Annotated in this window: 57 protein-coding genes (1 of these 57 cut by a window edge); 35 read left to right on the top strand and 22 right to left on the bottom strand. The window is 72.7% G+C overall.

Annotated features, from left to right (window positions below):
- The 16 genes from FXF51_RS45645 to FXF51_RS45570 all read left to right on the top strand — a co-directional run.
- Positions 1 to 890 carry the 3' portion of a hypothetical protein gene (locus FXF51_RS45645; RefSeq protein WP_148441059.1) on the top strand. 1 nt of this gene lie to the left of the window's left edge, so 890 of the gene's 891 nt are visible here — the last part of the coding sequence; the start codon is cut by the window's left edge — 2 of its three bases fall inside, at positions 1 to 2; its stop codon occupies positions 888 to 890.
- Positions 887 to 2,038 carry a DUF3500 domain-containing protein gene (locus tag FXF51_RS45640; protein ID WP_148441058.1) on the top strand — a complete coding sequence of 384 codons (1,152 nt, stop codon included), beginning with the start codon at positions 887 to 889 and terminating at the stop codon, positions 2,036 to 2,038. The genes FXF51_RS45645 and FXF51_RS45640 overlap by 4 nt, the downstream gene beginning before the upstream one ends.
- On the top strand, positions 2,035 to 2,916 hold the full coding sequence (locus tag FXF51_RS45635) for a hypothetical protein (RefSeq protein WP_148441057.1): 882 nt from the start codon (positions 2,035 to 2,037) through the stop codon (positions 2,914 to 2,916). The genes FXF51_RS45640 and FXF51_RS45635 overlap by 4 nt, the downstream gene beginning before the upstream one ends.
- Before the next feature lie 69 nt (positions 2,917 to 2,985).
- Positions 2,986 to 3,966: an ABC transporter substrate-binding protein gene (locus FXF51_RS45630; protein ID WP_148441056.1), complete on the top strand. Its 981-nt coding sequence runs from the start codon at positions 2,986 to 2,988 to the stop codon at positions 3,964 to 3,966.
- A gap of 29 nt (positions 3,967 to 3,995) precedes the next feature.
- Positions 3,996 to 4,853 (top strand): amidohydrolase family protein, encoded by an 858-nt coding sequence (locus FXF51_RS45625; protein WP_148441055.1) that lies wholly within the window; start codon positions 3,996 to 3,998, stop codon positions 4,851 to 4,853.
- A 17-nt stretch (positions 4,854 to 4,870) separates the two neighbouring features.
- The gene (locus FXF51_RS45620; protein WP_222871767.1) at positions 4,871 to 5,623 is read left to right on the top strand and encodes a GntR family transcriptional regulator; all 753 of its coding nucleotides are present in this window, start codon (positions 4,871 to 4,873) and stop codon (positions 5,621 to 5,623) included.
- 54 nt (positions 5,624 to 5,677) lie between these two features.
- Entirely contained in the window at positions 5,678 to 7,363 is a 1,686-nt protein-coding gene (locus tag FXF51_RS45615; RefSeq protein ID WP_148441053.1) for a carboxylesterase/lipase family protein, read from the top strand.
- A gap of 11 nt (positions 7,364 to 7,374) precedes the next feature.
- Entirely contained in the window at positions 7,375 to 8,469 is a 1,095-nt protein-coding gene (locus tag FXF51_RS45610) for an ABC transporter substrate-binding protein (RefSeq protein WP_148441052.1), read from the top strand.
- A gap of 31 nt (positions 8,470 to 8,500) precedes the next feature.
- On the top strand, positions 8,501 to 9,367 hold the full coding sequence (locus tag FXF51_RS45605) for an ABC transporter permease (protein ID WP_148441051.1): 867 nt from the start codon (positions 8,501 to 8,503) through the stop codon (positions 9,365 to 9,367).
- 41 nt (positions 9,368 to 9,408) lie between these two features.
- A complete protein-coding gene (locus FXF51_RS45600) occupies positions 9,409 to 11,301 on the top strand; it encodes a PD40 domain-containing protein (RefSeq protein WP_148441050.1) in 1,893 nt (630 codons plus the stop codon).
- 81 nt (positions 11,302 to 11,382) lie between these two features.
- The gene (locus tag FXF51_RS45595; protein WP_148441049.1) at positions 11,383 to 11,967 is read left to right on the top strand and encodes a TetR/AcrR family transcriptional regulator; all 585 of its coding nucleotides are present in this window, start codon (positions 11,383 to 11,385) and stop codon (positions 11,965 to 11,967) included.
- Between the two features lie 13 nt (positions 11,968 to 11,980).
- Entirely contained in the window at positions 11,981 to 13,171 is a 1,191-nt protein-coding gene (locus FXF51_RS45590) for a cytochrome P450 (RefSeq protein ID WP_222871766.1), read from the top strand.
- A 45-nt stretch (positions 13,172 to 13,216) separates the two neighbouring features.
- Positions 13,217 to 14,041 carry an SDR family oxidoreductase gene (locus FXF51_RS45585; RefSeq protein WP_148441047.1) on the top strand — a complete coding sequence of 275 codons (825 nt, stop codon included), beginning with the start codon at positions 13,217 to 13,219 and terminating at the stop codon, positions 14,039 to 14,041.
- Entirely contained in the window at positions 14,038 to 15,378 is a 1,341-nt protein-coding gene (locus FXF51_RS45580; RefSeq protein ID WP_148441046.1) for a cytochrome P450, read from the top strand. The genes FXF51_RS45585 and FXF51_RS45580 overlap by 4 nt, the downstream gene beginning before the upstream one ends.
- Positions 15,375 to 15,578, top strand: coding sequence for a ferredoxin (locus tag FXF51_RS45575; protein WP_148441117.1), 204 nt, complete (start codon positions 15,375 to 15,377; stop codon positions 15,576 to 15,578). The genes FXF51_RS45580 and FXF51_RS45575 overlap by 4 nt, the downstream gene beginning before the upstream one ends.
- Before the next feature lie 2 nt (positions 15,579 to 15,580).
- Entirely contained in the window at positions 15,581 to 16,126 is a 546-nt protein-coding gene (locus tag FXF51_RS45570) for a nuclear transport factor 2 family protein (protein WP_222871765.1), read from the top strand.
- Between the two features lie 12 nt (positions 16,127 to 16,138).
- Here the strand turns inward: FXF51_RS45570 and hemC are convergent, their stop codons facing one another.
- From hemC to FXF51_RS45555, 3 genes are all read right to left on the bottom strand, one after another.
- Positions 16,139 to 17,074, bottom strand: coding sequence for a hydroxymethylbilane synthase (gene hemC / locus FXF51_RS45565; protein ID WP_148441045.1), 936 nt, complete (start codon positions 17,072 to 17,074; stop codon positions 16,139 to 16,141).
- Between the two features lie 35 nt (positions 17,075 to 17,109).
- Positions 17,110 to 17,457 (bottom strand): VOC family protein, encoded by a 348-nt coding sequence (locus FXF51_RS45560; protein WP_148441044.1) that lies wholly within the window; start codon positions 17,455 to 17,457, stop codon positions 17,110 to 17,112.
- A gap of 62 nt (positions 17,458 to 17,519) precedes the next feature.
- Positions 17,520 to 18,185, bottom strand: a complete 666-nt coding sequence (locus tag FXF51_RS45555) for a hypothetical protein (protein ID WP_148441043.1) — start codon at positions 18,183 to 18,185, stop codon at positions 17,520 to 17,522.
- 56 nt (positions 18,186 to 18,241) lie between these two features.
- Here FXF51_RS45555 and FXF51_RS45550 point away from each other — a divergent pair, with 56 nt between their 5' ends.
- The 6 genes from FXF51_RS45550 to FXF51_RS45525 all read left to right on the top strand — a co-directional run bounded on the left by FXF51_RS45550 (position 18,242) and on the right by FXF51_RS45525 (position 22,554).
- Positions 18,242 to 19,729: an aldehyde dehydrogenase gene (locus tag FXF51_RS45550; protein WP_262380271.1), complete on the top strand. Its 1,488-nt coding sequence runs from the start codon at positions 18,242 to 18,244 to the stop codon at positions 19,727 to 19,729.
- Between the two features lie 25 nt (positions 19,730 to 19,754).
- Positions 19,755 to 20,492 carry an SDR family oxidoreductase gene (locus FXF51_RS45545; RefSeq protein ID WP_148441042.1) on the top strand — a complete coding sequence of 246 codons (738 nt, stop codon included), beginning with the start codon at positions 19,755 to 19,757 and terminating at the stop codon, positions 20,490 to 20,492.
- Positions 20,489 to 21,319, top strand: coding sequence for an NAD(P)-dependent oxidoreductase (locus FXF51_RS45540; RefSeq protein ID WP_148441041.1), 831 nt, complete (start codon positions 20,489 to 20,491; stop codon positions 21,317 to 21,319). Before FXF51_RS45545 ends, FXF51_RS45540 begins: the two co-directional genes overlap by 4 nt.
- On the top strand, positions 21,316 to 21,693 hold the full coding sequence (locus FXF51_RS45535) for a carboxymuconolactone decarboxylase family protein (protein WP_148441040.1): 378 nt from the start codon (positions 21,316 to 21,318) through the stop codon (positions 21,691 to 21,693). The genes FXF51_RS45540 and FXF51_RS45535 overlap by 4 nt, the downstream gene beginning before the upstream one ends.
- Positions 21,694 to 21,766: 73 nt before the next feature.
- Entirely contained in the window at positions 21,767 to 22,084 is a 318-nt protein-coding gene (locus tag FXF51_RS45530; protein ID WP_148441039.1) for a PadR family transcriptional regulator, read from the top strand.
- Positions 22,085 to 22,086: 2 nt separating this feature from the next.
- A complete protein-coding gene (locus FXF51_RS45525; protein ID WP_148441038.1) occupies positions 22,087 to 22,554 on the top strand; it encodes a hypothetical protein in 468 nt (155 codons plus the stop codon).
- A 168-nt stretch (positions 22,555 to 22,722) separates the two neighbouring features.
- On the opposite strand, the gene FXF51_RS45520 is transcribed toward FXF51_RS45525, so the two are convergent.
- A complete protein-coding gene (locus tag FXF51_RS45520; RefSeq protein WP_148441037.1) occupies positions 22,723 to 23,442 on the bottom strand; it encodes a TetR/AcrR family transcriptional regulator in 720 nt (239 codons plus the stop codon).
- A gap of 447 nt (positions 23,443 to 23,889) precedes the next feature.
- Between FXF51_RS45520 and FXF51_RS45515 the strand changes: the two genes are divergently transcribed.
- From FXF51_RS45515 to FXF51_RS45480, 8 genes are all read left to right on the top strand, one after another.
- Positions 23,890 to 25,629: an ABC transporter family substrate-binding protein gene (locus FXF51_RS45515; protein WP_148441036.1), complete on the top strand. Its 1,740-nt coding sequence runs from the start codon at positions 23,890 to 23,892 to the stop codon at positions 25,627 to 25,629.
- Positions 25,630 to 25,723: 94 nt separating this feature from the next.
- Positions 25,724 to 27,232: an ABC transporter permease gene (locus FXF51_RS45510; RefSeq protein WP_148441035.1), complete on the top strand. Its 1,509-nt coding sequence runs from the start codon at positions 25,724 to 25,726 to the stop codon at positions 27,230 to 27,232.
- A gap of 47 nt (positions 27,233 to 27,279) precedes the next feature.
- Positions 27,280 to 28,248, top strand: coding sequence for an ABC transporter permease (locus FXF51_RS45505; RefSeq protein ID WP_148441034.1), 969 nt, complete (start codon positions 27,280 to 27,282; stop codon positions 28,246 to 28,248).
- Complete coding sequence (locus tag FXF51_RS63570) at positions 28,248 to 29,282, top strand: ABC transporter ATP-binding protein (RefSeq protein WP_148441033.1); 1,035 nt, start codon at positions 28,248 to 28,250, stop codon at positions 29,280 to 29,282. The genes FXF51_RS45505 and FXF51_RS63570 overlap by 1 nt, the downstream gene beginning before the upstream one ends.
- Complete coding sequence (locus tag FXF51_RS63565; RefSeq protein ID WP_148441032.1) at positions 29,279 to 30,286, top strand: ABC transporter ATP-binding protein; 1,008 nt, start codon at positions 29,279 to 29,281, stop codon at positions 30,284 to 30,286. Before FXF51_RS63570 ends, FXF51_RS63565 begins: the two co-directional genes overlap by 4 nt.
- A 49-nt stretch (positions 30,287 to 30,335) precedes the next feature.
- Complete coding sequence (locus FXF51_RS45490) at positions 30,336 to 30,980, top strand: GntR family transcriptional regulator (RefSeq protein WP_148441031.1); 645 nt, start codon at positions 30,336 to 30,338, stop codon at positions 30,978 to 30,980.
- Positions 30,981 to 31,054: 74 nt separating this feature from the next.
- Positions 31,055 to 32,284, top strand: a complete 1,230-nt coding sequence (locus FXF51_RS45485) for an MFS transporter (protein ID WP_148441030.1) — start codon at positions 31,055 to 31,057, stop codon at positions 32,282 to 32,284.
- Positions 32,285 to 32,372: 88 nt separating this feature from the next.
- Positions 32,373 to 32,597, top strand: a complete 225-nt coding sequence (locus FXF51_RS45480; RefSeq protein ID WP_148441029.1) for a hypothetical protein — start codon at positions 32,373 to 32,375, stop codon at positions 32,595 to 32,597.
- A gap of 8 nt (positions 32,598 to 32,605) precedes the next feature.
- Here the strand turns inward: FXF51_RS45480 and FXF51_RS45475 are convergent, their stop codons facing one another.
- On the bottom strand, positions 32,606 to 33,346 hold the full coding sequence (locus FXF51_RS45475; RefSeq protein WP_187414939.1) for an SDR family NAD(P)-dependent oxidoreductase: 741 nt from the start codon (positions 33,344 to 33,346) through the stop codon (positions 32,606 to 32,608).
- Positions 33,347 to 33,426: 80 nt separating this feature from the next.
- Between FXF51_RS45475 and FXF51_RS45470 the strand changes: the two genes are divergently transcribed.
- Positions 33,427 to 33,984 (top strand): TetR/AcrR family transcriptional regulator, encoded by a 558-nt coding sequence (locus FXF51_RS45470; RefSeq protein WP_148441027.1) that lies wholly within the window; start codon positions 33,427 to 33,429, stop codon positions 33,982 to 33,984.
- A 33-nt stretch (positions 33,985 to 34,017) separates the two neighbouring features.
- On the opposite strand, the gene FXF51_RS45465 is transcribed toward FXF51_RS45470, so the two are convergent.
- Together FXF51_RS45465 and sigJ are read right to left on the bottom strand one after the other, a co-directional pair.
- Entirely contained in the window at positions 34,018 to 34,818 is an 801-nt protein-coding gene (locus FXF51_RS45465; protein ID WP_148441026.1) for an alpha/beta fold hydrolase, read from the bottom strand.
- A 12-nt stretch (positions 34,819 to 34,830) separates the two neighbouring features.
- A complete protein-coding gene (gene sigJ, locus FXF51_RS45460) occupies positions 34,831 to 35,694 on the bottom strand; it encodes an RNA polymerase sigma factor SigJ (protein ID WP_148441025.1) in 864 nt (287 codons plus the stop codon).
- Positions 35,695 to 35,883: 189 nt separating this feature from the next.
- Here sigJ and FXF51_RS45455 point away from each other — a divergent pair, with 189 nt between their 5' ends.
- Positions 35,884 to 36,759 carry a M23 family metallopeptidase gene (locus FXF51_RS45455; protein ID WP_148441024.1) on the top strand — a complete coding sequence of 292 codons (876 nt, stop codon included), beginning with the start codon at positions 35,884 to 35,886 and terminating at the stop codon, positions 36,757 to 36,759.
- Positions 36,760 to 36,765: 6 nt separating this feature from the next.
- On the opposite strand, the gene FXF51_RS45450 is transcribed toward FXF51_RS45455, so the two are convergent.
- From FXF51_RS45450 to FXF51_RS45425, 6 genes are read right to left on the bottom strand one after another with little or no spacing between them, the layout of a single operon-like run.
- Entirely contained in the window at positions 36,766 to 37,698 is a 933-nt protein-coding gene (locus FXF51_RS45450) for a fumarylacetoacetate hydrolase family protein (protein ID WP_148441023.1), read from the bottom strand.
- On the bottom strand, positions 37,698 to 38,630 hold the full coding sequence (locus FXF51_RS45445) for a VOC family protein (RefSeq protein ID WP_148441022.1): 933 nt from the start codon (positions 38,628 to 38,630) through the stop codon (positions 37,698 to 37,700). Before FXF51_RS45445 ends, FXF51_RS45450 begins: the two co-directional genes overlap by 1 nt.
- Complete coding sequence (locus FXF51_RS45440) at positions 38,627 to 39,736, bottom strand: amidohydrolase family protein (protein ID WP_148441021.1); 1,110 nt, start codon at positions 39,734 to 39,736, stop codon at positions 38,627 to 38,629. Before FXF51_RS45440 ends, FXF51_RS45445 begins: the two co-directional genes overlap by 4 nt.
- Positions 39,733 to 41,013 carry an FAD-dependent monooxygenase gene (locus tag FXF51_RS45435; RefSeq protein ID WP_262380267.1) on the bottom strand — a complete coding sequence of 427 codons (1,281 nt, stop codon included), beginning with the start codon at positions 41,011 to 41,013 and terminating at the stop codon, positions 39,733 to 39,735. The genes FXF51_RS45440 and FXF51_RS45435 overlap by 4 nt, the downstream gene beginning before the upstream one ends.
- A gap of 7 nt (positions 41,014 to 41,020) precedes the next feature.
- A complete protein-coding gene (locus FXF51_RS45430; protein ID WP_148441020.1) occupies positions 41,021 to 41,959 on the bottom strand; it encodes a cyclase family protein in 939 nt (312 codons plus the stop codon).
- A complete protein-coding gene (locus FXF51_RS45425; protein ID WP_148441019.1) occupies positions 41,949 to 42,989 on the bottom strand; it encodes a fumarylacetoacetate hydrolase family protein in 1,041 nt (346 codons plus the stop codon). Before FXF51_RS45425 ends, FXF51_RS45430 begins: the two co-directional genes overlap by 11 nt.
- A gap of 98 nt (positions 42,990 to 43,087) precedes the next feature.
- Here FXF51_RS45425 and FXF51_RS45420 point away from each other — a divergent pair, with 98 nt between their 5' ends.
- Positions 43,088 to 43,996, top strand: a complete 909-nt coding sequence (locus tag FXF51_RS45420) for a LysR family transcriptional regulator (protein WP_148441018.1) — start codon at positions 43,088 to 43,090, stop codon at positions 43,994 to 43,996.
- 57 nt (positions 43,997 to 44,053) lie between these two features.
- Here the strand turns inward: FXF51_RS45420 and FXF51_RS45415 are convergent, their stop codons facing one another.
- From FXF51_RS45415 to paaA, 8 genes are read right to left on the bottom strand one after another with little or no spacing between them, the layout of a single operon-like run.
- Positions 44,054 to 44,902 carry a 3-hydroxyacyl-CoA dehydrogenase family protein gene (locus FXF51_RS45415; protein WP_148441017.1) on the bottom strand — a complete coding sequence of 283 codons (849 nt, stop codon included), beginning with the start codon at positions 44,900 to 44,902 and terminating at the stop codon, positions 44,054 to 44,056.
- A complete protein-coding gene (locus FXF51_RS45410) occupies positions 44,899 to 45,657 on the bottom strand; it encodes an enoyl-CoA hydratase/isomerase family protein (RefSeq protein WP_148441016.1) in 759 nt (252 codons plus the stop codon). The genes FXF51_RS45415 and FXF51_RS45410 overlap by 4 nt, the downstream gene beginning before the upstream one ends.
- Positions 45,654 to 46,844 (bottom strand): thiolase family protein, encoded by a 1,191-nt coding sequence (locus FXF51_RS45405; protein WP_148441015.1) that lies wholly within the window; start codon positions 46,842 to 46,844, stop codon positions 45,654 to 45,656. The genes FXF51_RS45410 and FXF51_RS45405 overlap by 4 nt, the downstream gene beginning before the upstream one ends.
- Positions 46,845 to 46,882: 38 nt before the next feature.
- Positions 46,883 to 47,965 (bottom strand): 1,2-phenylacetyl-CoA epoxidase subunit PaaE, encoded by a 1,083-nt coding sequence (gene paaE, locus FXF51_RS45400; RefSeq protein ID WP_148441014.1) that lies wholly within the window; start codon positions 47,963 to 47,965, stop codon positions 46,883 to 46,885.
- Positions 47,966 to 47,969: 4 nt separating this feature from the next.
- The gene (gene paaD / locus FXF51_RS45395; protein WP_411268429.1) at positions 47,970 to 48,515 is read right to left on the bottom strand and encodes a 1,2-phenylacetyl-CoA epoxidase subunit PaaD; all 546 of its coding nucleotides are present in this window, start codon (positions 48,513 to 48,515) and stop codon (positions 47,970 to 47,972) included.
- A complete protein-coding gene (gene paaC / locus FXF51_RS45390; RefSeq protein ID WP_148441013.1) occupies positions 48,509 to 49,426 on the bottom strand; it encodes a 1,2-phenylacetyl-CoA epoxidase subunit PaaC in 918 nt (305 codons plus the stop codon). Before paaC ends, paaD begins: the two co-directional genes overlap by 7 nt.
- A 10-nt stretch (positions 49,427 to 49,436) precedes the next feature.
- Positions 49,437 to 49,730 (bottom strand): 1,2-phenylacetyl-CoA epoxidase subunit PaaB, encoded by a 294-nt coding sequence (paaB, locus tag FXF51_RS45385; RefSeq protein WP_148441012.1) that lies wholly within the window; start codon positions 49,728 to 49,730, stop codon positions 49,437 to 49,439.
- Positions 49,727 to 50,683 (bottom strand): 1,2-phenylacetyl-CoA epoxidase subunit PaaA, encoded by a 957-nt coding sequence (gene paaA, locus FXF51_RS45380; protein WP_187414938.1) that lies wholly within the window; start codon positions 50,681 to 50,683, stop codon positions 49,727 to 49,729. Before paaA ends, paaB begins: the two co-directional genes overlap by 4 nt.
- 104 nt (positions 50,684 to 50,787) lie before the next feature.
- Here paaA and paaZ point away from each other — a divergent pair, with 104 nt between their 5' ends.
- Together paaZ and FXF51_RS45370 are read left to right on the top strand one after the other, a co-directional pair.
- Positions 50,788 to 52,827, top strand: a complete 2,040-nt coding sequence (gene paaZ, locus FXF51_RS45375; protein WP_148441010.1) for a phenylacetic acid degradation bifunctional protein PaaZ — start codon at positions 50,788 to 50,790, stop codon at positions 52,825 to 52,827.
- Complete coding sequence (locus FXF51_RS45370) at positions 52,824 to 53,627, top strand: enoyl-CoA hydratase/isomerase family protein (RefSeq protein WP_262380265.1); 804 nt, start codon at positions 52,824 to 52,826, stop codon at positions 53,625 to 53,627. The genes paaZ and FXF51_RS45370 overlap by 4 nt, the downstream gene beginning before the upstream one ends.
- A gap of 5 nt (positions 53,628 to 53,632) precedes the next feature.
- Here FXF51_RS45370 and FXF51_RS45365 read toward each other — a convergent pair.
- On the bottom strand, positions 53,633 to 56,041 hold a 2,409-nt coding region (locus tag FXF51_RS45365), incomplete at its 5' end, for a helix-turn-helix transcriptional regulator (RefSeq protein ID WP_148441009.1).

Genomic DNA, 56,041 nt, shown 5'->3' with positions numbered 1-56,041 from the left:
TGACGGCGCTCACCGTCCAGCTCGGCGACTATCCGCACACCCGCCCCCTGAAGGACGGAACGATCCAGGCCGAGGGCGTGACCTGCCGGTTCACCGAGTCGGAGCCGCTGCACACGGCGTTCGCCCGGATGGTCCGCGACCTGGAGTTCGACGTCTGCGAGCTGGCCCTGGCGACCTACCTCCAGGCCCGCGAGGCGGGCGTGCCGATCACCCTGCTCCCCGTGGTGCTGATCGGCGGCACCCACCACGGCTCACTCACCCGCCTGCCGGACGGCCCCGCGCTCGCCCCGGCCGACCTGGCGGGCAGGCGTGTCGGGGTGCGGGCCTACAGCCAGACCACGGGCCTGTGGGTGCGCGGCATCCTGCGCGAGGAGTACGGCCTGGAGTCCTCGGACGTCACCTGGGTCACCACGGAAGAGCCGCACGTGCGCCAGTATCGGGAGCCTGCGTACGTGACCCGCTCGGCGGCCGGACGGGTCGCCGACCTGCTGCGGGACGGCGACGTCGCCGCGGCGGTGCTGGGCCCCCGGGCCATCGGGGGCCAGGGCGAGGGCCTCGTCCCGGTGGTCCAGGATGCCGGCGCGGCGGCGCTGGCCTACGTGCGGCGCCACGGCTTCGTCCCGGCCAACCACGTGGTCGTCGTCCGTGACGACGTGCTGCGCGCCGCCCCCGGCGCGGTGCGCGCCCTCTACCACGCGCTGGCGGAGGCGATCGACGCCACCGCCGCGGACCGCGACGACTCGCCCGCCGGGCGCGCGGTCGCCGCAGGTTGGAGCGAGGAACTGGCCGGTTGCCTGGCCCTCGCCTCCCGGTACGCCCTCGAACAGGAGCTGGTGCGCTCGCCCATCGACGTCGGCGCGATCGAGAAGGAAACGGACCTCTTGCGATGACGGGACTGCGACAGCGGGGCCACGCCCCCACCCGGAGACCGGCCGAGTTCACGCCGGAACTGCTGGCGAAGATCGACTGGCGGCGGCGCGCGGCCGACGAGCCCTTCCGCGGCGTCGCCACCTCCGACGGCGTGCGGCCGGGCCTGTTCCCGCTGCGCGCCACCGGCCTGGACGTGGCCGGCGTGCGGCGGACGGCCGAGGACTACCTGGCCGCGCTGACTCCGCGGGAGCTGGCGCGGGGCAGGTTCGGCATGGACGACGTGACCTGGCGGCACTGGGCGAACGGCGCCCGCTACTTCCTGCGCCACGGGCTGTGCCTGGAGGACCTCGGCCAGGACAAGCGCGACAGGGCGCTCGCCCTGGTCCGCGACAGCCTCAGCGCGTACGGATACACGCAGGTCATCGACATGATGCGGCTCAACCTGACGATCGGCGAGCTGCGCGGCGAGGAGCACCTGCTCAACGAGTGGATGTACTGGTTCAGCGTCTACGGCTCGCCCGAGAAGGGCCGCCCGTGGGGCTGGCAGCTCGACGGCCACCACGTCTGCGTCAACTGCGTGTTCGTGGGCGACCAGATGGTGCTCACGCCGTCGTTCCTCGGCGCGGAGCCGGTGGTCGCCGAGTCCGGCAGGTACGCGGGCACCACCGCGTTCCGCCGCGAGGAGGCCGTCGGCGAGCGGCTGTTCCACAGCCTGACCGGTGAGCAGCGCGCCCGCGCGGTGATCGCCGAGGAGATGCCGCCCGACCTGTTCGCCGGCGCGTTCCGCGACAACTTCGAGCTGAACTACGCGGGCCTGCCCCTGGGCGAGCTGAACGGGCCACAGCGGGCGATCGCCACCGACCTGATCGGCCTGTACGTGAACAGGGCCCGCGACGACCAGGCCGCCGTCCGGATGGAGGAGGTCCTCGCGCACGAGCGGGAGACGTACTTCTCCTGGATCGGCGACGTGAACGACGTCTTCTACTACCGGATTCACAGCCCGGTGATCCTCATCGAGTTCGAGCACCAGGCCGGCGTCATGTTCGACAACGACACGCCGACGCGGCGGCACATCCACACCGTGGTCCGCACGCCGAACGGCGGCGACTACGGCATCGACCTGCTGCGCCGGCACCACGAACGGTTCCACCCGAGGGAGAGCAAGTGAAGTTCGTTCTGGGCCGAGACGACCTCGCGGACGCCGTGCGGGCGGCCGCGCGCGAGACCGGCACGAGGGCGGAGCGACTGGACGTGCGCCCGGTGAACAGGGCCGCCCGCCCCATGATCGCCGAGTCGTCGGCGGACCTGTGCGAGCTGCCGATCGTGACGCTGCTGCAGGCCGTCGCGCACGGGCGGCCGGTGCTGCTGCTCCCCCTCACCGCGCTCGGCCGCTTCCAGCACCAGACGCTGGTGACCTGCGGCGACCTGACGGTGGACGACGTCGAGGGCCGCACCGTGGGCATCCGCTCGTGGAGCCAGACCACGGGCGTCTGGGTGCGCGGCTTCCTCGGCGAGCAGTTCGGCGTGGACCTGCGCGAGGTCGACTGGGTCGTGTACGAGGGCGGCCACGTGGACGGCCAGGCCGACCCGTCGTGGGTGCGCCGCGCCCCGGAGGGCTCGCGCCTCCAGGCGGACTTCCTGGAGGGCCGCGTCGACTTCGGGATCATGGGCAACGAGCTGCCGTCGGACGACCGGGTCCGCACCGCGATCCCCGACCCCGCGACGGTCGCCGCCGCCTGGTCGAAGGACAAGGGGTTCGTCCCGGTCAACCACGTGGTGGGCGTCGGTGAGCGGGCGGCGGGCGCGTACCCGGCCGCGATCCTCGCGGCGTACGACGCGATGCGCGACGTGCTGGCCGCCACCCCCCGCGACAACGGTGCCGTGGACATGAACCCGGTGGGTTTCGAGGCGCTGCGCGGGCCGGTGACGCAGGCGGCGGCGTACGCGCTGGAGCAGGACGCGCTGCCCCGGCCGGTGGACTTCGACGAGCTGGTCGCCCGTTCCTGCGCGGCGCTCGGCGTCCCGCCGTCCCGCCTGGGCGGCTGAGGCCGGATGGCCGGCGATCGGGGGCCGGTCCCCCACCACACATCTCACGCTCGGATCGGAAGGCAGGCAATGGACAAGCTCTCGGTGGCCCTCGGCGAGTACCCGCACGGACGGGCGCTGCTGGACGGCGACGTCGAGGTGGACGGGTACCGCGTCGAGCCGGTGGAGGTCAGGCCGATCATCGCCGCCTACCGGCGGATGATCAGGGACCTGGAGTTCGACGTGTGCGAGCTGGCGCCGGTGTCCTATCTGATGGCCCGCCAGGCGGGCGTGCCGCTCACCGCGATCCCGGTGTTCCTGAACCGGCGCTTCCACCACGAGGACGTCCGGTGCGGCGCGCGCTCCGGCATCCGGGTGCCGCGCGACCTGGAGGGACGGCGGATCGGGGTGCGGGCGTACTCGGTGAGCACCGGCGTGTGGGTGCGCGGCGTGCTGTCCGAGGAGTACGGCGTGGCGCACGAGAAGATCACCTGGGTGGTGGACGACGACGACCACGTGGCGGGCCGCGTGCCCGCCAACGTCGAGCGGGTCACCGACGGGCGTTCCCTGGGCGAGCTGCTGCGCGCAGGGGAGCTGGACGCCGCGCTCACCGGCAACGCCGGTACCGGCCGGGCGGGCCCGCCCCGCGCCGACTGGACGGCGGCCGGGCTGACCACCGAGGAGGCCGGCGAGGACTATCCGCTGTTCGCCGGCGCCGAGGTGCTGACCACGGACTGGTACCTGCGCACCGGCATCTATCCCCTGCACTCGGTGATCGCGATCCGCTCCGAGCTGGTCGAACGCGACCCCGGCCTGCCCACCGCGCTGTACGCGGCGCTGGCCGAGAGCAAGCGGCGGCACCTGGCCGCCGACCCCGGCTGGTCGGCGCTGCCCCGGCTGGCCCGCCAGGCGCGGCAGATCGGCGGCGACCCCATCCCCTACGGCGTCGGGGTCAACGAGCCGAGCCTGCGCGCGATGGTGCGCTTCGCGCGCGATCAGGGGCTGCTGGACGAGGGCTTCCCCGCGGACGTGCGCGAGCTGTTCGCGGATGGCGACTACCAGGACGCCTGACGCGTCCCGTACGGAAGGAGGACGAGAACGTGCACCTGATCGACACGCACTGCCATGTCATCTCGGATGACCTGGCCGGATATCCGCGCGCGCCGCTCGGCGGCAAGCAGTCGGAGTGGGCGGAGTCCAGGCCGGTCACCGCCGGCGGGATGGCCGCCGCCATGGACGCGGCGGGCATCGCGCAGGCGGTGCTGGTGCAGGCCACCACCGCGTACGGCTACGACAACTCCTACGTCGTGGACAGCGCCGCGCGGCGGCCCGGCCGCTTCGTCGCGGTGGGCACCTTCGACCCGCTGCGGCCGGACGCCGCCGCCGCCCTGGAGGCCGCGACCTCCGGGGGCGGCCTGGCGGGGGTGCGGCTGTTCACCAGCGGCAGCACCGTGCCCGTCCAGGGTGAGTGGTTCGCGGCGCCGGAGACCTACGCGTTCTGGGAGAAGGCGGGTGACCTGGACGTCACCGTCTGCCTGCAGATGCGCCTCGGGCCCGCCACCAAGCAGCTTGAGGAGGTGCTGGAGCGGTTCCCCGGCGTGCGGGTGCTGCTCGACCACATCGGCTACCCCGACATCGCCGCCTCGCCCGCCGGCGCGGGCGCCGAGGTGGCCAGGCTCGCCCGGCACGGCAACCTTCACCTCAAGCTCACCCACCGCAACCTGGAGCGGCTCCAGGACGCCGGCGCCGAGGCGGCGGGCTTCCTCGACCCGGTGATCGAGTCGTTCGGCGCCGGGCGCGTCGCCTGGGGTTCGAACTGCCCGGCCGCCGAGCAGTCGCTGCCCGAGCTGGTGCGCCTGGCCGAGGAGGTGCTCGCCGGCCTGCCGTCGGACGCCCGCGAGGAGATCTTCGCGGGCACGGCGCGCCGGTTGTATCCGAGTCTCGGATCCACGGGCTGACTCTCATGGTGGACGCCGTGGAACCGGACAGGAACTCGCAGACCCGGCAGAGCCAGGCGTACGAGGGGCTGCGCTCGCTGCTGCTGTCGGGCGGCATGCCGCCCGGCACGCGGCTCACCGAGGTCGAGCTGACCAGCAGGTTCAACGTCTCGCGCAGCACCATGCGGGCCGTGCTGGTCCGGCTCGCCCAGGAGGGTTACGTCACCAGCGAGGTCAACCGGGGCGTGCGGACGCGCAGCTTCTCCGCCGCCGAGGCGGCCGACATCCTGGAGGCGCGTGAGGTGCTGGAGTCGGCGCTGGCCGGCAAGGCCGCCGAGCGGGCCACCGAGGAGGAGATCGGCGAGCTGCGCGGCACGCTGGCGGCGATGGAGGGCTGCAAGAGGCGCGGCGACCAGGCCGGGTACTCGCAGGCCAACCGCCGGTTCCACCAGCAGGTGAAGGAGGCCGCGCATCAGGAGATCCTGGCGCGGGCGTACGACACCCTGCTGTATCCGCTGGTCATGCGGCAGTACCGCAACCTGTCCGCGCAACACCCGCGCAGCGGGTCGCTGGAGGAGCACCAGGCGATCCTCATGGCCATCGTCACCCGCAACCCGGACGCGGCGGTGGCCGCGATGCGCCATCACGTGGCCTCCGCCCGGCGGGCGCTGCTGCTCCAGACGATCGCCGACAGCGCCGCCACGCTCGACCGCGCCGCGCCGCCCGCCCAGGACGCCCCGGTCGCCCCGGTCACCCCGGTCACCCCGGCCGCCACGCACGCGGCCGACTGACAGCCCCGTGCGGCGAGCCGTTTCGCCGCACGGCCAGGAAAGGACCCCCCAATCATGCGCCACCCAGTGGAAACCGAATCCGGGCTGGTGGAGGGCGTGCCGGGGCGGGACCACGAGGTCACCGTCTTCCGTGGCGTGCCCTACGCCGCTCCCCCGGTCGGCGAGGCGCGGTGGAGACCGCCGCGCCCGGCGCCGCCCTGGCCCGGGGTGCGCAGGGCCGACGCGTTCGGCCCGATGTGCCCGCAAGCGCCCAGCGCCGAGGTCGGCACCGGCCTGCCGATGGACGAGGACTGCCTGTACCTCAACGTCTGGACGGCCGCCGCCGACGCCGGGGAGCGGCGTCCCGTGCTGGTCTGGATCCACGGCGGCGGCTTCCGCGTGGGCACCGGCGCGGAGGCCCGCTACGACGGCGAGCACCTGGCCCGCGAGGGCCTGGTCGTGGTCACCTTCAACTACCGGCTGGGCGCGCTCGGCTTCCTGGCCACCCCCGAGCTGAGCGAGGAGTCCGGGCAGCGGGCCTCGGGCAACTACGGGCTGCTCGACTGCGTGGCGGTGCTGCGCTGGGTGCGGCGCAACATCGCCGGCTTCGGCGGCGACCCGGGGCGGGTGACGATCGCCGGTCAGTCCGCCGGCGCCGGGGCGGTGAACTTCCTGGCCATGTCGCCGCTGGCGGAGGGGCTGTTCCACCGGGCGGTCGCGCAGAGCCACGCCCGCCACAGCCGCGACACCGAGCTGCGCTACCTGGCCACGTCGTACCGGACGCTGCCCGACGCCGAGCGGTCCGGCACCCGGTACGCGGCGGAGCGCGGCGGCACGGCACCGGACCTGCTGCGGTCGCTGCCCTGGCAGCGGCTGGTGGACGGCGACACCGCGGTGGACGACGCGGTCCAGACCGGCAGCGCGGCCAAGCCTCCGCTGTTCAGGCCGGTGGTGGACGGCTGGGTGATCCCCGCGGGCTACGCGGACACCTACGCCAAGGGCACGCAGAACGCCGTCTCCTACCTCGCGGGCAACAACCTGGACGAGGGCGGCGCGGTGCCGGAGAGCACGTTCGCCGCCTACCGCGCCGCCGGGGCGGGGACGTGGCGTCCTGGCATGCCTCCGGTGCACGTGACGCTGGACGCCTTCACCGCGGCGGCACGGCGCAGGTTCGGCGCGCTGGCGGAGGAGTTCCTGCGGCTCTACCCGGCGAGCACGGACGACGAGGCGGCCAGGGCGCACTGCGCGGCGGTGCGCGACAACGCCCGCGTCTCCACGTTCCTGTGGGCCGCGGACTGGAGCGAGCACGCCGGCCTGCCCGTCCACACCTACCACTGGACCCACGCCTCGCCGGTGCGGGGCCAGGAGCCGCGGCGCGCCTCGCACGGCTCGGAGATCGAGTTCGTGTTCGGCAACCTCCGCGAAGAGTTCGGCGACCTCCGCGAAGAGTTCGGCGACCTCCGCGAAGAGTTCGGCGACCTCCGCGAAGAGTTCGGCGGCCTCCGCGAGGACGGTGCGGCAGGGGGCGGCGCCGGATGGACCGGTGAGGATCGCCGGATCGCCGAGGTCATGTCCGCGTACTGGGCCAACTTCGCCGCCACGGGCGACCCCAACGGGCCGGGGCTGCCGCACTGGCCGGCGTACTCGCCGGGCTCGGCCGTGGTGATGGAGCTCGGCGACGGCTTCGGGCCGATCCCCGTGGCGGATCCCGCCCGCCTCAAGTTCTGGAAGCGCTTCTTCAGTCAGGAAGAAGCATGGTGACAGGAGATGACATGGGACACCACCTCACGGACGGCGCTCTCGTCGGCAGCCGCGCATCGGTGACCCGTCGGCGCTTGCGGGTCGTCGCGCTCGCCGGCGTCCTGGCCCTCGGCGCCTCGCTGACGGCCGCGTGCGGCGACTCCGGGTCCGGCGGCCAGGGCGGCAGCGGCCCGATCGCGATCAGCGTCGGCAGCGGCGAGGGCATCTTCGACCTGCCGCTGCGGGTGGCGCAGGCCAAGGGGTACTTCGACAAGCAGGGGCTCAAGGTCACGTTCGTCTCGACGAACGCCTCGACCGGCCCCGCCGCGCTCGAGTCGGGCTCGGTGCACTTCCTCAACTCCAGCCCCACCGGCTTCCTGTCCGCCCTGGCCAAGGGGGTGCCGCAGGTCGCCGTCGCCGCCGACGGCCTGGGCAACCCGCTGGGCATCGTGGTCAGCAAGAAGTTCGCCGACGCCCACAAGCTGACCGCCGCCACCCCGGTGGAGGAGGCGGCCAAGGCGCTGGACGGCTCCATCGGCGGCGCCAGCTCGGCCAACACCAAGGCGCAGGCGAGCAACTTCCTCAAGGCGCGCGGCGTCGATCCGGCCAAGGTCAAGTGGGTGTCGCTGCCCAGCCCCGCCGCGAACAAGGCGGCGCTCAACAGCGGCCAGATCGACTGGTTCATCACCGGCCAGCCGACGCCGCTGTCCATCGAGCAGGCCGGTGAGGGCCTGGTGGTGGCCGACTCCAAGCGGGTGCCCGAATGGTCGGGCGAGCAGGCCGGGTACGGCGAGCTGATCGTGGCGCGCAAGGACTACCTGGACAAGAACCCGGAGGTCGCCAAGAAGTTCGTGGCCGCGGTTCAGGAGTCCACCGTGTACATGGGCGCCCACCTGGACGACGACGAGCTGCTGAACCTGGCCTCCAAGGAGATGAAGGGCGTTCCCGTCCCGGTGCTGGAGGCCAGCCTCCAGCAGGCCGGCTGGCCGGCGACCGCCGCGATGGACGACGCGACGTGGAAGAAGACCCTCGACTTCGTCAACGGGCTCGGGGTGCTGCCCAAGGCGATGACCGTCACCCCGGACAACTGGACCAACACGTACGTGCCGTCCGGCGGCGGCGCATGACCCTGCCGCCGCGGACGGAAAGGAGTTTGACATGGTGGCTGCCACCGAAAGTCCGGTGAGGAAGAAGACCGAGGTCGTGGTCGCGGCCAGGAAGCGGAGCGACCGGTGGCAGGGCCAGGGCACCCTGGTGGCGCTGCGGGTCGTGGTGATCGCGGTCGTGCTGGGCCTGTGGCAGGTGCTGAGCGGCCCCGTCCTGCCCGAGTACGCCGTCAGCAAGCCCACCGAGGTGGCCGCGTCGCTGGTGGAGCTGCTCGGCTCGGCGTCCGGGTGGAGCGACATCAGGGCGACGGTGATCGAGGTGGTGGCCGGGTTCTCCATGGGCGTCGTGCTCGGCGCCGTGCTGGGGCTGGTGCTGGGCTCGTTCCCGCTGGCGGGCCGGGTGCTCGAACCGCTGATCGCGGCCTTCAACGGCATCCCCAAGATCGCGCTCGCGCCGCTGTTCCTGCTGTTCTTCGGGATCGGCGCCTGGTCGAAGATCACCATCGCGATGATCGGGCCGGCGTTCGTCATGTTCTACAACATCTACCTGGGCCTGCGCCTGCGGGAGCGGGAGCTGGTGGAGATCGTCCAGGTGATGGGCGGTCGCCGGCTGCACCTGCTCGTCTACGTCACGATCCCCACGCTGGCGGCGCCGTTCTTCGCCGCGCTGAAGACCGGCGGCCCGCTCGCCATCCTCGGCGTCATCGGCGCCGAGTTCATCGCCTCCACCGAGGGGCTCGGCCACGGGCTGTTCACCGCCGCCCAGAACCTGGACGCGGCCAGCGAGTTCGCCGGCCTGATCGTCCTGATCGCGATGACGCTCATCCTGAACGGGCTGCTGAGCTGGCTCGACAGCCTCGCGCTCAAGCGCCTCGGGCTCACCCCGCGCAGCCGTCCGTCGGCGGCGGAGCACTCCTGACGCGCCTGACCCACCCCCCGAAGAGAGGACCTGGTACAACGATGGACAACGGAATGAAGCGCCGGTCGTTCCTGGCCGCCGGCGCGGCAGCCGTCGGCACCGCCCTGCTCCCGCAGCCCTTCGCGGTGGCCGCCGCCGGGAGCGGCAAGAAGGGCGTGATGCTGATCAACCGGATCGGCCCCTCCACGTCCGACCTGTACATCTCCAACGCCGACGGCACGAACGAGCGCAAGCTGCTCGCCACCCCGGGCTTCGACTACCACGCCGGCGTGTCCGCCGACGGCCGCACGGTCGTCTTCACCTCGGAGCGGACCGGCGACGGCAACTCCTGCCTGTACCGCGCCCGCATCGACGGGACGAACATCCAGCCGCTGCTCACCGGCCCGGCGATGGACGACAGCGCCGTCCTGTCGCCCGACGGCGCCAAGCTGGCGTTCGTCTCCACGCGCGGCGACCGCAAGGCGCACATCTGGGTGTACGACCTGCGCGCCGGGAAGCTGAAGTGCCTGACCAACAGCGCGGCGGTGGCCGGCGACCCCGCGCTCCCCGACGGCCACTTCCGGCCCGCCTGGTCGCCCGACGGCCAGTGGATCGCCTTCTCCAGCGACCGCGGCACGCCGTGGCGCGGCCACAACGACGGCAAGGGCTGGGAGCACACGCAGGAGCTGAGCCTCTACGTCATCCGCCCCGACGGCACCGGCTTCCGCAAGGTGGCCTCGAAGGAGGGGTACTGCCTCGGCTCGCCGAAGTGGTCACCCGACGGCCGCCGGATCGTCTTCTACGAGATCACCACGGAAGGCACCTGGGGCGCCCACCGGCCCGAGTACATCGGCAAGGTGGAATCCCAGATCGTCTCCGTCGACTTCGTGACCGGCGACCGGGTCGAGCACACCGCGGGCCCCGGCCTGAAGGTCTCGCCGCAGTACGTCAACGCCACCGAGATCGGCTACCTGCTGAAGGGCGGCGCCGACGAGGGCCTGGCGTACGTGTCGGGCACGCTGCCGGCCGTCAAGCGGCCGTGGCTGCGCTCGCCGGTCTGGACGCCTGACGGCACGTCGGTGATCTACCAGAAGGTCGGCTTCGCCGTGCGCCCGCTCGACAAGCCGGTCTACAGCTGGGACTCCGACTGGGAGTACCGCTTCTGCGACGTGTTCCCCGTCCTGTCGCGGCAGGGCCGGCTGGCGATCACCGACAAGCAGCTCGGCCACTCCTCGATCGTCACCATGCAGCCTGACGGCTCCGACCAGCGGCTCGTGTTCGACAGCTTCGGCAAGGGCCTCGACCCGGTGATGGTGGCCAAGGGCCTGGCCGGCGCGTTCCGGCCCGCGTGGTCGCCGGACGGCGCGTGGATCGCGTTCGGCCTGGGCGGCTGGTTCCAGGAGCGCGCCAACCACACGGCCGTGATCGCGCGGGTGCGCAGCGACGGCTCGGCGTGGGAGACGCTCACGGACGGCACCACCAACGCCGGCTTCCCCAGCTACTCGGCCGACGGCAACGAGATCGTCTACCGCGTGTGGGGCGAGCAGGCCAAGGGCCTGCGCATCCTCAACCTCACGACCGGCGCGACCCGCGTCCTGACCGACGAGTACGACAACCTGCCCGACTGGTCGCCCGACGGCAGGCTCATCCTCTTCACCCGCAAGACCAGCGCGACCAACTTCGACGTGTGCACCATCCGCCCCGACGGGACCGGGCTGCGCGTCCTGACCACCAGCGGCTCCAACGACGGCCACGCCGTCTGGAACCCCGACGGCCGCATCCTCTACAACAGCGGCGAGTACGGCTTCCGGCAGGAGGCCGCCCTGTACGACAACACCTTCCAGCCCTACGGCCAGATCTTCGTGATGAACGCGGACGGCTCCGGCAAGCGCATGCTGACCGACAGCCAGTGGGAGGACTCCATGCCTCTCTACCTGCCCAACAGCGTTCTGTGACCTGAGCGGGGCCGCCTCCGCCGGGGGTCCGGTGGAGGCGGCCCTTGCGCCGCGCACTCACCTGAACTACCGTCTGGACACATGTCCGGCGAATTGTTGGAGCCGACCCGCCGCCGGCTGTCCGACCGGCAGGCCGACACCGTGCGCCGGCTCACCGACGCGGCGGTCGAGGAGGTCGCGGCGACCGGGTTCGACGGGTTCACCGTGCGCAACGTGGCGCGCCGCGCGGGGGTCGCGCCCGCCACCGCGTACACGTACTTCACCTCCAAGAACCACCTCATCGCCGAGGTGTTCTGGCGGCGGCTGCGCGCCCTGCCGCCCATCCCGCCGACGCCGGCGGAGCCGCGCGAGCGGGTGATCGCGGTGCTGCGCGAGATCGCGCTGCTGGTCGCGGGCGAGCCCGAGCTGGCCGCCGCCTGCACGACCGCGCTGCTCGGCACCGACCCGGACGTGCGGGAGCTGCGGCTGCGCATCGGCCGCACCATCCACCGCCGGCTGCTGGCCGCGCTCGACCCCGGCGCCGAACGCCCGACGCGGGAGCAGACCCGCGTGCTCAACGCGCTGGAGTTCGCGTACGCGGGGGCGCTCGTGCACGCGGGCATGAACTACAGCTCCTACGCCGAAATGGCCGACCGGCTCGCCGAGGTGGCCGAGCTGCTGTTCTGAGGTGGTGATCGCCGTGCAGGGCAGTCCGTTGTACGACCCGTACGACTACGCGATCCACGAGGACCCGTACCCCGCCTACCGGCGGCTGCGCGACCACGCGCCGCTCTACCGCGACGACGGCCTCGACTTCTGGGCGATCTCGCGGCACGCCGACGTGTCGGCCGCCTTCCGCGACCACGAGCGGTACTCCAGCGCCAACGGCGTCTCCCTCGACCCGAGCGCGTGGGGCCCGGCCGCGCACCGCACCATGTCGTTCCTGGCCATGGACCCGCCCTCGCACACCAGGATGCGCACCCTGGTCTCCAAGGGCTTCACGCCGCGCCGGGTGCGCGAGCTGGAGTCGGACATCCTGCGGCTGACCAGGCGGCACCTCGAACCGGCGGTGGCCGCCGGCGGGTTCGACGTGGTCGCCGACTTCGCGGGCAAGCTGCCGATGGACGTGGTGTCCGAGCTGATGGGCGTGCCGGAGGCCGACCGCGACGAGGTGCGGCGGCTCGCCGACCTGGTCGTGCACCGCGAGGAGGGCCTCAACGACGTGCCGCCCGCCGGCATGGAGGCGGCGCTGGTGCTGGCCGGCTACTACCAGGACCTGGTCGCCGAGCGCCGCCGCAGGCCGCGCCCCGACCTGACCTCCGCGCTGCTCGCCGCCGAGGAGGGCCGCGACCGCATGACCGGCGAGGAGGTGGTCGCCTTCCTGTTCCTCATGGTCGTGGCCGGCAACGAGACCACCACCAAGCTGCTGGCCAACGCCCTGTACTGGGGCTGGCGCAACCCTGAGCAGCTCGCCAAGCCGTTCGCCGACCCCGCCCTGGTGCCCGCCTGGGTGGAGGAGACGCTGCGGTACGACACCTCCAGCCAGCTCATCGCCCGCACCGTCACCGGGGACACCGAGCTGCACGGCACGCTCGTCCCCGCCGGCGCGCGGATGCTGCTCCTGATCGGATCGGCCAACCGCGACGAGCGGGTGTTCGCCGAGCCCGACGTCTACGACCTCGACCGCGACACCTCGCCGCTGATCAGCTTCGGCGGCGGCCGGCACTTCTGCCTGGGGGCCGGCCTCGCCCGCCTGGAGGCGAGGCTCGCCCTGACCGAGTTCGTCCGCCGGGTCCGGGCCTACGACGTGGACGCGGACAAGGCCGTCCGCGTGCACTCCGTCAACGTCCGAGGCTTCGCCGCGTTACCCATGACCGTCACCCCCCGATAACCGTCACCCCCGATAGCCGTCACCCCCGATAGGAGGTCCGCCTCCATGGCCCGATTCGCCCCCCACCCCGAACGCCGCCCCGCGCTGGTCAGCGGGGCCTCGTCCGGGATCGGCGCGGCCACCGCCGCCCTGCTCGCCGACGCCGGCCATCCCGTCGCCCTGGGCGCGCGCCGCGTGGACCGCTGCGAGCAGATCGCCGCCGCCGTCCGCGAGCGCGGCGGGCAGGCGGTCGCCCTGCCCCTGGACGTCTCCGACTCCGACTCCGTCAAGTCGTTCGTGGCGGCGGCCACCGACGCGCACGGCGACCCGGAGATCGTCGTCTCCGGCGCGGGCGACCTGGCCGCCTCCCGCATCCACGAGCTCGGCCCGGAGGCGTTCGCCGCCCAGCTCCAGGTGCACCTGGTCGGCGCGCACCGGCTGATCTCGCAGGTGGTGCCCGGCATGGTGGCCAGGGCACGCGGTGACGTCGTGCTCGTCTCCTCCGACGTGGTGCCGTCGCCCCGGCCCCGCATGGGCGCCTATGTGGCGGCCAAGCACGGCCTCGAGGGCATGGCCCGCGCCATGCGGATGGAGCTGGAGGGCAGCGGCGTGCGCGTCTCGCTGGTCAGGCCGGGGCCGACGATGACGGGGATGGGCATGACCTGGGACGCGGAGACGACCACGATCGTGCTGGAGGAGTGGGTGCAGTGGGGGCTCGCCCGGCACCCGCACTTCCTCCAGGCCGAGCAGGTCGCCGCCGTGATCGTGACGGTCGCGACCGCGCCGCGCGGCGTGCACCTCACGCTGGTCGAGGTCCAGCCGGAACGAGCGGTCGAGGTCGCTCCGGAACGAGCGGCCGAGGCCCGGCCGGGACAGGCGGCCGAGTCATGACGGCGGAGCCCGCGCTCGTCTCCGGCGGCCCCGACCACCTCGACGAGCTGCGCACCGACCCCATCGGGCTGATGCGGCGGGTGCGCCAGGAGTGCGGCGACGTGGGACGCTTCCAGCTCGCCGGCCGCCAGGTCGTCCTGCTGTCGGGCGCCGAGGCGAACGAGTTCTTCTTCCGCGCCCCCGACGAGGAGCTCGACCAGGCGGAGGCGTACCCGTTCATGACGCCCATCTTCGGGACGGGCGTGGTCTTCGACGCCACCCCCGAGCAGCGCCGCGAGGCCCTGCACAACCAGGCGCTGAAGGGCTCGTTCCTCAAGGGCCACGCCGCCACGATCGCCGCCGAGGTGGACCGCATGGTCGCCGGGTGGGGCGAGGACGGCGAGATAGACCTGCTCGACTGGTTCGCCGAGCTCACCATCTACACCTCCTCCGCCTGCCTGATCGGCAAGCGCTTCCGCGACCAGCTCGACCACCGTTTCGCCGAGCTGTACCACGATCTGGAGCGGGGCACCGACGCGATCGCCTACGTCGACCCGTACGCCGACATCGACAGCTTCCGCCGCCGCGACGCCGCCCGCGTCCAGCTCGTGGCGCTCGTCGAGGGCATCATGGCCGGGCGGGCCGCCGCGCCGCGCCCGCCGCGCGAGGAGCGCGACCTGCTCGACGTGCTCATGTCGATCCGCGACGACGACGGCACGCCGCGCTTCTCCGCCGACCAGATCACCGGCATGTTCATCTCGATGATGTTCGCCGGGCACCACACCAGCTCGGGCACGGCCGCCTGGACCCTGATCGAGCTGCTGCGCCACCCCCCGGTGCTGGACGGGGTCGTGGCGGAGCTGGACGAGCTGTACGCCGGCGGCTCCGAGGTCAGCTTCCAGGCGCTGCGCGAGATCCCGCTGCTGGAGTCGGCGATCAAGGAGGCGCTGCGGCTGCACCCGCCGCTGATCCTGCTGCTGCGGGTGGCCAAGACGGAGCACGAGGTGCTCGGCCACCGCGTCCCGGCGGGAACGCTGGTCGGCTGCAGCCTGGCGGTCTCCAACCGGATCCCGCGGGACTTCCCCGACCCCGACGCGTTCGATCCGTCCCGTTACGCCAAGCCGCGTGAGGAGGACCTGGTCAACCGGTGGACGTGGGTGCCGTTCGGCGCGGGCAGGCACCGCTGCGTGGGCGCCAACTTCGCGATGATCCAGCTCAAGGCGATCTTCTCGGTGCTGCTGCGCGACTGGGAGTTCGAGCTCGCCCAGCCGCCCGGCACCTACCGCAACGACCACACCAAGATGGTCGTCCAGCTCGCCCGCCCGTGCCGGGTCCGCTACCGCAGGCGGCGGCCGTGAAACTGGAAGCCGACCTGGACCTGTGCCAGGGACACGCCATGTGCGAGCTGGAGGCGCCGGAGGTCTTCGAGGTGCCGCGCAAGGGCCCGCTCAAGGGCAGGGTGCGCATCCTCACCGAGGAGCCCGACGAGTCGCTGCGCGCCCAGGTGGAGGCCGCCGTCCGATACTGCCCGACCAGGGCGCTGAAGCTGGGAGGCTGATCGTGTACCCGCGTGACGAGCTGGACGAGATGGTACGCCGCTGGCTGGAGGCCAACCGGCGGTGCGAGGAGCAGGGCGACTGGCGCCCGCTGGCCGAGCTCTACACCGAGGACGCCACCTACGGCTGGAACATCGGCCCCGGGCAGGACTTCATGGCGGTCGGCAGGGACGAGATCCGCGACCTCGCCCTCGGCTCCGAGATGGGCGGGCTGGACGGCTGGTCCTACCCGTACCAGAGCATCCTCGTGGACGAGCGCAAGGGGGAGGTCGTCGGGTTCTGGAAGCAGATCGCCGACGCCCGCCGGCCGGACGGCAGCGCGTACGAGGTGCCGGGGATCGGGGGGAGCTGGTTCCGGTACGGCGGCGACTTCCGGTGGCGGTGGCAGCGCGACTGGTTCGACCTGGGGAACGTCACGGCGGTGTTCGTCGAGATGATGAAGGCGGGGGTGCTGTCGGACGGGATGCGGCGACGGCTGGACCGGGCGGCTTCCGGGGCGGCGGTGCCGGGGTACTACGCGAGGGCGGAGACTCCTGTGCCGCTGTGGTGAGCCGCCCGGCCGTCAGTGCGGGATGGCGTCGATGAGCTGGCGGGCGCCCTGACGCAGCAGCGCGACCGCCACGGACGTGCCCAGCGTGGCCGGGTCGAGCGGCCCCGCCCACTCGTGCGCGTCGAGGACCGTCTTGCCGTCCGGGCTGAACACCCGGCCGCGCAGCGACAGGCGTCCGCCGCGCTCGGCGCGCCCGTACCCGGCGATGGGGCTGTTGCAGTGGCCTTGCAGGACGTGCAGCAGCATCCGCTCGGCCGTCACCTCGCGCCAGGTGTCGGCGTCGCCCAGGTCGGCGACCGCCTCGATGGTCTCGGCGTCGTCCTCCCTGCACTGCAGGGCGAGCACGCCCGCGCCGATCGGCGGGCACATCGTCTCCAGCGGCAGCGCCTCGGTGATCCGGTCGCTCATGCCGATCCGTTCCAGGCCCGACACGGCCAGCAGCAGCGCGTCGGCCTCGCCCGCGTCGAGTTTCTCCAGCCGCCGGTTGGCGTTGCCGCGCATCGGCACGCAGCGCAGGTGCGGGTGGGAGGTGGAAAGCTGCGCGATCCGGCGGACCGACGAGGTGCCGATGCGGGTGCCCGGCGGGAGCTCGTCGAGGGTGCGGCCGCCCGGGTGCACGAGGGCGTCGCGCAGGTCGTCGCGTTTGAGGAAGGCCGCCCAGGTGGTGCCGGCGGGCAGCGGCCGGTCGGCGGGCACGTCCTTGACGCAGTGGACCGCGAGGTCGGCGCGGCCCGCAAGGAGCAGGGCGTCCACCTCCTTGGTGAACGCGCCCTTGCCGCCGAGCTCCGACAGCGCGCCCTGCCACCGGTCGCCGGACGTCGTGACCGGCACGACCTCGGTGCGGACGCCGGGGTGCAGCGCGGTGAGCTCCTGCCGGACCCGCTCCACCTGGGCGAGCGCCATGGGTGAGGAGCGGGTGGCGATGCGGATCAGCTCAGAGACGGCCATCCGCCGATGGTAGCGCCACCTCCACCGGATCCGGGTCAACTCGTCGGCGGCGCCTCGGCGAGTGACAGGCTGTTGCCGTCGGGGTCGAGGATCTCGACGTGGCGCACGCCGTTGCCGTAGGTCTCCAGGGGCTCGTGCTCGATGCCGTGCGCGGCCAGCCTGGCGAGGATGTCGTCGAGGTCGGTCACCCCGAAAGTGATCATGGTCCCGCCCACCCGCGCGGCCCGCACGGGCCGGTCGTCGATGACGAGATAGGCGTTCACGCCCACCTGCCACAGCAGTTCCTCGCCGATGATCTCGTCGGCCTCCCGTCCGAAGAACGCCTCGTACCACTTCCGCGAGATCTCCAGGTCACGTACGCACACCACGCTGTGCAGATCCATCGGAGCCGCTCCTTTCCGCCGTTTCACAAGGAGACCATCCGCGCGGCCGGAACTCATCGGTCTCAGGGGACGTGCGGCGTGCCGTCGCGCATCGGCGGGAAGCGGAAGCGGGCCGCGGTGGTGGCGCGGGTCATGGCGGTGATCGGGTCCTCGCCGACCGGCTCGGTGCCGTCGTCGATGACGACCTCCCAGCGGCAGTGCGGCACCCTGTCGCCGGGGACGCGGGGCGGCCGGTGCACCGGCCGGATGCGCGCCCTGGGGTTGACCGCCTGGGCGGTCCAGTCGAAGGTGCCGTCCTCGATGTGGTGGCACATGCCGCGCACGGCCCGCTCGCCGAACGGCTCGACGTCGAGCAGCGCGCCGCAGGTGCGGAGCTGGAAGAAGCCGTGCGTCTCGTCGATCAGCTCGTACTCGACGTCCATGTAGTGCTGGGCGAAGCCGGGGTCGAGCTGGAGGCACTTGAAGATGGCCGAGACGCCGTCGCCCTCGATCCTCATGATCTCGCGGATACGCTGGGTGTAGACGGGGCTGGCGCCGCGCCACTCCTGGACGGCGATCTCCTCCACGGCCTCCTGGCCGTACTTCATCCCGACCGCGATGAGGGAGGAGCGGTCGAGCAGGTGCACGATGAGCGCGTACTCCCTGACCAGGCGCACGAGGGCGTCCTTCGACAGGTCCTCGAAGCGGAAGCCGGGGTCGAACGCGCCGGAGTAGTCGTCACGGGACACGGGCCCCTCCTTCGATTCCCCCTTGCACGGTCATTCGTGAACTGTAGTCTGGACACGTGTCCATAACAAGCGGACGCTTGCTCGACGACTGGGCGGAGCGGGGCTCTCCCCTCCTGATCGGCGGCAGGCTGGTCACGGGCGATCGGCGCTTCGAGACGATCGACCCGGCCACGGAAGAGGTCATCGGCCTGGCCGCCGACGCCACCGGTGACCAGCTTGGCGAGGCGATCGGCGCCGCCCGCCGCGCGTTCGACGAGTCCGGCTGGGCCACCGACCTCGGCCTGCGCGTCCGCTGCCTGCGCCAGCTCCGGCAGGCGCTCGAACGGCACGCCGACGAGCTGCGCGCGCTCACCATCAGGGAGGCGGGCGCGCCGCGCTTCCTGACCTACGGGGCGCAGCTCGACCAGCCCGTGGCCGACCTGGGCTGGGTCGCCGACCTCGCCGAGGACTACGCCTGGACGCGGGACCTGGGCCGGGCCGCGCCGATGGGGATCGCCAGCGACCGGCGCGTGCTGCGCGAGCCGGCAGGCGTCGTCGCCGCGATCACCCCGTGGAACTTCCCGCACCAGATCAACCTGGCCAAGCTCGGCCCCGCGCTGGCCGCCGGCAACACGGTGGTGCTCAAGCCCGCCCCCGACACCCCGTGGTGCGCGGCGGTGCTCGGCCGGCTGGCCGCCGAGGAGACCGACCTGCCGCCGGGCGTCGTCAACGTCGTCACAGGCCGCGACCACGCGCTCGGCGCCCGCCTGGCCGCCGACCCGCGCGTGGACCTGGTCTCCTTCACCGGCTCCACCGCGACGGGCCGCGCGGTGATGCGCGGCGCCGCCGAGACGCTCAAGAAGGTGTTCCTGGAGCTGGGCGGCAAGTCGGCGTGCGTGCTGCTGGACGACGCCGACCTCGCCAAAGCGTGCGCGTACGCCGCCTTCGCCGCGATCTCCCACGCCGGGCAGGGCTGCGCGCTCACCACCCGGCTGCTGGTCCCCCGCGCCCGGCACGACGAGGCGGTGGAGATCACCGCGCGGACGATGGCGCGGCTCGGCGCCGGCGACCCGTCCGACGAGCGCACCGTCTGCGGCCCGCTCATCTCCGCGCGCCAGCGCGAGCGCGTCGAGGGTTACCTGAAGCTGGCCGTCGCGGAGGGCGGCTCGTTCGCCACCGGCGGGCGGCGGCCCGACAGGGACAGGGGCTTCTGGATCGAGCCGACGCTGATCACGGGCCTGACCAACCGGGCCAGGGCCGCGCGGGAGGAGATCTTCGGTCCTGTGCTGGTGGTGCTGCCGCACGACGGCGACGACGACGCCGTACGGATCGCCAACGACTCGCCGTACGGGCTGTCGGGCGCCGTGCACGCGGGCGACCCGGAGCGGGCGCGCGCGGTGGCGCGGCGGCTGCGCACCGGCACGGTCAGCGTCAACGGCGGCATCTGGTACGGCCCAGACGTGCCGTTCGGCGGCTACAAGCAGTCGGGGGTCGGGCGCGAGATGGGGGTCGCGGGCTTCGAGGAGTACCTGGAGACCAAGTCGATCGCGGAGGGAACGGGATGACCGCGCGGAGATCGGGAGCGGCGGGATGAGGCGATTCGCGGGGAAGGTGGCGATCGTCACGGGCGCCGCCCAGGGCATCGGAGAGGCGTACGCGCGGGCGCTGGCCGCCGAGGGCGCCGGCGTGGTCGTCGCGGACGTGGACGAGCAGGGCGCGAAGGTCGCCGACGACCTCGGCGGCCTGTTCGTCAGGACCGACGTGTCCGACCCCGCCTCCGTCGAGGCGATGGCGGAGGCGGCCGTGACGGCGTTCGGCGGCATCGACTACCTGGTCAACAACGCCGCCGTCTTCGGCACCATGAAGCTGGACTTCCTGTTCACCGTGGACTGGGACTACTACCGCAGGTTCATGGCCGTGAACATGGACGGCGCGCTGCTGTGCGCCCGCGTCTGCCACGCCCGGATGGCCGAGCGGGGCGGCGGCGCGATCGTCAACCAGTCCTCCACCGCCGCCTGGCAGTACTCCGGCTTCTACGGCCTGGCCAAGGCGGGCGTGAACAGCCTCACCCAGCAGCTCGCGCACGAGCTCGGCTCGCTCGGCATCCGGGTCAACGCGATCGCGCCCGGCCCCGTCGACACCGCCGCCCACCGCGCGGTGGTGCCGGGCGGGATGTCGGCCAGGATCGTGCGGGACAAGCTCGCGCTCAAGCGCCTCGGCACGCCGGACGACCTCGTCGGGATGTGCCTGTTCCTGCTGTCGGACGAGGCGGCGTGGATCACCGGGCAGATCTTCAACGTGGACGGGGGCGAGGTGTTCCGCGCATGAGGTACGGATTCGTCGGGCTCGGCCAGATCGGCGGCCCCATGGCGGGCCGCCTGGCCGGCCCCGACCTGATCGTCTACGACGTCCGGGCCGAGGCGATGGCGCCGCTGGCCGAGCGGGGCGCGGTGGCCGCCGGGAGCCTGGCGGACGTGGCCCAGGCCTCGATCGTCTCGCTCATGGTCCGCGACGACGCCCAGGTGAACGAGGTGGCCGCCGCGATCGTCCCCGCCGCGCGGCCCGGCACGATCGTCGCCGTGCATTCCACGATCCGCGCCGAGACCGCGGTGAAGCTGGCCGAGGCGGCGCAGCCGTACGGGATCGAGGTGGTGGACGCGCCCGTCAGCGGCGGGTTCATGGGCGCGGCGGCGGGCACGCTCGCGGTCATGGTCGGCGCGAGCGAGGCGGCGTTCGCGCGGGTCGAGAAGGCGTTCGGCGCGTGGGCGGGGCTCGTCCTGCACATGGGGCCCGTCGGCGCGGGCACCCGCGCCAAGCTGGCCCGCAACCTGCTGCACTTCGCCTCCTTCGCCGCCGCCGCCGAGGCGCAGCGCCTGGCGGAGGCGGCCGGGATCCCGCTCGGCGCGCTCGGCCGGATCGTCCGCCACTCCGACGCCGTCACCGGCGGGCCCGGCGCCCTGATGATCCGCGACACCACCTCGCCGCTGCCTCCCGGCGACCCGCTGCGGGAGATCATGGCGCACGTGTTCGCGCTGGGCGACAAGGACCTGTCGTTCGCCCTCGAACTGGCCGGTGACCTCGGCGTGGACACCCCGCTCGCCCGGCACGCCCACCGGCGGCTGGCCGCCGACCTCGGCCTGGAGGAGCCCTCATGACGGACGAGCGGCGGCAGCGGGGGCTGGAGATGATGGCGCGGGTCTACGGGTGGGAGGTGCACGACGGGCCCGGCGACTTCTTCGGCGTCACCGTGGATCATCTGTTCGCCGACATCTGGTCGCGGCCCGGGCTGTCCATGCGTGATCGGCGGCTGCTCCTGGTCGGCGTCCTGGCCGCCAAGGGCCTGAACGACGTGCTGGACATCCAGATCCCGGCGGCGCTGGGCAACGACGAGCTCACCGCCGGGGAGCTGCGGGAGATCGCGATCTTCCTGACGCACTACATCGGCTGGCCGCTGGGGGCCAAGCTCAGCGTGCAGATCGACACGCTGATCGCCGCGCACGAGAAGAGGCGGGCGTCCGAACAAGGGTGACTCGTCAGGACGGGCATCGGCGCATGTATACACGGTGACAGCACCGGGCGACCGCACGCCATAGCATGTGATCATGCAGCCTCTGCCGGTGATCACCCCCGCCACCGTGGACGTGATCGAGGCCCTGACGGCCGACCTGAACCCGCGCTGGGCGCTGGAGATCGTCAAGGCCACGGGCCGCTCCCCCGGCACCGTCTACCTGGTGCTCGACCGGCTGGAGCGCGGCGGATGGGTGATCTCCACCTGGGAGGCGGACGCCGCCAGGCAGGGCCCGCGCCGGCGCCTCTACCGGCTCAAGGGCGAGGCGCTGCCCGCCGCGCGCCGCGCCGTCGCCAGGCGCGCCGCCGCGCACCAGCCGATCGGCCAGCCGCTCCCCCATCCGGGAGCCTGAAGGTGAACCCGCTGGTCAGGGGGGTCATCGTCACCGCCGCCGCGCTCCTGCCCGGCAAGGCGCGGCGCGAGCGTCACCTGGAGCAGTGGCTCGCCGACGGCGAGGGGGCGGCGGAGGCGGGCCTGACCTCGTCGCGTGTGGCGCTGGGCGCGCTCAGGGCCGCCCTCGTGATGAACCTGACCCGCCGCTCGGCGGTGCCGCTCGGCCTGGCCGCGGTCCTGGTCATCGGCGGGGTCCGGCTGGCGGTGACCACCTCCGAGCAGGCGCTCGGCACCGCCGTCGCCATGGCGGGCGTCGCCCTGCCCCTCCTGCTTCTGATCATCCGCAGGTTCACCGAACGCGACTGGGAGGACACCCTGACCGCCGGGCAGGCGGGCCCGCCCCCCGGCCGGAAGCGGCCTCTCCCCTTGATCCTCGGTGCCGTGCCGGTGATTCTGGCCGCTCTGCTCCTGCTCATCCTGTTCAGATGACCTTCGCGCGATCGCCGTCTCGGCGAGCCTTCGCGGGTCAGGCTCGATACGCCGTCCGGGTGACCAAGAAAGAATCGCTCAATGACGGAGCGACACCACGGAATTGTTTGAATCCGGTCGGCCCCGAAAGGATCAGAGAACGCGCGAAATCGTTATTTGGGCCCGCGTTCATTGTGCGGGGGTCTGGCTGCGCCGGATGAGGTCCAGGACGGCGTCCCTGGCCTCGCGGAAGACGGCGGCGATCTCGCCGGCCGCCGCGGCGACGGCGGCGTCGCCGGGTGGGGTGGCCGGTTCGATGAGCAGGTTCACGGTGTCGGCGAGGACGGTTTCCGGGTCTTCGACGCCCTGCGGCGCGTTCGCCGGGTCCTGGATGGCGGTCATGAACCCGGTGAGCACGGCGTGCACGGCGTAGATCTGGTGGGCGAGCGGCCGGTCGGCGCGGATGAGGCCGTGCCTGCGCATGATCGGCACGACCGTGCCACCGAGGGCGGTGGGTTTGGTACGGGCGTACAGCTCGCGGTCGGCTGGGTCCTGGTCGAGCAGCCGGAGCAGCTCGGGGTCGCCGCGCTGGACGCGGTGCGCGAGGGGGAGCCTGACCATGGTGCGCACCAGCGCGGGGGCCAGGTGGCGGGGCAGCACGGCGGCGGGATCGGCGGTGACGCGGGCGATGAGCTCCTCCATGCCGGTCAGCATGTCGCGGGCGAACAGCCCGCGGATGAGGTCCTCCTTGCTCGGCCAGTAGAGGTAGACGGTGCCCTTGCCGACGCCGGCCGCGCGGCTGATCTCGGACACGGTGACCTTGCCTGCGCCGTGGTCGAGCACCAGCTCGCGCGCGCTGTCGAGGATGCGCGCGGCCTTGCGTGAGTGGTGTTCGACCAACTGGGTCACCGGTGTCGTCCTCTTCCTGGGTCGGCCGCGTCGCGTTACCGGCCATTATCGTGCTCGTGGCCTGCCCCGATGACCGGGGGCGCGCGGCGGAGGAAGGACGAGTGGTTCACGGCGCCGAAGCGTGAGAACACGCCGGGGGACGGCGGGCGCGGAAAAGCCGCCTTTTCAAGGACACGATAAAGCGCACCCTTTCAGCAAAAAGCATGCTTACGCAGGGGTTTCAGCCTGCGACGGCTTTTGCGCAAACCCTGGCACAGAGGGCCCCCTCCTGTCTACAGTGTGGACAGCGAAATGTGGATTTCCCTGACATCTGATTACAGATCGGGCAGACGTCGATCTCAAGTTCGCAACAGTATGGGGACGGCTATTTGTCCGAAACGTTGGCCGATGATCCTGTTGCGCATTAACCAGCAGCGCTGACCCTAGTTCGGACAAAGGAGAGCTGTCGTGACCCATAGGCGGAGACTTGGGAGATTCCTCACGGCGGTGACAGCAGGCGCGCTTCTGCTGTCCGCTTGCGGCCAGAGCGGAAACGAGGCGAGCAAGCCGACGGCGTCCAGCACGGGCGGCGCCGCCTCGGGGCAGACCATCACCTACGCCGGTGAGCAGGAGTTCAACTCCTACAACAGCATCGCCGTGAACAACCTGGTCAACAGCACCGCCATGCAGCGGGTGCTGCTCGGCTTCTGGTACTACGGCGAGAAGGGCGTGGTGACGCCCGACAAGGACTTCGGCTCGTACACGAAGACGTCCGACTCGCCGCTGACCGTCGACTACGAGTTCGCCGCCAACGGCGTCTGGTCCGACGGCAACGCGATCGACTGTGACGACGCCCTGCTGTACTGGGCGGCCAAGTCCGGCAAGATCAAGGGCTTCCAGGTGGACGGCACCACCGGTGTCGAGCTCGTCAAGCCCCCCGCGTGCAAGGCCGGCGACAAGAAGTTCACCTTCGAGTACTCCGAGCCGTTCGCCGACTGGGAGAGCAACGGCCCCGGCGCCGCCGACGTGCTGCCGGCCCACGTGGCCTACAAGGCCGCGGGCATGACCGAGGCGGACTTCATCGCCGCGGTGCAGGCGGCGGACGCCAAGAAGCTCGAAGCGGTGATCAAGTTCTACAACGAGGGCTGGGTCATCGAGGGCGGCATCAAGGACATGTCGCTCTTCCCGGCGTCCGGCCCGTACAAGATCTCCGCCATGGAGCCCGGCCAGTCGCTGACCCTCAGCGCCAACGACAAGTGGTGGGGCGCCAAGCCGGCCACCCCGACGATCGTCATGCGGGTCATCTCCCAGGAGGAGCAGGCCCAGGCGCTGCAGAACCGCGAGGTCAACCTGATCGAGCCGCAGCCGAACCCCGACCTGCTCGCCCAGCTCGAAGGCATGCAGGGCGTGACCGTGAAGACGGGTGACGCGTACACCTACGAGCACCTGGACTTCAACTTCGACTCCAGCGCGTTCAAGGACAAGACGCTGCGCGAGGCGTTCGCCAAGTGCGTGCCCCGGCAGCTCATCGTGGACAACCTGATCAAGCCGCTCGCGCCGCAGGCGCAGGTGCTGCAGGTGCGCAACACGCTGCCGTTCGAGGCGGACTACGCCACCGTCTCGCAGGGCAGCGGCTCGGAGACCTACGCCCAGCCCGACGTCGAGGGCGCCAAGGCGCTGCTGGACAAGGCCGGCAAGGCCGGCATGGAAGTGAAGATCGGCCACAACCTGCCCAACCCGCGCCGTACGCAGGAGGTGCAGCTCATCGCCGACTCCTGCAACAAGGCGGGCTTCAAGATCACCGACGCCGGTGACGAGAAGTTCTTCGAGGCCGGCGGCCCCCTGGCCACCAACACCTACGACGTGGCGCTGTTCGCCTGGACCGGCTCGGCCGAGGTGAGCGGCTGGAGCTCGACGTACACCACGGTCAAGGAGTGCAGCGAGGCCGGCAAGGAGAACAACAACGGCTGCTACTCCAACAAGGAGGTCGACGACCTCATCAAGAAGCTGAACGCCGAGGTCGACAAGACCAAGCACCCCGCCATGATCGCCTCGATCGAGAAGGTGCTCTGGCAGGACCTGGCCACGATCCCGCTGTTCGCCCACCCGAACATGCTGGCCTGGGACGAGAAGATGCAGAACATCGTGCCCAACCCGGCCCAGTCGTCGGTGACCTGGAACATGGACAAGTGGGCGCTGGCCCAGTAGCCGTCCGATCACTCTGAACCACCCGGCGCGGAGCGGAGGACTCCCGGAGTCACCGCTCCGCGCCAGCACCACTCATGAACCAAGGAGATAGCGAGTGATCGCCTTCATCGCGCGAAGATTGATCGTCTCCTTCTTCGTGCTCCTGGCGGCCACCATGGTCATCTACGGGCTGACGGCGCTCGCGGGCGACCCGCTGGAAGACCTCAGGGAGCTGCCGGGCCCCGACCGGGAACGGAAGATCGCCGACCGCGTCGAGCGGATGAACCTCGACACTCCCCTCCCGCTCAGATACCTGGCCTGGCTCGGGAACCTGTTCCGCGGCGACCTCGGCGTCAACCGCGACGGCCAGGACGTGGCCGTGCTGCTCGGCAACGCCCTGGCGGCCACCCTCCAGCTCGTCGTGGCCGCCACCGTGCTCGCCGTCATCATCGGCGTCTGCGTGGGCATCGTCTCGGCGCTGCGGCAGTACAGCGGCTTCGACTACTCGGTGACCTTCACCGCCTTCGTCTGCTTCTCGCTCCCGCTCTTCTGGGTGGCGGTGATGCTCAAGCAGTACATCGCGATCGAGTTCAACGACTGGCTGGGCGACCCCGTCATCCCGCCCACGGTCATCGCGGTGGTCGCGCTGGTCGGCGGGCTGATCTGGGGCGCGCTCTGGGTCGGCGGCAGGCAGGCGCGGCTGGCCGCCTTCGGCCTCGGCGCCGCCGCCACGGCCCTGACGCTGACGCTGCTGTCGGCGACCCGCTGGTTCGCCGATCCCGGCATCGGCGTCGTCCTGCTGGCGGTCCTGGCGGGCGGCACCGCGGTCGGCGTCACCGCGCTGATCTCCGGGCTGCGCTACCGGGACCCGCTCTACGCCGCCCTCTCGGCCGCGGGGATCGGCGTGCTCTGCTCGCAGCTCCTGGATCCCGTGCTGACCGACCCGAGCTGGCTGGAGATCATCGGCCTGGCGCTGCTGACGGTGGCCGTCTGCGTGGGGCTCGGCTACGCCCTCGGCGGGCTGCTGCGCCGCCAGGCGATCCTCGCCGCCGTCCTTACCGGGCTGGTCACCGCCGGGCTGATCTTCCTCGACCGGATGCTGCGCGGCTTCGCGGACTACAGCGACTACGTACGCGGCCGGCCGATCGCCACGATCGGCTCCAGCACCCCCAACTTCGAAGGCGACTTCTGGCAGACCAACCTCGACGTGGCGGGCCACCTCCTGCTGCCGACCATGGCGCTGATCCTGATCTCGCTGGCCACCTACACGCGTTACAGCCGCTCCAGCATGCTGGAGGTGATGAACCTGGACTACGTGCGCACCGCGCGGGCCAAGGGCCTGCACGAGCGTACGGTGGTCACCAAGCACGCCTTCCGCAACGGGATGATCCCCATCACCACGTTGATGGCCTTCGACTTCGCCGGCGTGATCGGCGGCGCGATCGTGACCGAGAACGTCTTCGGCTGGCAGGGCATGGGCAGCCTGTTCCTGCGCGGGCTGCAAGAGGTTGACCCGGCTCCTGTCATGGCCTTCTTCATCGTCTCCGGGAGCGCGATCGTGCTGTTCAACATGCTGGCCGACATCATCTACGCCTACCTCGACCCGCGGATCAGGCTGTCATGAGCGGCCAGTACACCGCCGATCACTCCGGACCCACAGGAGAACCGCCCATGGCGATCGATGCGCAGGCCGCGGTGGCCGCGCAGGGCATGACCGTCGTCGCCCGCACACAGAGCCAGCTCGTCCGCCGCCGCTTCTTCCGGCACCGGGCGGCGCTCGCCGGCATGCTGGTCTTCGGCTCCGTCGTGCTGCTGGCGTTCACCTCCATCGGGTTCGGGCCCGTCCCGGGCTGGTGGGACAAGAGCTACCTGGCCACCGGGTCGGTGGTCGACCAGGGCAGGCCGACGCTGAGCCTGGTGCCGGAGTTCCTGGGCGGCGAGGGCATCCGCTGGGGCGAGCACCCGTTCGGCCAGGACAACATCGGCATCGACTACTTCGCGCTCACCATGCGCGGCACCCAGCAGTCGATCATCGTCGCGTTCATCGTCGGGCTCGTCGCGACGACGGTCGGCACGCTGGCCGGCGCCTTCGCCGGATATTTCAGGAAAAAGACCGAAGCGGTGCTCATGCGGCTGACCGACGTGATGATCACCATCCCGGTGCTCATCATCGCCGCCATCGTCGGCCGCACGTTCGGCGACTCGGGCATCGTGATCCTGGCCGTCTGCATCGGCCTGGTCACCTGGCCCACGCTGAGCCGGCTGATCCGCGGCGAGTTCCTGTCGCTGCGCGAGAAGGAGTTCGTCGAGGCCGCGCGGGCGCTGGGCACCTCCTCCCGCCGCATCATCTTCCGGCACATCCTGCCGAACACGGTGGGCGTCATCATCGTCAGCGCGACCCTGGCCATCGCGAACGCGGTGCTGCTGGAGTCGGCGCTGTCCTTCCTCGGTGTCGGCGTGCAGCCGCCCGACGTCTCGCTCGGCCAGCTCATCGACACCTACCGCAGCGCGATGACGACCCGCCCGTGGCTGTTCTGGTGGCCGGGCGTCTTCATCATCGCGATCGCGCTGTCCATCAACTTCATCGGTGACGGTCTGCGCGACGCGTTCGACCCTCGACAGACCCGGGTGCGTGCCTGATGACCGACCTTCCCGCCGAGATCCTCCGCGTGGAGGACCTGGCCGTCGAGTTCCCCACCGAGGACGGCGTCGTCAAGGCGGTCCGCGGGGTCTCCTACGCCCTGCACGAGCGCGAGGTGCTCGGGATCGTCGGCGAGTCCGGCTCCGGCAAGTCCGTCTCGTCACTGGCCGTGATGGGGCTGCTGCCGCGCGGCGCCCGCGTCCGGGGCAAGATCAGTTATCGCGGCGACGACGTACTGAAGATGTCCGCCCGCAAGCGGCGCGACCTGCGCGGACGCAAGATCGCCATGATCTTCCAGGACCCGATGACCGCGCTCAACCCGGTGCACACCGTCGGCGACCAGCTCGCCGAGGCCGTGCTCGCCCACGACCTCGTGCCGCGCAAGCAGGCGCTCGCCCGCGCCAAGGAGATGCTCGACCTGGTCGGCATCCCGCAGGCCGAGCAGCGGCTGCGCAGCTACCCGCACGAGTTCTCCGGCGGCATGCGGCAGCGCGCGATGATCGCGATGGCGGTCATCAACAACCCGGACGTCATCATCGCCGACGAGCCGACCACCGCGCTCGACGTGACCGTCCAGGCGCAGATCCTGGAGAAGCTCCTGGAGGTCAAGGACGCCGTCAACGCCGCGATCGTGCTCATCACGCACGACCTCGGCGTGGTGGCGGGCATCGCCCACCGGGTGCTCGTCATGTACGCCGGCAAGCCGGTCGAGATCGGCGACACCGACACGATCTTCTACCGGCCGCGCATGCCGTACACTGCGGGGCTGCTCGGCTCGATGCCGTCGCTGGAGACGTCGGGCGGGCGGCTGCGGCCGATCAAGGGCGCCCCGCCCTCCCTGATCAACCTGCCGTCGGGCTGCCCGTTCTCGCCGCGCTGCCCGCTGGCCGACACCCGCTGCCACGGCGAGGAGCCCGCGCTGGCGGAGGTGGACGAGGGCGGGCACTACGCCGCCTGCCACCACTGGGACCAACTGGCCGCGGTGGCGGATCCCACCGCGCTGTTCCGTACGGAGAGTGAGCCCGTCACATGAGCGTTCAGGTCACGCAGGAGCACCTCCTGGAGGTGGAGGACCTGGTGATGAGCTTCCCCGTACGCGGCGCGGGGTTCCTGCGCAAGGTGGCGGGGCACATCCAGGCGGTGAGCGGCGTCTCCATGCACGTCGACCAGGGCGAGACCCTCGGCGTGGTGGGCGAGTCGGGGTGCGGCAAGTCGACGACGGGCCGGGCCATCCTCCAGCTCCACAAGCCCACGTCGGGCTCGGTGCGCTTCGAGGGCAACGAGCTGACGACGCTGTCGCCGAAGCGGTTGCGCGCGGTGCGGCGCGACATCCAGATCGTCTTCCAGGACCCCTACGCCTCGCTCAACCCGAAGCTGCCGGTCAACGACATCATCGCCGAGCCGCTGAAGGTGCACGAGCGGTGGAAGGACACCGGCCCCGCGAAGGTGTCGGAGCTGCTGGAGCTGGTCGGGCTCAACCCCGAGCACGGCAACCGGTACCCGCACGAGTTCTCCGGCGGCCAGCGCCAGCGCGTCGGGATCGCCCGCGCCCTGGCGCTGGAGCCCAAGCTGCTCGTGCTGGACGAGCCGGTGTCGGCGCTGGACGTGTCGGTGCAGGCCGGGGTGATCAACCTGCTGGAGGACCTCCAGGACACGTTCGGGCTGTCGTACATCTTCATCGCGCACGACCTGTCGGTGGTCAGGCACATCTCCGACCGCGTCGCGGTGATGTACCTGGGCAAGATCGTCGAGACGGGCGCGCGCGACGACGTCTACGACCGGCCGGTCCACCCCTACACGCAGGCGCTGCTGTCGGCCGCGCCGACGGCCAACCCCGAGGAGGAGCGCCGCAGGCAGCGGATCATCCTCACCGGCGAGGTGCCGAGCCCGCTGGACCCGCCGAGCGGGTGCCGGTTCCGTACGCGCTGCTGGAAGGCCCAGGAGATCTGCGCCACGGAGGAGCCCGCCCTGATCGACCGGGGCACCGGGCATCCGGCCGCCTGCCACTTCCCGGAGGTGAACACCAAGGTGGTGTGAGCCGCCACCATAGATACAAGGTTGCATTTATAGCTGATACGCTGCGGGTATGCCCGAACCCGCGAAGCGTCCGTCCGCCGCGCACACCGCGTACGCGGTGACCAAGGAGCTGATCCTGTCCGGCGAGCTGCCCGGCGGCAGCCTCATCAGCGAGGGCGAGATCGCCGAGCGGGTCCAGGTGAGCAGGACGCCCGTACGGGAGGCGTTCCTGCGCCTGGAGTCGGAGGAGCTGCTCGCGCTGCACCCCAAGCGCGGCGCGGTGGTGGTGCCGGTCCCGCCCGGCGAGGCTTCTGACGTGCTGGAGCTGCGGCTGGCGCTCGAACGCGCCGCCGCCGGGCGCATCGCGCACACCGGCCTGCCCGAGGAGCACCACGGGCGGATGCGGGAGCTGCTGGCCCGGCAGCGGGCCCTGGCCGCGGCGGCGGACGTCGGCGGGTTCGCCCACGCCGACGAGGCGTTCCACCGTTGCATCGTCGAAGCGTCGGGGAACCGGCTGGCCGCCCGGTTCTACGCCACCCTGGGCGACCGGCAGCGGCGGATGAGCGTCCACGCGCTGCGCCCGCGGCCTGAGCGGCTGGCCCTGCTCGCGGACGAGCACGAGACGCTGCTCGGACACCTGATGAGCGGTGACAGCGCCACCTTCTCCGAGGCGCTGCTCGACCACCTCACGGCCACACACGGCTCACCCCGCTGACCCCCGCCGCGTCCTTCCTCCAACGCCCCTCCCCCCAGGGCCCCGATCACGTCCACGAAAGCCCTGCCCTCCTCATGCCGCACACCCCGCCCGCCACCGCCCTGTCACGTCCGAACGCCTGGCGCGGCGTCGCCGCGGCGATGTTCGCCTGCGGCTGGGGCGGCAACCAGTTCACCCCGCTGCTGCTCATGTACCGCCGGCTGGGCGGCTACTCGGCGCTCAGCGTGGACGCCTTCCTCGGCGCGTACGTCGTGGGCCTCGTGCCAGGCCTCCTGCTGGCCGGGCCGCTGTCCGACCGGCGCGGGCGGCGCCCCGTGCTCGTGGCGGGCACCATCGCCTCGGCCGTCGCGAGCCTGGTGCTCTGCTTCGGCGGCCACGGCGCCTGGCCCATCTACGCGGGCCGCCTGATCACCGGCTTCGCGGTCGGCGTCGCCATGGCCGTGGGCACGAGCTGGGTCAAGGAGCTGTCGTGCGGCGGCGACAGCGGGCTGCCCGCGCGCCGCGCCTCGCTCTGCCAGACGGCCGGGTTCGGGCTGGGGGCAGGCGTCGCGGGGGCGCTCGCCCAGTGGGGTCCCGCGCCCATGGTGACCCCGTACGTCGTGCACGTGCTGCTCACGGCGGCGATCCCCGTGCTGCTCCTGCGGGTGCCGGAGACGCGGCCGAGGCTCCCGCTGCGCGGCCTGCTCTCCGCCCTGGTGGACGACCTGCGCGTGCCCGCGCCCGCCCGCCGGCGGTTCCGGCTGGTGGTGCTGCCGATGGCGCCGTGGGTGTTCGGCGCGGCCGGGCTGGCGTACGCGGTCATGCCGCAGCTCGTCGGCTTCCGTGTGGGATCCTGGGGGCTGGCGTACGCGACCGGGCTGACCGTGCTGACGCTGGGCATGGGCGTGGCCGTCCAGCCGGTCGCCAAGAGGCTGCGCGGGGGCGCTCCGGTGGTGGCGATGAGCGTGATGCTCCTCGGCGCGGCGCTGTGCGCGGCGAACGCCGTGGTGCTGTCGCCCTGGCTGGCCGCCTGCGCCGCCGCCGTCCTGGGGGCCGCGTACGGCGTCGCGGTGGTGTCGGGGCTGCTGGAGATCCAGCGGATGGCGGGGGCGGACGACCTGGCCGGGCTGACCGGGGTCTACTACACGCTCGCCTACGCGGGCTTCCTGCTGCCGGCCGTGCTGGCCACCCTGTCGGCCTGGCTGTCCTACCCGGTCATGCTGGCCGCGGTGGCCGCCGCCGCCCTGGTCTGCCTCGGGCTCGTCGTGACCGGCGCCCGGGTCACGGCCATTCCCGTGGTAGCAGAAGGAGCAAAAGCCCCTTGACCGGGATTGCCGTGTCTAGCGTGAGGGTGAAGGCGGTTCCAGGACTTTCCGGGGGGATGATTCTGTGACGTTCTCGACAATCTTGGCGATGGTCTTCGTGATCGCGTTCGTGATCATCATCGTGAGCATGATCGTGTCGCTGACGGGCGGACGGTCCTCGGGGCGGCGGCGGCCCGCACGGCGCGGGTCCTCCGGCCACCACCACACCGTATTCGGCGGCGGGGGGTGGGGTGGCGGTGACGGCGGGAGCTACTCGGGAGGCGACGGCGGCGGCTGCTCGGGGGGCGACGGGGGCGGCGGCGGGGGCGGCTGAAGGCGCGTTTAAGCCGCTGACCAGCCACCGTCCACCGGGACGATCGCGCCGTTGACGAACGAGGCGGCGTCCGAGGCCAGGAAGAGCGCCGCCTCGGCCATCTGCTCGGGCTGGGCCAGCCGCTCTCCCAGGGCGAGCACGGGCCCGAGGCGGGCGGCGCCGGTGGCGTCGAAGGACGTGCCGTTGGCGATGTTGGTCATCGTGGGGCCGGGCAGGATGGCGTTGCAGCGGATGCCGTCCTTGGCGTAGGCCCAGGCGACGCTCTTGGTCAGGCCGACGACACCGTGCTTGGAGGCGGTGTAGGCGGCGCCGGCCGCGCCGCCGCGGATGCCGGCCTCGGAGGCGGTGTTGACGATCGCGCCGCCGCCCTGGCTCAGCATGTGCGGCAGCACCGCGTGGGTGACCAGGAAGGTGCCGGTCAGGTTGATCCGCAGCACCCGCTCCCACTGGTCGAGGGGGATGTCGGCGGGCAGGGCCATGGTGTCCATGATCCCGGCGTTGTTGCACAGCACGTCGATCCGCCCGTACGCGCTGATCGCCGTCTCGACGAGCGCGGCCACCGAGGACTCGTCGCCGATGTCGGCGGCGACGGCGGTGCCGGCGACGTCGGCGGCGGTGCTCGCGGCGCTCTCGGGGTCGATGTCGCAGGCCACGACGCGGGCGCCGGCCTTGGCGAAGGCGACGGCCATCGCCCTGCCGATGCCCGAGCCCGCACCCGTCACGAGGGCGACGCGGTCGTCGAAGGTCATGGTCAAGGATCGTCCTCTCGGTCGGGTGGGCCGCTCCCGCGACAACCGGACTGTCTCGTCCGGTTGGTACGATAGCCGCTGTGACCGCCGTCCGTCGACCCAACCGAGGCCCGAGGGCCGCGGCCCACAACAGGGCCGCGCTGATCGCGGCGGCCCGCGAGGCGTTCGCGACCGCCGGGTACGACGCCTCGCTCACCGAGGTGGCGCGGGCGGCCGGGGTCGGGCAGGGCAGCCTCTACCGGCACTTCCCCGATCGGGTCAGCCTCGCTCTCGCCGTCTTCGAAGACAGCATCGCCGAGCTGGAGGCGCTGGCCGCCAAGCCCGGCACCACGCTCGACGAGGTGCTGGCCCTGGTCACCGAGCAGGCCATCGCGCAGACCACGTTCATCACCATGGTCAGCATCCCGCCGCAGCCCGACCCGCGCATCCTGGCGGTCCGCGAGCGGCTGGCGAGGCTGCTGGAGACCGGGCTGGCCGGGGCCCAGCGCGCGGGGCGGATCCGCGCCGACGTCTCCACCGGCGATCTGGTGCTGGCGGTCGGCATGCTGGCGCTCATGCTCACCGAGATCCCGGCGTCCGAGCGCACGGAGACGGCGGCGCGGATCTGGCGGATGATCCGGCACGGCATCGAGAGCTGAGCCCCCGCCTGGTCAGCGGCACCCCGGGAGACGTCAGCGGCGCTCTGGAACGTTCCAGGCCGATCTGGTGATGAGGGCGGCGACCGCGTCCGGGTCGTCGCTCATACAGACGTGGCCGCAGCCGGGCAGTGACCCGACGCGCACGTCGGGCGGCAGTTCGTCGAGGTGGCGGGCCACCCCGGGCAGGAGCAGCAGGTCCCGCGAGCCGAACGCGACGGTCGCCGGGACGCCCAGCGGCGCGCCCGCCAGGTACCGGCGCCTGGCCGTGGCCTTGAGGGTGGCGGCGAAGCCCGGGCAGCGCCCCATGGCCAGGATGCTCGCGCGGGCCTGTGCGGGCGTCACCCGGAGGGGCCTGGCGTGGGTCTGGCCGAGGACGAGGACGCGTCCCAGCCGGAAGTCCACCAGGCGCGACAGCAGGCCGGTGGCGTGCTCGGCGCCCCACCGGATCATGCGCAGGCTGATCCGCTGGTAGAGCGGCGTGGCTCCGCGCCACAGGCCCGCCGGTGACACCAGGGTCAGCGAGGCGGCCGGGCGGATGGCGGCGAGTTCGAGCGCCACCCAGCCGCCGAGCGAGTGGCCGGCGAGGTGCGGCGAGTCGATGCCGAGGCCGCGCAGGAAGTCCGCCACGATCGCCGCCAGTGCGGCCGGTAACGGCTCGATGCGTTCGGGCAGCGGCTCGGACTCCCCGAACCCGGGCAGATCGACGGCCACCACGTCGAAGCGCTCGGCGAGCGCGGGGATGACCGGGTTCCAGGCGTCGCGCATGGCGCCGAGGCCGTGCAGCAGCACGAGGGGCGGTCCGGCGCCCTTACGGGTGTACGCGAGTGACGACACGTGCTCTCTCCTTCACTGGGTGACCCGGCGCAGCTTGCCGGGGTTGACCACGAGGTCCAGCTCGGTGATCAGGCCGCCTGCCACGGTGAAGCCCATCACCCCGACGACCGTCCCGCCGGCCTCGAACACCAGGCCCGCCGAGCCGTTGACCGTGCTCGTCCGCGGCGTGACGGCGTTCCTGGCCACGACGCCGAGCAGCAGCCGGGCGACGTTCGCCGCGCCGGTGACGGGACGGCGCGCCACCCCGGGCACCAGGCCGCCGCCGTCGGAGCGCAGCACGACCTTCGGGTCCAGGACGCGTACCAGCTCCTCGACACCGCCGTGGAAGCACGCCTTCGCGAACGCCTCGACCGCGTGCGCGTGCTGCCCCCGGTCGGGGGTGAAGCGCGGCGCGCGGGCGCGGACGTGCGCCCTGGCCCTGGCGACGAGCTGGCGGCAGGCCACCTCGCTGCGGCCGACCGTCCGCGCGACCTCCTCGTAGGACAGGCCGAACACCTCGCGCAGCACGAACGCGGTCCGCTCAGCCGGGCTGAGCGATTCGAGCAGGACGAGCACCGCCATGCTGACCGACTCGTCCAGGGTGACCCGGTCCTCCGGCCCCGGCACGGTCAAGGCGCCGACGAGCGGCTCGGGCAGCCACTGCCCGACGTAGCTCTCGCGCCTGGCCCTGGCCGAGCCCAGCTCGTCCAGGCAGATGCGGGCGACGACCGTGGTGAGCCAGGCCCGCACGTCGCGCGGCTCGCTGTCGCGCGCGCGGACGAAGCGCAGGTAGGCCTCCTGGACGACGTCCTCGGCGTCGGCCAGCGTGCCGAGCATCCGGTAGGCGACCTCGGTGAGATGGGGCCGGTACCGCTCGAACTCGTGGGCGGGGTGCATACCTGTTAGACGACGCAGTCCACCGGCCCGTGACAAGGGACCACCAGGAAGCCGGAAACTTTCAGTTTGACAGGGATTGATGAAGAGAACTTTCGAGGATATCTTCACGATCAAGCCGCCCCGCACCCTGGGGCGGAGAGATTGGGCGTTCGACCGTACCCCTCCACCCCCTGCCGCACGAGGTGACCCATGCCCAAGATCGGAAAGCTCGTCCTCCCCCTCGCACTCGCCCTCGCGGCGGCGCTGCTCCCCCAGCCCGCCTCAGCGCACTCCACCACCGCCGCCCTGGCCACCCACAAGAGCCCGTTCAACTGCGGAAAGACCTTCTACGCCAACAACTGGCTGCCCGACCACAGCCCTTCGGGCTCGATCGACTGGCAGGACTACGGCGGCGACGACATCAACGGCGAGACCGTCCGCGCCACCGCCGCCGGCACCGCGTACTTCTACGACGCCGGCAACACCAGCTACGGCAAGTGGATCGAGATCCGCCACGGCGACGGCACCAGAACCCGCTACGCCCACCTCGCCACCATGGCGCGGGCCGCCGGCGGCTCGATGAGCGTCGGCCAGGGCACCTCCATCGGCACCGTCGGCTCCACCGGCGGCTCCAACGCCCCGCACCTGCACTACGAGCAGCGCACCTCCACCGGAGCGATGGACACCAGCCCGACCGTGGACGGCGTGACCATCTCCCTGGGCCAGAAGAAGGCCGTCACCAGCACCAACTCGTGCGGCAGCGGCAACCCCTACACGGCCGAGGAGGTGTGCGGCAGCGGCTACTCGGTCATCGACTCCGCGGCGCTCACCGGGGGGCGCACGTACCTGCTCTACCACTCGGGCAACGGCAACAACTGCGTCGTGACGCTGAAGACGACGAACGTGGGGACGGCGTCGTCGATGTCGGCCTTCCTGGAGCCGCAAGGGGAGAGCAGGGCGACGAACTCGGGCAGCTTCGGCTACTACGCGGGGCCTGTGGTGCGGTCGGCGGCCGGGCAGTGCGTCAAGTGGGGCGGGTCCGTCGGGAGCAGCTCGTACACCAGCCCGTTCGAGCACTGCGGCTGAGCGGCCTCACTGCGCCGGGCGGCGTCTCGGGCGGGGCCGGGCCCGGGGGATCGGCACCGGGTCCGCGCCCGCGACCACGGTGTTGCGGACGGACCCGATGCCCTCGACGGCGATCTCGACCACGTCACCCGGCTTGAGCGGCGGCGGGGACTGCTCGCCGCGCAGCCCCCACAGCTCGGCGAGGCAGCCGCCGTTGCCGCAGGTGCCGGAGCCGAGCACGTCGCCGGGCCGGACCCAGGTGCCGCGCGAGGCGTAGGCGACGAGCTCCTCGAACGGCCAGCCCATGTTGGACAGCAGGTCGCGGCCGATCTCCGTGCCGTTGACGCTGACGGTGAGCCCCAGGTTCAGGAAGCCGTCGGCGTCGCGGTACGGCTCCAGCTCGTCCGCCGTGACCAGCCACGGGCCGAGGGTGGTGGCGGTGTCCTTGCCCTTGGCCGGGCCCAGGTTGACCTGCATCTCGCGGGACTGCAGGTCGCGGGCCGACCAGTCGTTCATGATCAGGTATCCGGCGATGTGCCGCCGCGCCCGCGAAGGGGTGAGGTCGCGGCCCGGCGTGCCGATGACGGCGGCGACCTCCAGCTCGAAGTCGAAGGCGTGGCAGCCGGGCGGCATCGGCACGTCGTCGTGCGGGCCGATGACGGCGTAGGGGTTGGTGAAGTAGAAGGCGGGGGCGTCGTACCAGGCGTCCGGCACCCCCGAGCGGCCGTCCACGCTCTTGCTCACGCCCTCGACGTGCTCCTCGAAGGCGACGAAGTCGCGGATGGTAGGCGGCTGGAGCGGGGCGAGGAGCCGCACGTCCGCCAGGGGGATCGGCACGCCGGTTCGCACGTCCCGGGGGACGCCGAGCGGGCCGGCGCCGTCGGGCAGCGGCCGCACCACGCCGCCTTCGACGAGGCCGGAGCGGGTGCGGCCGCGGTGGGTGAAGGTGGCGATCTTCATCAGACCGGCGGGGCGACGAAGACGCCGCGGTCGACGTCGTTGAACGACCCCTTGGCGACCAGCTCGTTCATCGGGTTGGCGGTGCCCCACTGGTCGGTGACCTCCGGCTCGGAGAAGTCGTAGACGTGCGGGTGCCAGGCGTCCTCGTCCAGTTCCTCCAGCTCGGTGGTGTACTCGACGGTGTTGCCGTGCGGGTCCATGAAGTAGGAGAACGTGTTGTCGCCCGCCAGGTGGCGGCCAGGGCCCCAGATCATCCGGACGCCGGCGCGCAGCAGGCGGCCCGTGCCGTACATGTACTCGTCCAGGCCGCGCAGCTCGAAGCTGATGTGGTGCAGGCTGGCGTGCGGGCCGCGGGCGATGGCCATGCTGTGGTGCTGCGGGTTGCAGCGCATGAAGTGCATGACCTGGCCCATGTGGGGATGGGCGAGGGTGTCGGACAGGGCGAAGCCGAGGTGGGTCTCGTACCAGGTGCGGGTGGCGTCGATGTCGGGCGCGTTCAGCACGACGTGCGAGAGGCGGACCGGGACGGACTCCTTGGCCTCCAGCTTGCGGTGGCTGCGGACGGCGACGTCGGCGGAGACCTCGACGGTGCGGCCGTCGAGGTCGAAGAAGCGAAAGCCGTAGCCGCCGCCGGGGGTGTCCAGCTTGCCCGGCTCGGAGATGATCCGCACCTGCGCGGCCCGCAGCCGCTCGGCCAGGGCGTCCACGTCCGCCGGGGTGGCGGCGCCGAAGGAGACCAGGTCCAGGCGCTTCTCCTCCGCCTTGCGCAGCCGGATGATGTACTGCTCGGGCGACCCTTCGGCGGCCAGGAAGCTGATGCCTGAGTCGTTGGCGACCTCGGTCAGCCCCCAGACGCCCGCGTAGAAGTCGCGCTGCTTGTCGTAGTCGGGCACGGCCAGATCGACGTGCCGCAGGTGCGTGATGAGTCTCATGAGGGATCCTTCAGGTCGAAGAGCCTTGCCGCGTTGCCGCCGCGTACGGGGGTGTCCGCCAGCCCGGCCGCGCGCAGGGCGGCGAGCGGGTCGGGGTCGCCCATGTCGAAGGGGAAGTCGGAGCCGAGCAGCACCCGCTCCTGCCCGGCCACCCTGACCAGCTCGCGCAGCACGGCCGGGTCGTGGGTGAGTGAGTCGAAGTGCAGGTCGCGCAGGTAGCTGCCGGGTTCGCGGGCGCAGCCGCGGGCGTCGGGCCGCACCCGCCAGCCGTGGTCGGCGCGGCCCAGGTAGTACGGCAGGTAGCCGCCGCCGTGCGCGGCCAGCAGCTTCAGCCCGGGGTGGCGGTCGAGCACGCCCGCGAAGATCAGGTGGGACAGGGCGACGGCGTTCTCGACGGGCTGGCCGACGAGGTTGGACAGGTACCAGCGGTCCAGGCGCTCGTCCAGCGTGCAGCCGAACGGGTGCAGGAACACCACCGCGCCCGTCTCGGCGGCGTGTGCCCAGAACGGCTCGTAGGCCGGGTCGGACAGGTCGCGGCCGGGGGCGTGCGAAGAGATCTCCACGCCCTTCAGGCCCAGGCTGAGCGCGTGGTCGAGGGCCTCGACCAGCAGTTCGGGGTGCTGGAGCGGGGCCAGGCCGAGCCCATGCAACCGCCCGGAACGCTCAGGCGAGGTCAGGCCGAGCCCGTGGAGCCGTCCGGAACGCTCAGGCGGGGCCGGGCCGAGCCCATGCAGCCGCCCGGAACGCTCAGGCGAGGCCGGGCCGAGCCCGTGGAGCCGTCCGGAGTCACAGTGGGCGGCCACGCCCTCGTTCGCCAGCCGCCACACCGTGCGGGCCAGACTCGGGCCGGCCCAGTAGTGGTAGTGGGACGGCGACGGGCTGACGATCTGCACGTCCACCCCGGCCGCGTCCATGGCCGCCAACCGGTCAGAGGCCCGCGTGAGCAGGGCGATCCGCTCGCCGATCATCGCCCCCGACACGGCGAGGGCCTCGGGCCCGTTGCGGCGGGCGTCCAGCTCCCGGTGCGCTGCCAGCCCCGGCTGCCCGGCCACGGCCTGCTCGACCTCCGGCAGCAGGACGTGCGCGTGCACGTCAACGGTGATCATGGGCGTTCACTCACCATCGCCGCGATCTCCCCCATCAGGCCGGGCACGTCCGCGTCGCGCACCCCGTCGAGCTGCCAGCGGGCCAGCCGCACCGACGCCTCGACCACGGCCTTCACCCGGTCGTGCCGGCGGTCCATGAACGCGTCGAACAGGCCCTGGTCGAGCCGGTCGGCGGCGAGCAGCAGCTCGGCCAGGACGGCGGCGTCCTCCAGGCACTGGGCGGCGCCCTGGGCGAGGGTGGGCGGGCAGGCGTGCGCGGCGTCGCCGATCAGGACGACCCTGCCGCGATTCCAGGGGCGTTCGACGAGCAGCGACTCGAACCAGGTGTAGTTGATGCGGGCCGGGTCGGTGATGTCGGCGCGGATCTCGTCCCAGGCGCCGCCGTACCCTGCGGCGAGGGCTCGCATGTGCGCGGCCTTGTCGCCGGCGTCCTCGCGCGGCCTGGCCTTCTCGACCAGGTACGCGTACATGGTGTCGGCGCCGGTCGGGCAGTAGCCGGCGATGAAGCAGGGGCCGCCGTAGATGAGGTCGGTGCGCTCGACGTCCTTGGGCCGGCGGGTGTGGATGCGCCAGATGCCCATGCCGACCGGCTCGGGCGCGGCCTCGACGCCGATCAGGGCGCGGACGTGCGAGCGGATGCCGTCGGCGCCCACCACCAGGTCGTAGGCGCCGGTGGTGCCGTCGGAGAAGACGACCTCTACCGTGTCCGACATCGCGCCCGACCCATTGTCCGACACCATGCCCGGCGCATTGTCTGACACGGTGCCCGGCGCAGTGTCTGACACGGTGCCCGGCGCAGTGTCTGACACGGCGCCCGGCGCAGTGTCTGACACGGCGCCCGGCGCAGTGTCTGACACGGCGCCCGGCGCAGTGCCCGACACCGCGTCCACGGTGAGGCCGTACCGGATGGTGGCGCCCGCCTCTCGCATGGCGGCGGCCAGGATGGCCGCCAGCTCGGGGCGGTTCATGCCGAGCGTCGCGGGCAGGCCGGGGCCGCCGGTGCGGGCGTCGGGGATCTCGGCGATCAGGTCGCCGCCGGGGGTGCGCAGCCCGAGCGAGTCGAACGCGAACCCGGCCGCGCTCACCTGCTCCCACACGCCGAGGTCGCGCAGCACCCGCAGCGCGTTGCCCTGCAGCGTGATGCCGGAGCCGAGCGTGGTGGGGCCGGGTGAGATCTCGGCGACGTCCACGGTGACGCCGGCGCGGGCGAGCAGGATGGCCAGGGCGGAGCCGGCGGTGCCGCCGCCGACGATCAGGACGTTCTCGATTGCGGGCATGGCCGCCTCACTTCAGCGCCAGGGGGTTGACGGGGGATCCGACCGCGCCGGTGACGGGCAGCGGAGGGGCGGTGAGGAAGAACTCGTACACGCCGTCGGCCGCGCAGTCGGCGGCCAGCGCGTCCAGGTCCCACATCTCGCCGACGAGCAGGCCGAGGTGCGGGATGACGACCTGGTGCAGGGGCTGGAACGCGTTGTCGAACTCGTTGGGGCGCACCTCGAAGCCCCACGTGTCGGTGGCGACGGCGGCGATCTCGGTGCGGTGCAGCCAGCCCGCGCTCCAGAACGACAGGCCGGGCGACGGGCCGCCCGCGTAGTCGCCCCAGCCTTCGCGCCTGGCCCTGGCGAGGCGGCCGGTGCGCACGCACACGAGGTCGCCGCGCCCGACCCGGACGCCGTGCGCCCCGGCCGTGGCCGTCAGGTGCTCCTCGGTGACGGCGAAGCCGTCCGGCAGTTCGCCGTACACGGCGGCGACGTCCAGCAGCACGCCGCGGCCCGCCACCGGGGCGGCCAGGTGCTCGATGCCGGTGACCCGGTCGCCCTCGCTGGTGACGACCTTGTCGGCGGGGCGGCCGTTCCACGCCCGGCCGTGGTCGAAGATGTGGCCGAGGCCGTCCCACTGGGTGGAGCACTGCAGCGGCATGGCGATCACGTCGTCCGCGCCGCCGAAGCCGTGCGGGAAGCCCTGGTCGCCGTGGACGGCGTCCAGGCCGGTGTCGGTCATGGTGTGCACCGGGTTGGTGCGGCGGCGCCAGCCCTTCTGCGGGCCGTCGGTGTCGAAGCGCTGGGACAGCGAGAACGACGCGCCACGGCGGACGAGGCGGGCGGCGGCTGCTCGCGCGGCGTCGTCGATGAAGTTCACGGTGCCGAGGACGTCGGCCTCGCCCCAGCGGCCCCAGTTGGAGTACTTCGCCGCCGCTTCGGCGATGGCCTGCTCAGCGTTCATCGACGCATCCGTTCCGCTGCGTGCCGAGCCCGGAGATGGTGCCCTCCATGACGTCGCCCGCGCGCAGCAGGCGGCCGTGGTGCATCCCGTTGCCCGCCGGGCTGCCGGTCAGCACCAGGTCGCCGGGCAGCAGCTCGATGGTCTGGGAGACGTAGGAGACCAGGCGCGCCACGTCGAAGATCATGTCCTTGGTGGACTCGTCCTGCATGACCGCGCCGTTCAGCTTGAGCGTCACGTGCAGCTCGCCCGGGTCGCCGACGAAGGCGGCCGGCACCAGGTACGGGCCCAGCGGGGTGAACGTCGGCGCGTTCTTGGCGCGCAGCCAGTCGGTGCCGATCTCCGGCATGTCGCGGCGGAAGACCACCTCGCGGGCGGTGATGTCGTTGGCGATCGTGTAGGCGGCGACGTGTTCGAGCGCGTCTTCCGGATTGATCCGGAACGCCGGGCGGCCGATGACCGCCGCCAGCTCCAGTTCCCAGTCCGGCTTCGTGCACCACGACGGGATCACCACGTCGTCGTACGGGCCGGTGACCGACGACTGCAGGCCGATGAACACGTACGGCTGGTCCTCGGCCGCGCGCCGGTCCATCATCGCCGCCACCTCGGCCCGCACCTGCTCGGCGGGGCGGCCGTCCGCGGGCTCGTGCGCCACGGCCAGGTCGATGACGTGGGTGCGGTAGTTGGCGCCGGACTGCAGGATCTGGCGCGGCTCGACCGGGGCGTGCACGCGCAGCTCCGCGAGCGGCCGCCACTTGCCCGCCGATGTCGCGGCAGACGTGGCGGCAGACGTGGCGGCAGACGTGGCGGCTTCGTGCAAAAGGGGCAGGACGTCGTCCCAGCGCTCCAGCAGCGCACGCGTGGTGGGGCCGTGGGCGCTCAGGTCGAGGACGCGGTCGCCGACGACGAGGCCGGGAAAGGCGGGGCCGGGAAAGGCGGGGCCGGGAAAGGCGGGGCCGGGAAAGGCGGGGCCGGTGGCGGCCGAGAAGGTGCCGAGCGCGAAGGGGCCGGCGAGAGACGGGGATGTTTCCACGAGGTTTCCTCCGGATGCGGTGCCTTAACCTTGAGCCATCCGGAGAGATCTGGGAAATCGATTCTTTGAATGCCGGACATCGACGACATGGATAGCGCGTGGACCTCGCCAGCCTCGACCTGAACCTCCTGGTCGCCCTGCGCGCCCTGCTGGAGGAGCGCAACGTCACCAGGGCGGGCCTGCGCGTCGGGCTCAGCCAGCCCGCGATGAGCGCCGCCCTGGCCAGGCTGCGCCGCCACTTCTCCGACGACCTGCTGATCAGGCAGGGCAACCGCTACGAGCTGACCCCGCTCGGCACCGCCCTGCGCGCGCCCGCCGGCAACGCCTGCGCGGTGCTGGAACGGCTGTTCACCAGCCGCGCCGACTTCCAGCCTGGCGCCGAGCAGCGCGACTTCACGCTGCTGTCCTCCGACTACGCCATCGCCGTCTTCGGGGCGCGGCTGGCGCGTGTCCTGCACGAGGAGGCGCCGGGGGTTCGGCTGCACTTCCGGCACGTGCCGCGCGACCTCGTCGAGAACCCCGAGGCCCTGCTGTCGGGGGTGGACGGCATGCTGATGCCGCACGGCGTGATCTCCGGCATGCCCGCGGTCGAGCTGTACCGGGACGAGTGGGTGTGCCTGGTGTCGGACGAGCATCCCGGCGCCGTCACCATGGACGACCTGGCGCGGCTGCCGTGGGTGGTCTACCAGCGCACCTTCGACGCGCCCGTCACCCGGCAGCTCACCATGCTGGGACTGGAGCCGCGGGTGGAGGTGTCCGTGCAGAGCTTCCAGCTCCTGCCCGCGCTGGTGGCGGGCACCCGGCGGGTCGCGCTCGTGCAGCGGCGGCTGGCGGAGCTGCTGCGCGGGCTGGCTCCCGTGCGGACGCTGCCGTGCCCCTTCGAGGCGGTGCCGTTGCAGGAGGCGTTGTGGTGGCACCCGGTGCACACGCACGACGCGGCGCACCGCTGGCTACGGGAGACGGCCGCCCGCGTGGCCGCCGAGCTGGGCGATCCGCCGGGCGAGTGACGGGCGGCCCCGCCCAGGAGGTGCCGGGCACGGCGGCGGCATGGCGGCGTCACCGGCTCACCAGGTGTAGAAGCCCTGCCCGGTCTTGCGGCCCAGGTGCCCGGCGGCGACGAGGTCGCGCAGGATGCGCGGCGGCTCGAAGCGCGGGCCGAGCTCGCGGGCCAGGTGCTCGGCGATGGCCAGCCGCACGTCCAGCCCGACGATGTCGGTGGTGCGCAGCGGCCCGACGGGGTGGCGGTAGCCGAGCGTCATCGCGACGTCGATGTCGGCCGCGCTCGCGACCCCCTCCTCCAGCATCCGCATCGCCTCCAGCGCCAGGCACACCCCCAACCGGCTGCTGGCGAACCCGGGCGAGTCGCGCACGGTGATCGGCGTCTTGCCCAGCGCCGCCACCCACCCCTGGGCCCGCGTCACCAGTTCGGGCTCCGTCTGCGGCGCCACGACGATCTCCACGAGGTCGCTCACCGGGACGGGGTTGAAGAAGTGCAGGCCGAGGAAGCGTCCGGGCGCCGCCAGCCCGGCGGCCAGCCCGGCCAGGGACAGGCTGCTGGTGTTGGTGGCGAGCACCGCGCCCGGCGCCTGCTTCCCGGCCAGGGCCAGCACCTCGGCCTTCAGCGCCGCGTCCTCGGGGACGGCCTCGATCACCAGCTCGCACCCGGCCAGCCCGGCGGGATCGGCGGTGGCCACCAGCCGGGACGCGGCCGACTCCGCGGGCTCGTCGAGCGTGCCCTTCGCGGCGGCCTTGGCCAGGCTGTCACCGATCCGGCCGCGCGCGGCGGCGGCCGTCCCGTCGGAGCTCTCCACGACGACCACGTGGCCGCCCGCGACGAGGAACGCGTGCGCGATGCCGGCCCCCATCCGCCCGCCGCCGACGACTCCCACGGTCCTGGGCAGGTCAGCGTTCATCGATGGCCCTCTTTCCTGTTGCGCCGGTCCAGAAACGCCGTCATGCGGGCGTGCTTCTCCTCGGTCTCGAACAGCACCGCCTGCGCCACGTCGTCCACGAACGGGTGCGCGTCGCGCGGCGCGTGGAAGACGGCCTTCATCAGCCGGGTGGCCAGCGGCGCCTGCGCCGCGATCCGGTCGGCCAGCAGGTGGCCGGTGGCGAGCAGGTCGCCCGGCTGCACCACCTCGTTGAGCAGGTGCACCGACAGCGCCTCCTCCGCCGTCAGTACGCGGCCCGCGAGCAGGATCTCCTTGGCCAGCGGCTCCCCGACCAGCTCGGCCAGCCGCCAGGCGGCGCCGGCGGCGGCCAGGATGCCGAGGCCCGTCTCGGGGTTGCCGAGGCGGGTGCGCGGCGTGCCGATCCGGAAGTCGCAGGCGTAGGCGAGTTCGGCGCCGCCGCCCAGGGCGTAGCCGTCGAGCAGGCCGATGGTGGGCATCGGCAGCTTGTGGATCCGGTCGAAGATCTTGGAGTTGATGCCGCGCAGGGCGTCGTCCCTGCCGCGTTCGCGGAGCTGGGCGATGTCCGCGCCGGCGGCGAACGTGGCGCCCTCGCCGACGATCAGGACGATCTTCGGTTCGGCCTCGGCGGCGGCGCACGCCTCGTGCAGGGCGTCCACCATCGAGCGGTCGATGGCGTTGCGGACGTCGGGGCGGTTGAGCCGCCACACGACCCGGTTCTCGCCCTCCTCGACCAGCAGGCTCGGCTTCCCGCTCATGGCCGCTCCACGAGCAGCGCCGCGCCCTGGCCGACCCCGACGCACAGGGTGGCCAGCCCCCGGCGTCCGCCGGTGCGTTCGAGGCGGCCGAGCAGCGTCACCAGGATGCGCGCCCCTGAAGCGCCCAGCGGATGCCCGAGCGCGATCGCGCCCCCGTCGGCGTTGACCCGGTCGAGGTCGAGATCGAGGTCGCGGACGCAGGCGAGCGACTGAGCGGCGAACGCCTCGTTCAGCTCGACGGCGTCGAGGTCGCCCACGCCCCACCCGGCGCGTTCGAGCACCTTGCGGGTGGCGGGCACCGGCCCGATCCCCATGATCTCGGGCGGCACCCCGGCGTGCGCGGCGGCCACGAGCCGCGCCCGGGGCGCCAGTCCGTGCCGTTCCAGGAACCGCTCGCTCACCACGACGACGGCCGCCGCGCCGTCGTTCAGCGAGCTGGAGTTGCCCGCCGTGATGACGCCGCCGGGCCCGTGCAGCGGCCGCAGCCGGGCCAGCCGCTCCATGCTGGTGTCCGCGCGCGGCCCCTCGTCGGCCTCGGCCAGGTCCCCGGCCGCGCCCTTGCCGACCGGCACCGGGACGATCTCGCCGGCGAACCTGCCCTCCTTGGCCGCGGCCACGGCCCGCTGGTGGGAGCGGAGCGCGAACGCGTCGAGCTCCTCGCGGCCCAGCTTCCACCGCTCGGCGACGGTCTCGGCGGTCTGCGGCATGGACGCGGTCGTGGCGGCGTCGAAGCGCGGGTTGGTGAAGCGCCAGCCGATGGAGGTGTCGAAGGACGCGCCCGGCTTGGCGAACGCCTTGGCGGGCTTCTCCATCACCCACGGCGCCCTGGTCATCGACTCCACGCCGCCCGCGACGACCACGTCCGCGTCCCCGGCGGCGATGAGGGCGCGCGCGGTGGTGACGGCGGTGAGCCCGGACGCGCAGAGCCGGTTGACGGTGAAGCCGGGCACCGTGCCGGGCAGGCCCGCCAGGAGGGCGGCCATCCGGGCGACGTTGCGGTTGTCCTCGCCCGCCTGGTTGGCCGCGCCGAGCACCACCTCGTCCACCAGGCCGGGGGCGATCCCGGCGCGGGCGACGGCCTCCCGCACGACGAGGGCGGCCAGGTCGTCGGGACGGACGTGGGCGAGCGCGCCGCCGTAACGGCCTATCGGCGTCCGCACGCCGGAGACGACGAAGGATTCGGGCACGTGCAGCTCCTGTGATCGGTTGACGGTACTGGTCGCGGTCAGGCGTCGTAGTCGACGGTCACCTGCTCACCGACCGGATAGGTCTGGCAGGTGAGCACGAACCCGGCGGCGACCTCCGCCGGTTCGAGCGCGTAGTTGCGGCGCATGTCCACCTCCCCTTCCCGTACCACGGCCCGGCACGTCCCGCAGACCCCGCCCTTGCACGCGAACGGCAGGTCGCCCCGGGTGGCCTGGGCACCGTCGAGCAGCGTCGTCTCCCGGGACACCGCCGAGGTGGTGCGCAGACCGTCCAGCACGGTGGTCAGCTCGGTGGTGGCGCCGCAGACCCCGTTCGCGAGGCGGCGGGGCGGCGGCGGAGGGGCGTCGGCGTAGAACAGCTCGACATGCGCCCGATCCTCTGGCACCCCCAGCTCGGCCAGCACATCCCGCGCCTCCTCGACCATCCGCAGCGGCCCGCACAACCAGACGTGGTCGAACACCTCGACGGGGACGAGCCCGGTCAGCAGGCGGCGCAGCCGGTCGCCGTCGAGCCGCCCCGACAGCAGCTCGACGTCGCGCGGCTCCCGCGACAGCGCGTGCACGACCTGCAGCCGGGGGCCGTAGCGGTTCTTCAGGTCGCCCAGCTCATCGGCGAACATGACGGTGCGGCTCGTCCGGTTGCCGTACAGGAGGGACACCTGCGCGGCGGGATGGGTGAGCACCGTCGAGGCGACCGACAACATCGGCGTGATGCCCGAGCCCGCGGCGACGCACAGGTGCCGCTCGCCCAGGTCAGGGTCCGCCTGCCAGGAGCCGGTGGGCGGCTGCGTCTCGATCCGGGTGCCGGGCCGCACCTCGTGCACGAGCCAGGAGGAGAACAGGCCGCCGGGGATCTCCCTGACGCCGATGCGCGGCGCCGCGCCGGCGGGGGCGCAGATCGAGTACGAGCGGCGGTGCTCGCGGCCGTCGATGACGCGGCGCAGGGTGAGCGACTGGCCGGCCTTGAAGGCGTAGGCGTCGCGCAGCTCGTCGGGGACGGCGAACGTGATCGCGGCGGCGTCGTCGCACAGCCGGTCCACGGCCGCCACGGTCAGCGGGTGGAAGACGGCTGCCCTGGACGGGGCGGGCGCGAGCGTGGTCATCGGCTCAGATCTCCTTGACGTGCTCGAACGGTTCGAGGCAGTCGGTGCAGCGGTAGAGGGCCTTGCAGGCGGTGGCGCCGAACTGCGAGGTGAGGCGGGTGGCGGCCGAGCCGCAGCGCGGGCAGGGCGGCGCGGTGCGGGGCGGGCCGAGCGTCAGCGGCACCGGTCCTGTCCGCTTCGGCACGGGGCCGGGCGCCGACATTCCGGCGGCGCGGAGCGCGGCGCGGCCCCGTTCTGAGATCCAGTCGCTGGACCAGGGCGGGTCGAGCACGATCCGCACCTCGACGTGGGCGAAGCCGGCGTCGTTGAGCCGGTGGACGAGGTCGTCGCGCATGGTCGCCATGGCGGGGCAGCCGGTGTAGGTGGGGGTGATCGAGGCGATGACGACGTCACCGCCGTCCGCGTCCCGCTCCATCTCGACGCCGCGCAGGACGCCCAGGTCGGCGAGGGTGAGCATGGGCATCTCGGGATCGCGCACCTGCGCGGCGACCTCGGCCGCCCGCCGCCCGGCCGCCCGCCGTGCGGCGTTCGCCGTCCCGCCGCTCACCAGCGCCCGCCCGGGTGAGCGCGGGCGACCACCTGCATCTCGGCGAGCAGCCGGCTCAGCTCCTCGGTGTGCAGCCCGTCGCGGCCCGTCCGCCCGCCGACCCCCGCCAGGTCGCCGCGTTCCGGACGTGGCACGCCGCTGACGGCCAGCACCTGGTCGAGCACGGCGTCCACCTCCTCGCCCAGCGCCGCGGGATCAACCCCGACACCGGCCTCGGCCAGCGCACGTTCGAGCGGGTGCGCCGCCACCAGCTCCCCCCGCAACGGCCACAGGGCGTCGAGGGCGGCGAGCAGCCTGCGGTGCGACTCCTCGGTGCCGCGCGCCAGCGTGAGGAACCATCGCCCGGCCCAGTCCCGGTGGTAGGTGACCTCCTTGACGCCCTTGGCCGCCACGGCCGCCAGCACCCGGTCCCGGCTCGTACGCAGCCGCTCCAGCAACGCCAGCCGGGCCGTGGAGAACAGCAGCAGCCGCACCACGACGTGCGCGAAGTCCCCGTTGGCCACCTCGGCCAGCCGCACGTTCCTGAACTCGCGGTCGTCGCGGAAGAAGGCGAGCGCGTCCTCCGGCGGCACCGGCGAGCCCTCGGGCAGCGCGGGCACCACGCCGGGGTCGGCGGCGGCGGCTCTGGCCAGCAGCAGGCGGGCCTGGCCGAGCAGGTCGAGCGCCATGTTGGCGAGGGCGATGTCCTCCTCCAGGTCGGGCGCGCGGCTGCACCACTCCGACAGGCGCTGCGACATGATGAGGGCGTCGTCGCCGAGCATCAGGCAGTACGCGGCCAGCTCGGCGGGGTGCACGCCGTCGGGCGTCGTGGTGTCGACGCCGGCCAGCGGGTCCTCGAAGCCGGTGCCGAAGGCCCACTGGGAGGAGTCGCCGCCGAGCAGGCCGTCGAAGACGCTGCCGTGTTCGTCGCTCATTTTGCGTTCCTCACATGTGCGGGACGTCGTCGGGGATCTCGTAGAACGTGGGGTGCCGGTAGACCTTGTCGCCGTTCGGCCCGAACAGCGGGTCCTTCTCATCCGGGCTGGAGGCGGTGATGGCGTCGGCGCGCACGACCCAGATGCTGACGCCCTCGTTGCGGCGGGTGTAGACGTCGCGGGCGTGCCGCAGGGCCATCGTGTCGTCCGGGGCGTGCAGGGATCCGACGTGCACGTGGTTGAGGCCGCGCTTGCCGCGCACGAACACCTCGTACAGCGGCCACTCCCGCCTGCCGGCGCTCATCGGGCGGCCCCCTGCGAAGCGGCCTCGCGGGCGGCGAAGGCGGTGGCGGCGTCGCGTACCCAGGCGCCCTCGTCGTGGGCGGCCCTGCGGTGCGCCAGCCGCTGCTCGTTGCACGGCCCGTCACCCCTGATGACGGCGGCCAGCTCCCGCCAGTCGGGCTCGCCGAAGTCGTGGTGCCCGCGCTCCTCGTTCCAGCGCAGCCCGGGGTCGGGCAGTGTCACGCCGAGCGCCTCGGCCTGCGGAACGGTCATGTCCACGAACTTCTGCCGCAGCTCGTCGTTGGAGTTGCGCTTGATCCCCCAGGCCATGGACCGCTCGCTGTTGGGCGACTGCGCGTCCGGCGGCCCGAACATCATCAGCACCGGCCACCAGAAGCGGTCCACCGACTCCTGCACCATGGCCCGTTGCTCGTCCGTCCCGCGCATCATGGTCATGAGCAGCTCGTACCCCTGTCGCTGGTGGAACGACTCCTCCTTGCAGATGCGGATCATGGCGCGGCCGTACGGGCCGTAGGAGGTGCGGCAGAGCGGCACCTGGTTGCAGATGGCGGCACCGTCCACGAGCCAGCCGATGGTGCCGACGTCGGCGTACGACAGGGTCGGGTAGTTGAAGATCGAGGAATATTTCTGCCTGCCGGTGAGCAGCATTTCGGTCAGCTCGGCGCGGGAGACGCCCAGCGTCTCGCAGGCGGAGTACAGGTAGAGCCCGTGCCCCGCCTCGTCCTGCACCTTGGCCAGCAGGATCGCCTTGCGCCGCAGGGACGGCGCGCGGCCGATCCAGTTGCCCTCGGGCTGCATGCCGATGATCTCGGAGTGCGCGTGCTGGGCGATCTGGCGGACGAGCGTCTTGCGGTAGGCGTCCGGCATCCAGTCCCGGGGTTCGACCCGGTCGTGGCGGTCGATGGTCGCGTCGAACGCGGCCTGCAGATCCGGCTCCGCCGGGGTCGTCGTCATGTTCCCTCCGAGACACATCACTCTTATTTACTTATCGCTCGGTCAGTAATACCGTGACACGGGTCGGGGTCTTCGCGCAACAGGTCCCGGGGAAAGGAGACAGCGTGAGCGCGCTGCTGGAGAGCTACGCCGCCGGACGATGGTTCCGCGCGGCCGACGACGGTGAACCGCTGCTCGACGCCGCCACGGGCGAGGAGGTCGCGCGGATCTCAAGCCGTGGGCTGGACGTCGCGACCATGGTCAGGCACGCCAGGGACACCGGCGGCCCGGCACTGCGAGCCCTGACCTTCCACGAGCGGGCCGCCCTGCTCAAAGCCCTGGCCAAGCACCTGCTGGAGCACAAGGAGGAGCTGTACGCGCTGTCCGCGTGCACCGGCGCCACCGCGCGGGACACCGCGGTCGACGTGGACGGCGGCATCGGCACCCTGTTCAGCTACGGCAGCAAGGGCGTCAGGGAGCTGCCGAACGACACGGTCGTCCTCGACGGCGGCCTGGAGCCCCTCGGCAAGGGCGGCACGTTCGTCGGCCAGCACCTCTACACCTCCCGGCCGGGCGTGGCCGTCCAGATCAACGCGTTCAACTTCCCCGTCTGGGGCATGCTCGAGAAGCTCGCGCCCGCCTTCCTCGCCGGGCTGCCCACGATCGTCAAACCCGCGAGCCAGACCGCCTACCTCACCGAGCTGGCCGTCCGGCGGATCGTCGAGTCGGGCCTGCTGCCCGAGGGCACGCTGCAACTCCTGGCCGGCTCGGCGGGCGGGCTGCTCGACGAGCTGACGATCCAGGACTCCGTGGCGTTCACCGGCTCCGCGCACACGGCCGGCATCCTGCACCGCCACCCGAACGTGCTCGACCACGGCGTGGCGCTCAACGTCGAGGCCGACTCGCTCAACTGCTCCATCCTCGGCCCCGACGTGCGTCCCGACGACCCGGAGTTCGACCTGTTCGTCAAGGGCGTCGTCACCGAGATGACCGTCAAGGCAGGCCAGAAGTGCACCGCCATCCGCCGCGTGCTCGTCCCCGCGGGGATGGCCGGGCCGGTGGCCGACGCGCTCGCCGGCCGCCTCGCGAAGGTGAGCGTCGGCGACCCGCGCAACCCCGACGTGCGGATGGGCCCGCTCGCCAGCCTCGGCCAGCGCGAAGAGGTACGCAAGGCCGTCGAGTCGCTGATGACCGGCGCCGAGGTCGTCTTCGGCGACCCCAAGGGCGCGGCCCTGCTCGACGGCGACCCCGAGCGCGGCGCGTTCATGACCCCGCTCGTGCTGCGCGCGCGGCCGGGAGCCGTCGAGCCGCACGACGTGGAGCCGTTCGGGCCGGTCAGCACCGTGATCGGCTACGACGGCCTGGACGAGGCCGTCGCGCTCGCCGCCAAGGGCAAGGGCAGCCTGGTGGCCTCCGTCGCCACCCACGACCCCGGCGTCGCCCGCTCCGTCGTGCTCGGGCTCGCTCCGTGGCACGGCCGCGTCCTCGTCCTCGACAGGGACGACGCCAAGGAGTCCACCGGGCACGGCTCCCCGCTGCCCGTCCTCGTGCACGGCGGCCCGGGACGGGCCGGCGGCGGCGAGGAGCTGGGCGGCGTGCGCGGCGTCCTGCACCACATGCAGCGCACCGCCGTGCAGGCCTCCCCCGACCAGCTCACCGCCGTCACCGGACGGTGGACGACCGGCGCCGCCCGCGCCGAGTCCGGGGTGCATCCCTTCCGCAAGTCGCTGGCGGAGCTGCGGATCGGCGACACGATCGCCTCCGCCCCTCGCACGGTGTCGCTCGCCGACATCGACCACTTCGCCGAGTTCACCGGCGACACCTTCTACGCCCACACCGACCCGGCGGCCGCCGCCCGCAACCCGCTGTTCGGCGGCATCGTGGCGCACGGCTACCTGGTCGTGTCGCTGGCCGCCGGGCTCTTCGTCGACCCGGCGCCCGGGCCCGTGCTGGCCAACTTCGGCGTCGACTCCCTGCGCTTCCTCACCCCGGTCAAGGCCGACGACACCATCGCCGTGACGCTGACCGTCAAGCAGATCACGCCCCGCGTCAACGCCGACTACGGCGAGGTCCGCTGGGACGCCGTGGTGACCAACCAGGAGGGGCTGCCGGTCGCCACCTACGACGTGCTCACGCTGGTCGCCAAGACCTGGGACGCGCGGTGAGCGGCCCGGTGGACGGGGCTCCGGTCGTCGTCGAGCGCGACGGCGGCGTGGCCGTCGTGACCCTCAGCCGCCCTGAGCGCCGCAACGCGCTGGACGCCAAGACCAAGGTGGCGCTGCGCGGCGCCCTTGAGGACGTCGCCGCCGACGGCGCCATCCGGGCGGTGCTGCTGACCGGGGCGGGCGGCGCGTTCTGCGCCGGGCAGGACCTGGCCGAGCACGCGGCGGCGCTGCGCGAGGATCCCGCGCACGCGTTCGACACCGTCGAGGAGGACTACGCGCCCGTCGTCCGGCTGCTCGCCACCATGGGCAAACCGGTCGTCGCCGGTGTCAACGGCACCTGCGTGGGCGCGGGGCTGGCCCTCGCGCTCGCCTGCGACCTGCGCGTGCTCGCCGAGGACGCCGTGCTCGGGACGGCCTTCAGCGCCATCGGCCTGACCTGCGACTCCGGGCTGTCGGCGACGCTCACGCGGTCGGTCGGCGAGTCGCGGGCCAGGGAGCTCGTCCTGCTCGCCGAGCCGTTCAGCGCTCAGCAGGCGGTCGAGTGGGGGATCTCGGGGCGGGTGGTGCCGCGCGACGAGGTCGGCACGGCGGGGCGGGCGCTCGCCGCCCGGCTCGCTTCCGGGCCCACGGCGGCCTACGCGGAGTCGAAACGGCTCATCGGGGAGGCGTGGGGGCGCGACCTCGGCGCGACGCTGGCCGCCGAGGCCCGGGCTCAGGAACGGCTGGGGCTGACGAAGGACCATGCGGGGGCCGTGGAGGCGTTCCTGGCCAAACGCAAACCCGCCTTCGAGGGTCACTGACAGGTTCACGCATGGTCGGGCAGGGCCTCCGGGAGCTGGTGGCGGGAGGTGATGGACAGCTTGGCGAAGACCTTGCCCAGGTGGTACTCGACGGTCCGCGGGCTGAGGAAGAGCTGGGCGGCGATCTCCGGGTTCGACAGGCCGGCCCTGGCCAGGCGGGCGACCTGGGCCTCCTGAGGGGTCAGCCCATCGTCGGCTTCCGCCGTGCGCTTGCGGACGGTCTCGCCGGTGGCCAGCAGCTCGCGGCGGGCACGCTCGGCGAAGGCCGTGGCGCCGAAGCGGTTCAGCATCTCGTACGCGGTGCGGAGCTGCTCGCGCGCGTCCACCCGCCGGTGCTCGCGGCGCAGCCACTCGCCGTAGAGCAGGTGGGCGCGGGCGAGGTAGACGGCGACCCGGCCGCCGCTGAGCCGGCCGATGGCCTCGCGGTACAGCGCGTCGGCGGCCTCAGGGCCGGACAGCAGTGCCCTCGACATGGCCAGCAGGCCGAGCGCCCAGCTCGTGCCGCTGGCTGTGGCCCGCTCCTCCAGCCGCCGCAGCGCCTCCCCTGCCGCCTGCGGGGTGTCGCAGCGGACGGCCGCCTCGACCAGCTCGACGAGGGCGAACCCGTAGACGCCGAGGTCGTCGTGCTCGCACGCCTGCTCGGCGTTGGCCAGCGCGTTGCGGTACTGACCGAGGCCGTTGTACAGCACCGCCTCCACGAAGTGGCGCGCGCCGAGCGCCCGCCCCTCACCCCAGCTTGTCGCCCACTCGATGCCGACCTCCATCATCGACACCAGCTTGACGTCGCCCGACCAGGCGAGGAGCAGTGACGTGGCGTACAGGAGCAGGGAGTTGCCGGTCATCCTCAGCAGCGCGTGGGATTCCTCGATGCACGCCGTGGCGGCGCCGAACTCGCCGGCGTGCACGTGCTCGGCGGCGCGGTAGGTGAGGGCCAGGGGCAGGAAGTTGACCGCGCCGCTCTCCCTGGCCGTGCGCAGCGCGTGCGTGGTCAGCTCGGACCACGTCTCGTCGTCCCACATGTCCGCGGCGGTCAGCCAGGCCAGGAACAGCCAGCGCATGACGTCCTCGCCGTGGTGTCCCGCGTCCCTGCGGAAGGCCAGCAGCGTGTCGTTCAGCAGCGGCGCGCCCTCGACGTAGCCCTCGGCGAACCGTGCCACCAGGGCGTCGAGCAGCGCGTCCACCAGCCGTGGCGGCTGCGGTGCAGGCGGCGCGGCGCGGGCGGCGTCCGCCACCTTCTGAATGGCGCCGTACCCGTTCAGCCTGCCGGAGTGCACCGCCGAGCCGATGGCTTCGAGGTACGCCTCGCGGGCGCGTCCCGGATCGACCTGTTCCAGGGTCCTGGCCGCGTCGAGCAGCAGCGGGACGGCGTCGCCGCCGCGCCTGCGCGCGAACAGGATCTGGCCGCGCAGCCGGGCCAGCCGTCCGCGGCGCAGCTCGTCCAGCGGGCCCATCTCGGCGGCGTCGAGCAGTTCGAGCGCCGCGTCAGGGGCGCCCGCCTCGAAGGTGGCCTGCGCGGCGGACACGGCCCTCATCCCCCGTCTGACCGGGTCGGGCGTCAGCTCGGTCGCCCGCCGCAGGAACGCCGCCGCGGCCGCCAGCCCGCCGCGTGCCTGGGCGCGGCCGGCCGAGCGCTCCAGCTCGTCCGCCACCGTCTCGTCGGGCTCGACGGCCGCGTGGGCGCGGTGCCAGGCGCGCCGGTCCGGATCGGACGCGGGGTCGGTCGCCTCCGCCAGCGCCCGGTGCACCTCCCGCCGCTCGCCGGGGTCCGCCGCCCGGTACGCGGCCGAGCGCACCAGCGGATGGCGGAACCGCGCCCGCGTGCCGAACTCGGCCAGCCCCGCCGTCTCGGCCGCTGGCGCGGCGTCGGCGCCGATGCCCAGCCGTTCGGCGGCCCGCCTGAGCAGCGCGACGTCCCCGACCGGGTCGGCGGCGGCCGTCAGCAGGAGCCGGCGGCTCGCGGGCGGCAGCTCCTGGATGCGCCGCAGGAAGCTCTGCTCGATCTGGCCGGACAGCGGCTGCGCGTCCGGGCGGCCGAACCCGCCGGCCAGGTCGGCCGGGGTCAGGTCGCGTGGCAGCTCCAGCAGGGCCAGGGGGTTGCCGCGGGTCTCGGCGACGATCCGGTCCCTGACCCGATCGTCGAGCCGTCCCGGCACCACCGAGTCCAGGAGCGCGCGTGCGTGGTCGTCGCGCAGGCCCGTGATGACCAGCTCGGGCAGCCCGGGGAATCGGTCGTCGGCCGCCGGTTCCGCCGGGGTGCGCGTCGCGAACACCATCGCCACCCGCTCGGCGAGCAGGCGGCGGGCGACGAAGGCGAGCGTCTGCGCCGAGACCTGGTCGAGCCACTGCGCGTCGTCCACGGCGCAGACGAGCGGCCGCTCCTCGGCCGCCTCGGCCAGCAGGCTGAGCACCGCCAG

The sequence above is a fragment of the Nonomuraea sp. PA05 genome (assembly GCF_008086045.1).
Taxonomy (GTDB): Bacteria; Actinomycetota; Actinomycetes; order Streptosporangiales; family Streptosporangiaceae; genus Nonomuraea; species Nonomuraea monospora.
This window is presented reverse-complemented; position numbering and strand designations above follow the sequence as displayed.

Coding starts and splice junctions, on each gene's coding strand:
- paaE (WP_148441014.1), bottom strand. CDS start 47,965: ATGACCACGCTCGCGCCCGCCCCGTCCAGGGCAGCCGTCTTCCACCCG.
- FXF51_RS45415 (WP_148441017.1), bottom strand. CDS start 44,902: ATGAACGCTGACCTGCCCAGGACCGTGGGAGTCGTCGGCGGCGGGCGG.
- FXF51_RS45535 (WP_148441040.1), top strand. CDS start 21,316: ATGACGGACGAGCGGCGGCAGCGGGGGCTGGAGATGATGGCGCGGGTC.
- FXF51_RS45485 (WP_148441030.1), top strand. CDS start 31,055: ATGCCGCACACCCCGCCCGCCACCGCCCTGTCACGTCCGAACGCCTGG.
- sigJ (WP_148441025.1), bottom strand. CDS start 35,694: ATGCACCCCGCCCACGAGTTCGAGCGGTACCGGCCCCATCTCACCGAG.
- paaC (WP_148441013.1), bottom strand. CDS start 49,426: ATGAGCGACGAACACGGCAGCGTCTTCGACGGCCTGCTCGGCGGCGAC.
- FXF51_RS45545 (WP_148441042.1), top strand. CDS start 19,755: ATGAGGCGATTCGCGGGGAAGGTGGCGATCGTCACGGGCGCCGCCCAG.
- FXF51_RS45530 (WP_148441039.1), top strand. CDS start 21,767: ATGCAGCCTCTGCCGGTGATCACCCCCGCCACCGTGGACGTGATCGAG.
- FXF51_RS63565 (WP_148441032.1), top strand. CDS start 29,279: ATGAGCGTTCAGGTCACGCAGGAGCACCTCCTGGAGGTGGAGGACCTG.
- FXF51_RS45605 (WP_148441051.1), top strand. CDS start 8,501: ATGGTGGCTGCCACCGAAAGTCCGGTGAGGAAGAAGACCGAGGTCGTG.
- FXF51_RS45440 (WP_148441021.1), bottom strand. CDS start 39,736: ATGATCACCGTTGACGTGCACGCGCACGTCCTGCTGCCGGAGGTCGAG.
- FXF51_RS45580 (WP_148441046.1), top strand. CDS start 14,038: ATGACGGCGGAGCCCGCGCTCGTCTCCGGCGGCCCCGACCACCTCGAC.
- FXF51_RS45450 (WP_148441023.1), bottom strand. CDS start 37,698: ATGAAGATCGCCACCTTCACCCACCGCGGCCGCACCCGCTCCGGCCTC.
- FXF51_RS63570 (WP_148441033.1), top strand. CDS start 28,248: ATGACCGACCTTCCCGCCGAGATCCTCCGCGTGGAGGACCTGGCCGTC.
- FXF51_RS45560 (WP_148441044.1), bottom strand. CDS start 17,457: ATGGATCTGCACAGCGTGGTGTGCGTACGTGACCTGGAGATCTCGCGG.
- FXF51_RS45475 (WP_187414939.1), bottom strand. CDS start 33,346: ATGACCTTCGACGACCGCGTCGCCCTCGTGACGGGTGCGGGCTCGGGC.
- FXF51_RS45600 (WP_148441050.1), top strand. CDS start 9,409: ATGGACAACGGAATGAAGCGCCGGTCGTTCCTGGCCGCCGGCGCGGCA.
- FXF51_RS45615 (WP_148441053.1), top strand. CDS start 5,678: ATGCGCCACCCAGTGGAAACCGAATCCGGGCTGGTGGAGGGCGTGCCG.
- FXF51_RS45585 (WP_148441047.1), top strand. CDS start 13,217: ATGGCCCGATTCGCCCCCCACCCCGAACGCCGCCCCGCGCTGGTCAGC.
- paaB (WP_148441012.1), bottom strand. CDS start 49,730: ATGAGCGCCGGCAGGCGGGAGTGGCCGCTGTACGAGGTGTTCGTGCGC.
- paaA (WP_187414938.1), bottom strand. CDS start 50,683: ATGACGACGACCCCGGCGGAGCCGGATCTGCAGGCCGCGTTCGACGCG.
- FXF51_RS45435 (WP_262380267.1), bottom strand. CDS start 41,013: ATGCCCGCAATCGAGAACGTCCTGATCGTCGGCGGCGGCACCGCCGGC.
- FXF51_RS45595 (WP_148441049.1), top strand. CDS start 11,383: ATGTCCGGCGAATTGTTGGAGCCGACCCGCCGCCGGCTGTCCGACCGG.
- FXF51_RS45480 (WP_148441029.1), top strand. CDS start 32,373: ATGGTCTTCGTGATCGCGTTCGTGATCATCATCGTGAGCATGATCGTG.
- hemC (WP_148441045.1), bottom strand. CDS start 17,074: ATGGCCGTCTCTGAGCTGATCCGCATCGCCACCCGCTCCTCACCCATG.
- FXF51_RS45505 (WP_148441034.1), top strand. CDS start 27,280: ATGGCGATCGATGCGCAGGCCGCGGTGGCCGCGCAGGGCATGACCGTC.
- FXF51_RS45455 (WP_148441024.1), top strand. CDS start 35,884: ATGCCCAAGATCGGAAAGCTCGTCCTCCCCCTCGCACTCGCCCTCGCG.
- FXF51_RS45410 (WP_148441016.1), bottom strand. CDS start 45,657: ATGAGCGGGAAGCCGAGCCTGCTGGTCGAGGAGGGCGAGAACCGGGTC.
- FXF51_RS45490 (WP_148441031.1), top strand. CDS start 30,336: ATGCCCGAACCCGCGAAGCGTCCGTCCGCCGCGCACACCGCGTACGCG.
- FXF51_RS45430 (WP_148441020.1), bottom strand. CDS start 41,959: ATGAACGCTGAGCAGGCCATCGCCGAAGCGGCGGCGAAGTACTCCAAC.
- FXF51_RS45640 (WP_148441058.1), top strand. CDS start 887: ATGACGGGACTGCGACAGCGGGGCCACGCCCCCACCCGGAGACCGGCC.
- FXF51_RS45610 (WP_148441052.1), top strand. CDS start 7,375: ATGGGACACCACCTCACGGACGGCGCTCTCGTCGGCAGCCGCGCATCG.
- FXF51_RS45540 (WP_148441041.1), top strand. CDS start 20,489: ATGAGGTACGGATTCGTCGGGCTCGGCCAGATCGGCGGCCCCATGGCG.
- FXF51_RS45445 (WP_148441022.1), bottom strand. CDS start 38,630: ATGAGACTCATCACGCACCTGCGGCACGTCGATCTGGCCGTGCCCGAC.
- FXF51_RS45630 (WP_148441056.1), top strand. CDS start 2,986: ATGGACAAGCTCTCGGTGGCCCTCGGCGAGTACCCGCACGGACGGGCG.